Below are 46,123 nucleotides of genomic sequence, written 5' to 3'. Positions count from 1 at the left end.
GGAAAAGCGAAACGACCGGCACGAACCGGAAGTGGTGTTTCAGGGGATTGGCCGCCCCGGGACCGTCCGCGCAGATGCGTGTCCGGTGCTCCCTGCCAGGCAGCTCGAAAGACTCTAGACCTCTGGAGGGCGCGGGTCAAGCGGCGCAAGCGGATTTCCGGCGCCCTCGTCCGGGGGCAGCTGGAAGGCCAGGACCGCGACGTCGTCGTCGTGCTCGGAGGTCACGCCCATCGCCCGCAGCAGCCGGGCGCAGATCACCTCGGGGGCGCCGATCGCACCGGTCAGGGTGCGGGCCAGGAGGTCGAGGCCCTGGTCGATGTCCTCGTCCCGGCGCTCGACCAGCCCGTCGGTGTAGAGGACGCCGGTCGTACCGGGGAGCAGCCGCAGGGTGTGGGAGACGTGCAGGCCGCCGCCGGTCCCGAGCGGCGGGCCGTTCTGCTCCTCGCTGCGCAGGATGGTGCCGTCCGGGCAGCGCAGCAGGACGGGGAGGTGCCCGGCGGAGGCGTAGGAGAGGGTGCGGCGCCGCGGGTCCCAGACGGCGTAGGTGCAGGTGGCGATCTGGTTGGCGTCGATCTCCATGGCGATGCCGTCGAGCAGGCGCATCACCTCGTGCGGCGGCAGGTCGAGGCGGGCGTAGGCGCGGACCGCCGTCCGCAGCTGGCCCATGACGGCGGCGGCGCGCAGGCCCCGGCCCATGACGTCGCCGATGACGAGCGCGGTGCGCCCGCCGTCGATGGCGATGACGTCGTACCAGTCGCCGCCGACCGCGGCCTCGGCGCCGCCGGGCTGGTAGGTGGCCGCGACCCGCAGGCCGGCCGGCTGGTCGAGCTTCTGCGGCAGGAGGCTGCGCTGGAGGGTGACGGCGGCCTCGCGCTGGCGGCGCTCCGCTTCGCGCAGGCGGGCGGCGGCGAGGACCTGGTCGGTGACCTCGGCGGCGAAGACCAGCACTCCGGCGGGCGGGCCCCCGGCGGGGGCGTCGCCGTGCTCCCCGGTGCCGAGCGGGACGCAGGAGACGTTGTAGTAGCGGTTTCCGGTGAGGCCGAGGATGCAGCGGGCCTTGACGCTGCGCGGGCGGCCGCCGCGGATGACCTGGTCCATCAGCGGCAGGACGCCCATGGTGGCGAGCTCGGGGAGGGCCTCCGCGGCCGGCAGGCCGGTGGTGCGCTCGCCGAAGAGCTCGCGGTACGCCCGGTTGGCGTAGCCGAGCTGGTGGAGCGGACCGTAGGTGACGGCGACCGGGGCGGGGATGCGGTTGAGGACCTCGCGCAGGTTCTGCGGCTTGTACGGGTCGGGCAGCTCTGCGGTGCCGCCGGGGCCGGTCGGGTCGCGAGGGCCGGGCACGACGACGCCCTCGGGGCAGGGGGCACCGTCCTCGGTGCCGGTCCCGTGGGGCGGGAGGGCACGCCAGGGGACTCCGGCGAGCCGGGCGCTCCAGCGCATGAGGTTCAAACGACGGCCGCTTCCTCGTTTTCCAGGCATATCATCACTTTTTGTGTGCGCCGCAGCACACGGGGTAATGACCAGGTCGGGCTGATCCTGTCAGGCGGAGGCCCGGTTCCGGAAGTCGCGCGCCCGGCGTGGCCGCCCGATCCGCCCTTTGGTCCGTCCTCCGCTCCGGCGACCGGTCGGCCGGCGGCCCGGGGCGGCGGGGGGCGGTCATCCGGGAGCATCCGGTCCGGTGCCGGACGGCCTTCCGGCGCCCGGGTCGAAGCCGCTCCCGAAGGCCGAACGCGGGTGCTCCATCGCGCCCAGCGAGACCACCTCGCGGGAGAACACCCCGCCCAGAACCCAGTCCATCAGCACCCGCACCCGGCGCTCGGCACTCGGCAGCCGGCGCAGGTGCCGGGCCCGGTGCAGCCACCAGGCCCGCCGGCCGGTGAGCCGGCCGCCGCGCCGGGTGTGCGCGACCGCCCGGCGCAGGCCGAGCGAGGTCGAGCAGGCGGCGGGGCCGGGTCGGTAGGGGGCCAGGCCCGGGGCGTGCGGCCCGCCCTCCAGGGCCACCACCACGTTGCGGGCGAGCAGCTCGGCCTGGGCGAAGGCGTGCTGGGCGTTGGGGGCGCACGGTGCGCCGTCCGCGTTCGGGTCCGGTACGGCGGCGCAGTCGCCGGCCGCCCAGACGCCGGGCAGCGCGCGTCCGTCCGGTCCGACGGCCTGGAGGGTCGCCAGACATCGCACCCGGCCCAGCGTGTCCAGCGGGAGGTCGGTCTCGCGCAGCAGCGGGGACGGCCGGACGCCCGCCGTCCAGACCAGGGTGCGGGCGCCGAAGCGGCTGCCGTCGGAGAGCGCCACGACTTGGTCGGCCGCGGATTCCAGGGTGGTGCGCAGCCGGATGTCGACGCCGCGTTCGCGCAGTTCGCCCAGGGTGTGGTCGGCCAGTTCGGAGGACTCCTCGGCAAGGATCCGGCCGGTCGCCTCGACCAGCACCCAGCGCAGGTCCTCGGCGCGGATGTTGTGGTAGCCCCGCACGGCGGTGCGGGCCATGTCCTCCAGTTCGGCGAGCGCACCGACTCCCGCGTAGCCCGCACCGACGAAGACGAAGGTGAGCGCGGACTGGCGCAGCGCCGGGTCGCGGGTGGCGGAGGCGAGGTCGAGCTGTTCGAGGACGTGGTTGCGCAGGCCGACCGCCTCGCCGACGGTGGAGAAGCCGAGGCCGTGTTCGGCGAGGCCGGGCACGGGCGCCGTGCGGGAGACCGATCCGGGGGCCACCACGAGGACGTCGTAGGGCAGTTCGACCGGGGCCGGGCGTTCACCGGGGGCCGCGGCGTCGGCCAGGGCGCGCCGGGCGGCGTGTTCGATCCGGGTGATCCGGGCGGTCAGCACCCGGCAGTCCGGCAGCAGCCGGCGCAGCGGGACGACCACGTGGCGCGGGTCGATCGAACCGGCCGCCACCTCGGCCAGCAGCGGGTGGTAGGTGAAGTAGGCCTGGGGTTCGACGACGGTGACCTCCACCTCGCCGCGCCGCAGCCGGTCCCGCAGGGCGCGCTGGAGGTGGAGTGCGGCGGCCGTTCCGGCGCAGCCGCCGCCGGCGATCAGGATCCTGATGGTGCGCCTCCTGCCCATGCGACGTTTCGTCCCGGCCGCCCCGCGGCCGGGGGTGTCCCCCCATCACGCCCCCTATGAAGGACCGGCGGGGGTCGTCTTGTCCACAGTCCGTACGGGGCTGGATGCGTCACGAGTGACCGCCGTGGCCAGTTGTGCTTACCGGGCGACTTTCTGACGCACTTTCGGCCTCGGAGAGTGGTGAACTATGGTCGGATTGTGTACCGGGGCGGCCGTCGCCATGACAACTGGCGGCGACGCACCGTGGAGCGGCCACTACGGCCTGTTCCAGCGTTGGCGTGAGAACCCGACTGGGGGACAGTCATCCGGGGAAGGGTAGTTCCCGGACAGGGCCCCGGACGGTGCCGACGCGCCGAGCCGGACGTGGACCCGGCACGGCGGCACGAACCGTGGTCACCGGATCGGGACGGGCGGCACGAGCAATGGGTCATCGGGTCACTTCTGACGGGCTGAGCTGCACCGGGGGGTGCAGGGGCGGGCGACGACAGGGTCCGGTTTCGGACGCCTGCGGGGGAGAGTTGGGATGATGGATCAGGAGCAGGTGTTGGGGCGGGCGGGTGCGCCGCAGGCCGGGCCGGGCACGGTCCCCGAGCAGCGCGGCCCGGTGGACCTGCCGGCCCCGGGCGGGCTGGCGCAGGTCGGCGTGGCCCAGGCCGGGGTGGCGCGGCCCGCCGTTCCGTACCGGGCCGAGCCGGCGCCGGCCGCCGCGCCGGTGCCCGGGGCGCGGCTGCGGGTGGACGCCCGGCGGAACCTGGAGAGCGTGCTGCGGGCGGCCCGCGAGGTGTTCGGCGAGTTCGGCTACGGCGCGCCGATGGAGGAGGTCGCACGCCGGGCCGGGGTCGGGGTCGGCACCGTCTACCGGCGCTTCCCGAGCAAGGAGGTGCTGGTCCAGCGGATCGCCGCCGAGGAGGTGGCGTGGCTGACCGCGCAGGCGCGGGAGTCGCTGTACGGCGGTGACGGCGCCTGGGAGGCGCTGGCCGGCTACCTGGCCCGCGCGGTGAGCAGCGGTGCCGGGCGGCTGCTGCCGCCGGAGGCGTTCCGGTACGCGGAGGAGCTGGGCCGGGTGCCCGAGCAGCGGATGGCGGAGGCGCCGGCGGCGGTCCGCTTCGACCTGCGCGGCGAGGAGGCCCGCTCCGGCGGGGCGGTCGAACCCTCGGCGGCCGATGCCGATCCCCGGCTGCTGCTCCAGCTGCTGGCGGCGCTGGTGGCGCGGGCCGGTGCGGCGGGCGAACTGCGCCCGGGCGTCACGGTGTCGGACGTGGTGCTGGTGCTGACCGCCTCGGTGCCGGTGCACGCGGCCCGTCCGTCGGTCTCCGCGCCGGCGGCCGGCGGTTTCTCGCCGATTTCTCCGCAGACGGACGGCCAGCCGGTCGCCGGGCCCTCGGACCGGCTGCTGCAGATCCTGCTGGACGGACTGCGGGAGCGCTGACACCCGTCGACCGGCGGGCCGCCACGCCCGGCGGGTACGGGAGTTGGAGGGAGGACCGGCGCGCGGCCCGAGCGCGCGCGCCGGGTGCGGGGGTCGCACACCCCACCGCCACACGCTGGGCGAACGCTTCTGCGACGGCCCCTCCGAGGAGTGGAAGGCGGCCACTGCGGCTACCGTCGGCCCCTGCGCTATGCCATCCTTTGCCCGTGGTTGGAGCCAATGTCCGGATGCGCGCCCTTCGCGCGCCGTCGGCGCCGTCTGCCGGGGAACCGTGCGCCTACGCACTCCCGCGCGCCCTGCCACACTACGGGGGCTGTCGTGGAATCTGGGGTCCGTTGTGAGCGCCGAGGAACAGAACGACTACGGGTACGGCCTCGACTTCGGGGGCTTCTCCGGTGATCCCGCCGAGGGGTCCGCCGCCGGGCCCTGCAGTCTCGGCAGTCCCGGTGGGGCCTCCCAAGTGCCCGGTGCCGCAGCGGGTTCGGCCGCCGGGCAGGTGCCCGACCAGGCCGGGATCCCCAGTCGCGAGACGCTCTCCGCCTCCGCCGCCGCGCTCCCCCCGGGCCGCGTGCCCGGGCAGGCCCCGGCCGGCCGGGGCGGCGTCGCCCCCGAGGCGTTCGTCGGCGAGCCGTTCACCGGCGGGGCCCGCACCGCCCGGCCGACCGTACCCGCCCCCGCCGACCCGGTGGACGGCGAGCGCCCGGCCTCCGACGCCGAGTTGACCGCCCGGGTGCGGGCCGGCGACGACACCGCGTACGAGGAGATCTACCGCCGGCACGCCGACTCGGTGCGCCGCTACGCCCGCACCTGCTGCCGGGACAGCTTCACCGCCGAGGACCTGGCCGGCGAGGTGTTCGCCCGCACCCTCCAGGCGCTGCGGGCGGGCAAGGGCCCCGAGTTCGCCGTCCGCGCGTACCTGCTGACGGCCGTGCGCAACGTCGCCGCCGCCTGGCACCGCAGCGAGCGGCGCGAACAACTCGTGGACGACTTCGCCGTGTTCGCGCAGACCTCGGCCGCCGTGGTCGACGTCGACCTGGCCGACCCGGGCGCCGACGCCTGGGCGATGGCGCTGGCCGACCAGCGGATGGTCATGCAGGCCTACGCCGAACTGCCCGAGGACGACCGGGTGGTGCTCTGGCACACCGAGGTCGAGCGGGAGTCCCCGAAGACCGTCGCGGTGATGCTCGGCAAGACCGCCAACGCCACCGCCGTCCAGGCCCACCGGGCCCGCGACCGGCTCGCCGCCGCCTTCCTCCAGGCGCACGTCTCGGGCAGCCAGGACAGCGCGTGCGAGGGGTACGCCAACCGGCTCGGGGCGTACGCGCGCGGCTCGCTGCGCAAGCGGGCCTCGGCGGAGGTCGGCCGGCACCTCAAGGAGTGCGACCGCTGCACGGCCGCCTGCCTGGAGCTGACCGAGATCAACACCGGGCTGCGCGCCCTGCTGCCCGGCGGGGTGCTCGTCTGGATCGGCGTGGGCGGGTCCGGCGTCGCCGCGGCCGCCGTGGGCGGCGTCGCGGCCGTCGGCGGTGCGACGGCGGCCGGGACGGCCGCGGCGGCCTCCGGCTCCTCGGGGGCGGCGGGAGCCGCGGCCGGGGCGGCCGGTGCGGGTTCGGCCGGTGCGGGCTCCGGCGGGGCCGGTGCCGCCGCGGCCGGCGAGGGCCTGGGCACCGCCGCCAAGGCCGGGATCGCCGCCGCCATCGCGGTGGCCGCAGCCGCCGTCGCCGCGTACGCGTTCACCGGCTCGCCCGAACCGAAGCCCCCGGCGGCCGCTCCCCCGGCCCCCAGTGCCCCGGCCGCCGCCGCTCCGGCGCAGCCCGCGAGCGCGGCCCCGGCTCCCGAACCCCCCGCACCGGCTCCCGGCGCCGCCGAGCCCGCCCCGGAGGCTCCCCCGGCGAGCCCGGCGAGCCCGGCGAGCCCGGCCACCAAGCCGGCCACCACCTCCACGCCGGCTCCGCCGCCCGCCACCACCCGGGCACCGGAACCCGCCGCGCCCGCGCCCAGCAGTCCGAAGGTGCCGACGCCGACGATCACCCCCCCGGTCGTGACCGTGCCGACGCTGCCGCCGTTGCCCACGCCCGACGTGCCGGTCGTCCCGACGCCCACCCTGCCGCCGGTCCCGACGCCGACGGTCACCCCGCCGGTGCTCAGCGACTTCTGGGGCAACTCGCTGCCCGTGCTCAAGCCCGGCAACAACCGGGTGCCGCCGCCCGGGCCGAGCATCCGGCAGAAGGGCAGCGACAAGTTCTGGCAGCGCGACGGCGGCTGGATCGCCGGTGACTACCACCCGCACGCGATCACCGTGCACGCCCCGGCGGCCACCGTGATCGACCTCAACCGCAGCTGCACGTCCTTCGACGCGGTGGCCGGGGTGGACGACGCCACGATCTCCTCCGGCAGGGTCGTCTTCTCCGTCGAGGGCAGCGACGGCAGCGTCCTGTGGCGCTCGCGCGCGCTGGCCGTCGGCGACGACGCGGTGCCGGTGCACGTGCCGCTGGACGGGCAGAAGTCGATCAAGCTGACGGTCGCACCCGTGAACGGGATCTGGTCGGCGCTGAACGTCGCGGACTGGGCCCAGGCCCGCTTCCGGTGCTCCTGACCGGGGGCCGCGCCGGGCGGGTGTGACAAGGGCCCGCTCCGGGACTCCCGGAGCGGGCCTCGGGCCCCGGCCCCCGTGCGGCCGGGCGGGTTCACCGCTCGGGCGGGGTGGGGACGGGGGCGTCAGATGGCGCAGGAGCCGTCCGCGCAGGCCTCCCCGGCCGGGGCGACCTGCACCGGGGCGGGGCGGCGCTCGCCGATCTCGGTGGCGACCTGCTCCAGCACCTTGCGGAAGGTCGCCGCGTCCTGGCCGCCCTGGACGGCCCACTTGCCCTCGAAGACGAAGGTCGGCACGGCGGAGATGCCCAGCTCCCGGCCCTCGGCCAGCTGGGCCTCGACCTCGGCGGTGCCCTCGTCGCCCGCCAGGTAGGCGGTCACCCGGTCCCGGTCCAGACCGGCCGACACGGCGACGTCGGCCAGTGCGGCGCGGTCGCCGACGTCCACGCCGTCGGTGAAGTGCGCCTTGAGCAGCGCCTCCTTCAGTCGGCCCTGGACGGCCGGGCCGTACTCGGACTCGGCGAGGTGCAGCAGGCGGTGCCCCAGGAAGGTGTTGGCGTGCAGCGCGGCGTCGAAGTCGTAGGTGATGCCCTCGGCCAGGCCCAGCTCGGCCACCCGGGCGTCCATCGCCACCGACTGCGGGCCGTAGCGCTCGGCCAGCCACGCCCGGTGCGGGCTCGCCGTCGCGGGGGCGTCCGGGACCAGCTGGTACGGACGGTAGTCGACCTCGACCTGCCCCTTGCCCGGGAAGTCCGCCAGGGCCTGCTCGAAACGGCGCTTGCCGATGTAGCACCAGGGACAGGCGATGTCGCTCCAGATCTCGACCTTCATGCGGGGGCTCCAGGGGCGTTTGTCGGATGTGAACAAGATGGGTGAACGATGAACCATCTCGGTACATTCCCGGCACACCGGCGCCGTCCCGGCCCCGGCCGGCGCGGCCGGGGTCAGGGCGCGGGCGGGGTCAGGGCGCGGGCGGGGTCAGGGCGCGGGTGGCGCCGGGACCACCAGCACCGGGCACGCCGCGTGGTGCACCACCGCCGAGCTCACCGAGCCCATCAGCAACCGGGCGAAGCCGCCGTTGCCCCGGGTGCCGATCACCAGCGTGTGCTGGTGGGTCGCCGCCTCCAGCAGCACCTCGATCACGTTGCCCAGCACCACGTGCAGCGACAGCTCCCCCTCGTACGGCACCGGGCGGTGGCGCTGCACGGCGGCCACCGAGCGGCGCAGCCCGTCCGCCATGCTCTCGACCAGCGTCTCCACGCTCTCCTGCACCAGCTCCGCCATCCCGGGCGGGTAGCCGGCCGGCGCCGGGTTCACCACCGCGAGCACGTACAGCGGCAGCCCGAACAGCTCGGCCTCCGTCATCGCCCGGTCCAGCGCCCACAGCGACCCGTCCGACCCGTCGCACGCCGCCAGCACGCCCGGCGGACGCCCCGTCGGCGGACGCCCGAGCACCGACAGCACGACCGGCACCTCCCGCCCCGCGCTCCCACCGGCCACCGCACGTCCTCCTCACCCCGGATCCACACCCCCGCCATCATCACCGCCCCACCGACCCTGGCCCGGCAACCGCGCCGCAGGGGCGGAGGCGGGCGGCTGCTCACCGGCTGATGGCGGGTCACGCAGCAAGGGGAGGAAGAGGGCCCGCAGGGAGGCGGTCGGCCTGCGGCGGCAACCGCGACGCAGGGGCGGGGACCGGGCCACGGACAGCTGCTCACCGGCTGATGGCGGGTCACACAGCGAGGGGAGGGATGGGCCGCAGGGGGCGATTGGCCTGCGGCGGCAACCGCGACGCAAGGGCAGGGACCGAAACCGGACCGCGAACGACTCCTCACCGGCTGGCGGAGGGCCGCGCACACGGGCCCCGCAGAAGCCGGACGACCTGCGGCGACAACCACGACCACAGGCGCGGAGACGCGCGGCCGCGCACCTCATCCGCACAGCGCGTCGAAGGCGGGGCGCAACCGACGCACCACCTCGTCGGCCACCTCGGCCAGGGCACCGACTGATGGCAGGTCACGCAGCAAGGGAAGGAGAGGGCCTGCAGGAGGCGGTCGGCCTGCGGCGGCAACCGCGACGCAAGGGCAGGGACCGAAACCGGACCGCGAACGACTCCTCACCGGCTGATGGCGGGGCACGCGGACAGGACCCGCAGGAGGCGATCGGCCTGCGGCGACAACCACGGCCGCAGGGGCGGGGCGGGGACTGGGCTCATCATCCGCGCAGCGCGTCGAAGGCGGCGCCCAGCCGACGCACCGCCTCGTCGGCGACCTCGGCCAGGGCACCAGCTGATGGCGGGGCACGCGGACAGGACCCGCAGGAGGCGATCGGCCTGCGGCGACAACCACGGCCGCAGGGGCGGGGAAGGCACTCCGGGATCCCGGCACACGGCCGCCAGGGCGGCAGGACACGAGGGCAACCGGACCACGGGACCGGCGAGGGACCGCGGTGGCGCGGAGGCGGGCAAGGCTCGCTCGGGTGGAGCGGGGCCCGGACGTCGGGGCAGGGCCGGGCCGGGGTCAGGACGCGAGGGCGGGCCGGCGGGGGCCGGGGAGGCCCGTCCCGCAAGCGCCGTCGCGGCGGGCGCGGACGCGACGGGGCCAGGGCGGCGCGCAGAGGAGGGGAGCGCGGGGCGGCCGGACGGCCGGGAGGTGGTGGGCCGGACGACCGGTCGGCAAGCAGCAGGCGCCGGACCGGGCCGCGGACGGCTGCTCACGGGCGGGTGGAGGCCGCGCGGACAGGCCCCGCGCGAAACCGGGTGGCCCGCGGCGGCCACCGCACCGCTGAAGCGGCGGGGCACGGCCGGATCACCGACGGCCCTGCCGTTCTGGGCGGCAGCCGTGCCCCGAACGGCAGGGCACGAGGACCGCCGGACAACGGGACCGGCGAGGCGTCCGCCGGAGCTCGCGCTGGCGGCGGACCGGGACAGCGAGGAGAGGAGGGAGGACAGTGGCGCGCGGTCTGGGGTCAGGAGGTGAGGGCGGGCTGGCGGGGACCGGGGAGGCCGGTCCAGCAGGCGCCGTGGCGGCGGGCGCGGACGCGGCGGAGCCAGAGCTCGGTGGAGACCAGGTCGGCGAGGCCGGCGAGGACGGCCGGGGACGGCCGGGCGGCCGGGTCGGTGGAGCGGGCGAGGCCGGCGCGGACGGCGGGGAGGTCGATGAGGCCGGCTTCGGCGAGCAGCGGGGCGTCGAAGAGCTCGGCGAGGCCGTCGGCGGCGAGGCGCAGGCCGGCGCGGGTGGGGGCGGTGCGGTCGGGACGGGGGCCGCGGCCCCAGTCGGGGGGCAGGTCGGTGCGGCCGGCGCCGGTGAGGACGGCGTGCAGGAGGGCGTGCCGGGCGCCGGGCTGGAGGCGGACGTCGTCGGGCAGCAGCCGGGCGGCGCGCACCACCTGGTTGTCCAGGAAGGGTGCGTGCAGCCGCTGGCCGGGCTGTTCGGCGGCGTGCACGAGGGTGCGGAAGGAGCGTGCCTGCCGGTAGAGGGCGTGCCGGGCCCGGTGCGCGCCGGGGTGTTCCCCGGGCGCCGGTCTGCGCGCTGCCAGCCGGAGCCTCAGTGCGACCGCCGAGAGCGCCTCGTCGGAGAGCCAGCGGGCGGCCGGGCCGGGCACGCACCAGGCGAGGTCGACGGCCGAGCGGGCCCCCGCGGTGGCGGCACCGTCCGGGACGTGGCGGGCGGTCAGCCGGGCGGCTGCCTCGTCCAGCGCCTCGGCGTAGCGGACCCGGGAGAGCCGGTGGGCGGCCCGGACCACGGTGAGCGGGGTGCGCAGGGTGCCGGTGAGGACGCCCGCGGCCGCCCGGTCGGCGCCGGCCAGGGCGACGACCGGGGGCAGGAGTCCGCGCGAGCGGCCGGCCCGGATGAGGTCGGCGAGCCGGGCCGGGTGCCCGTCCAGGACCTGCCGGGCGCCGTAGCCGGTGAGGTGGTCGGTGCCGCCGGCGTCGAAGCGGGCCTCGGCCCGGGCGGCGGCGACGAGTTCGGGCCCGGGCTCGTCGGTGAGCCGGCCGGCCTGCGGGTCGGCGCCCGGGCCGGCGTACGGGAGGGTGTCCGGGCCGGGGTCGAGAACGGTGTGCCGCAGCCGCGGGGTGTCGGGGGCGAGCGCGAGGGCGGTCGGCGGGCCGGTCTCGCCGAGGGTGACGGCGGCCAACTGCTCGGGGGCGGCGGGGCCCCGGGCGGCGGTGCGGGCCCACGAGCCCTTGACCGCGCCGCGCCTGGCCCCGCCGGAGGCCGCCCGGTCCGCCGCGGCCGCCGCCCCCGGCGCGGCGGCCGTCGGCACCGGCGGCAGCGGGACGGCGGCGGCGAGCAGCGCGACGGTCGCGGAGGCCGTCCCGTACGACAGGTCGACGCCGAGCCGGGACCGCCCGGCCGGGTCGGGTGCCGGGGCGGTGGTGCGGACCCGGGAGCGGACGGACTCCAGCAGCGCGCGGGTGAGTTCGCGGACGGCGGGCGCCTCGTCGCGCGGCTGCTCGGTGCCGGCCGGGTCGTCGTAGCCGGACAGGTACGGGCGGCCGCCGCGGATGCCGAGCACGTGCCCGGGCGGCACCCGCTGGACGCCCTCGTACGGGGTGCCCGTGCCGAGCGCCTCGGGGGACTCGGGGCAGGCGAGCCGGGCGGCGAGGTGGCCGGTGTCCAGCGGGGCGCCGACCAGGTCGGCGAGCGGCAGGGCGGCGGTGGCGTAGGCGGTGCCGCCGGCCCACGGGGTGTGGAAGACCGGCTGGGCGCCGGCGAGGTCGGTGAGCAGCAGGGTGGAGCGGGTGCCGGAGCGCAGGACGACGGTGTAGCTGCCGGGCCAGGAGGTCAGGTGGCGGACGGCACCGCCGCGGGCGGCGGCGAGGCCGGCGGCGAGTTCGGCGTCGGTGGCTCCGCAGTGGCCGAGGACGGCGAGCCGGGAGGTGGCGGGGGTGTCCTCGACCCGGTCGGGGGCGGTGGGGCCGGCGCTGACGACGGCGGGGGCGCCGGGGCGGAGGGTGACCAGGCGGATCTCCCCGGGCCGCCAGTCGCCCACGGCCCAGAGCGGGTCGGGCCCGGCCCACAGCGGGCGGGCGGCGATCGGCTCGACCCGGCCGAGCGCCTCGTGCGCCGGGGTGCCCGTACCCGGGGTGCCCGTGCACCAGCCCGTCAGCCACCGCATCGCGCCTCCACCGCACGAGGACCTGCATCCGTGTGCGCGTCCGCCGCCCGCCGGGCGGCCGGGTGGGGTGCCGTGGCGGCCCGGGCACGTCCCGGCGTGCCCCCGCAGCTCGACGCGCCGTCAGGAGACATCGTGCCACCGCGGGAGGCCGCCGTGGTCGGTGTTGCGGCTTCCGCCCCCGTCCGGTCCGGGCGTTCGACGGCCGCGGCGGCCGGGCGGGCCGCTCTGCGCGGGCTCCGGGCCCCGCCCTCCGGGCCGGGGCGTCCTGCGGCACCCGGCTGCTGCGGTCCGACAAGTTCCGCTTGCCGGAGGGGAGTTCGGTCCTGCCGCCGCCCCCGGGGGGAGCGGGCGGGCCGGGCCTCCCCCTCCCCGGCCCGGACCGCCGGCGAACGCCTTGGCATGGGCATCGCGAGATGGCCGAAAGGCGTCGCCCGGCCCGGGAGGGCATCCGCACGCCCTCCCGGACTCCACCGCCGCCCGCGGGGATTGAGGCGGCGGCATCCCCCGGCCCGCCCGGTCCTCGACGGCAGGCCGACCCACGACCACCAGCGAATCGCCGACCAGCCGGTCGGGCCAGGGGGCACGGCCGGGCGCACGTGAACACGGGACCGGAGCACGACGCTCCGGCGCGCGGCGCGGTCGGCCGGATCCGAGTGGTCCGGACCAACTCCGGTGCGACACCGCCGAGTGCACGATCCCGCCATCCGGAATGCGACCTCTTAACCGTCGGAACGCGTCCGACTACGCTAGGTACAGCAGCTACGGCCCGGTGCCGCCCGGGCCCCGCGCACAAGGCCGCAGGAGGTGCCGCCGCCACCATGACCGTCAGCCCACGTGGACCGAACGAACGGCTCGGCACGCTCCTGACCCTCGCCCAGATCAGCAACGCCGGACTGGCCCGCCGGGTCAACGACCTCGGCGCCCAGCGCGGCCTGACCCTGCGGTACGACAAGACCTCGGTCGCCCGCTGGGTCAGCAAGGGCATGGTGCCGCAGGGGCCCGTCCCGCACCTGATCGCCACCGCGATCGGCGGCAAGCTCGGCCGGCCCGTCCCGCTGGAGGAGATCGGCCTCGGCGACACCGATCCGGCGCCCGAGCTCGGCCTGGCCTTCCCGCGCGAGGTCGCCGACGCGGTCCGCTCCGCGACCGACCTGTGGCGGGTCGACCTCGACCTGCGCCGGGGCCCCGGCGGCGGCCGCTGGAGCGACAGCCTGGCCGGCACCTTCTCCGTCGCCGCCTACGCGACGCCCGTCTCCCGCTGGCTGATCACCCCGGCGGACGGCTCGGTGGCGCGCGAGGTGCCGCGCTCCCCCACCGACACCTCCTCCTACCGGGTCGGCCACTCGGACGCCGCCAAGCTCCGCGAGGCCGCCCAGGAGGCCCGCCGCTGGGACTCCAAGTACGGCGGCGGGGACTGGCGTTCGTCGATGGTGCCGGAGTGCCTGCGGGTGGAGGCGGCGCCGCTGCTGCTCGCCTCGTACAGCGACGCGGTCGGCCGGGCGCTGTTCGGCGCGACCGCCGAACTGACCAGGCTGGCCGGCTGGATGGCCTTCGACACCGGGCAGCACGAGGCCGCCCAGCGCTACTACATCCAGGCGCTGCGGCTCGCCCGGGCCGCCGCCGACGTGCCGCTCGGCGGCTACGTGCTGGCCTCGATGAGCCTCCAGGCGGGCTACCGGGGCTTCGCCGAGGAGGCGGTCGACCTCGCCCAGGCCGCCCTGGAGCGCAACCGGGGCCTGGCCACCGCCCGGACCATGAGCTTCTTCCACCTGGTGGAGGCCCGGGCCCAGGCCAAGGCCCGCAACGCGGCGGCGTGCGCGACGGCGCTCGGCGCCGCGGAGAGCGCGCTCGAACGGGCGCGCGCCGGGGATCCCGATCCGGCGTGGATCGACTTCTACGCCTACGACCGGCTCGCCGCCGACGCCGCCGAGTGCTTCCGGGACCTCGGGGTGCCCTCCAAGGTCCGGCAGTTCACCCGCGAGGCGCTGGCCACGCCCACCGAGGGCTTCGTCCGCTCGCACGGCCTGCGGCTGGTGGTCTCGGCGATGGCCGAGGCGGAGGCGGGCAACCTGGACGCCGCGGTCGCCGCCGGCGAACGCGCCGTCGAGGTGGCCGGCCGGATCTCCTCGCAGCGCAGCCGGGAGTACGTGGTGGAGATGCTGCGGCGGCTGGAGCCCTTCCAGGGTGAACGCCGGGTACGGGAGTTGACCGAGCGGGCGCGGGCGGTGATCGTCGCCCCGGCGTGAGCGCGCGAGCAGCGTGAGCGGCGCGCCCCGTCCCCGCGCGGGCGCGTCGGCGGGCGCGCGAGCAGGATCGGCCCGCGGCGCCCCGCGCACCCTCGACCCGCCCGCCCCGCCGTGGCAGCATCGGCCGCGTCGGGGCAGGCGGACCGTGAGGAGCGCGCGGTGGCGGACCAGGTCGACGTGGCGGTGGTGGGCGGCGGGATCGTCGGGCTGGCCACGGCGTACGCGCTGACCCGGGCACGGCCGGGGCTGCGGATCGCGGTGCTGGAGAAGGAGCCCGGTTTCGCGGCGCACCAGACCGGGCGCAACAGCGGGGTGATCCACAGCGGCGTCTACTACCGCCCCGGCTCGTACAAGGCCCGGTTCGCCGTCGCGGGCGCCGCCGAGCTGGTCGCGTTCTGCCGCGAGCACGGCATCCCGCACGAGGTGACCGGCAAGCTGATCGTGGCCACCGACGAGGCCGAGCTGGACCGGCTGGCGGCGCTGGCCGGGCGCGGGCGCGCCAACGGCATCCCGGTCACCGAGCTGGACCGGGCCGGGATCGCCCGCCACGAGCCGGAGGTGGCCGGGATCGCCGGACTCCACGTCGCCACCACCGGGATCTGCGACTTCCCGGCGGTGGCCACCGCGTACGCCCGGCTGGCCCGCGAGGCGGGCGCCGAACTGCGGCCCGGGAGCGAGGTGCTGGCCGTGGCCCGGCGCCGCGACGGGGTGACGCTGCGGACCCCGGCCGGCGAGCTGCGCTGCCGGGTGCTGGTGAACTGCGCCGGGCTGCACGGCGACCGGATCGCCCGGCTGGCCGGGGACGACACCGGGGTGCGGGTCCTGCCCTTCCGCGGCGAGTACTACGAGCTGACCGAGCGGCGCCGGGGCCTGGTGCGCGGCCTGGTCTACCCGGTGCCCGACCCGGCCTTCCCCTTCCTCGGCGTGCACCTCACCCGGGGCGTCCACGGGGACGTCCACGTCGGCCCGAACGCGGTGCCGGCGCTCGCCCGCGAGGGCTACCGCCGGGGCACCGTCCACCCGCGCGACCTCGCCGAGGTCCTGGCCTTCCCCGGCACCTGGCGGATCGCCCGCCGGCACTGGCGGTACGGGCTGGGCGAACTGCACCGCTCGCTGTCCAAGCGGGCGTTCACCGCGGCCGTCCGGCGGCTGCTGCCCGCCGTCGCCCCGGAGGACCTGGTGCCGGCCGCCGCCGGGGTCCGGGCCCAGGCGGTGGCCCGGGACGGCTCGCTGCTGGACGACTTCGCCTTCGCCGGGTTCGACCCGGACGACCCGCGCTCCCCGCGCCGCGTGGTGCACGTGCTGAACGCGCCCTCGCCCGCCGCCACCGCCTCGCTGCCGATCGGACGGGAGGTGGCCCGCCGGGCGCTGGCCGCGCTGGACGCCGGGGGCTGAGCCGGGCGCCGCGGGCCGCGGACGGACCGGTGGCGCCGGAGGCGGTGGGAGCGGCGGATGAGCCCGGTCACAGGCCCCGCCGCAGTGCCCCGACAGCCCCGTAGACTCGGGTGATTGTGACTGCCACCGCCCCGATCCCCCAGCCCTCGCCGTCCGCCCGGCTGTCCGCCGCGCCGGCCGCCTACCCCGCGCCGATGTACCCGCACAAGGCCACCGAGGCCCAGCACCGCGAGCGTCGCATCCGCAGCTTCCAGCCGCGCCGGGGCCGGATGACCAACGCCCAGGCGAGCGCCCTGGACCGGAGCTGGGAGACGTACGGCATCCCCATCGACGGCACCCCGCTGGACCTCCGGGAGCTGTTCGACGGCCTGCCGGTGACCCTGGAGATCGGCTTCGGCATGGGCGAGACCACCGCCGCGATGGCCGCCGCCGACCCGGCCATGGGCATCCTCGCCGCCGACGTGCACACCCCCGGCCACGGCAACCTGATCGGCCTGCTGGAGCGCGACGGCTCCCGCAACGTCCGGACGGCCGCCGGCGACGCGGTGATCCTGCTGCGCGACATGCTCCCGGACGCCTCGCTGGCCGGCCTGCGGGTCTACTTCGCCGACCCGTGGCCCAAGCCGAAGCACCACAAGCGCCGGCTGGTCCAGCCCTCCTTCCTCGACCTGGTGCTGCCCCGGCTCGCCCCCGGCGCCCTGGTGCACTGCGCCACCGACTGGGAGCCGTACGCCGAGCAGATGCTGGCCGTGCTGTCCGCCTCGCCGGAGCTGGAGAACCTGCACCCCGAGGGCGACGGGACGGGCTGGCTGGAGCCGGCGGACCACCCGGACGGCAGCGTTCCGGGCTACGCCCCGCGGCCGCAGTGGCGCCCGGTCACCAAGTTCGAACGGGCCGGGATCGCCAAGGGCCACGTCGTCCACGACCTGCTGTTCCGCCGCCGCTGACCTCTCGGCGCCGTTCGAACGGGCGCCCCCGGCACGGCCGTTCGGGCCGGACCGGTCCTCCCGAGTCCGCCCGGCGGGCCGCCGCCGTGGCCTACCCTGTGCCGCATGGGCAGCCCGTCCGGCGGCGGGTCCGGGACGCCCGCTCGGACGACGGTCCGGGCCGCCGCCGACGCACCGGAGACGGCCCCGAGCACCGGTGGCACCCGGACCATCCCGGGGCCCCGGAGGCGCCGGGCCCGCCGCCTGCTGCCCCGGTCGGGCACCGGTGCCGCGTCGGCGCCGACCGGGCCGCCCGCCCTCGCCCCCGGCCCGGCCGGGACGCCCGCCGCCCCCGGGGCCCCGCCGGTCCGCGGCCGCCCGGTGGCGATCTCCTCGGCCACCGCGGTCGCCGTGCTGACCCTGCTCGGCTGCGGGGTGCTGATCCTGCACCTCGTCCAGCGGCAGACCGGCACCGTGGGACTGCTGGTCGGCCTGGGCCTCGCGATGGTGCCGCTGCCGTTCGTGCTCGGCGGCCTGGCCTGGCTGAACCTGACCGCCCGGGTGCCCCTGCGGCACACCGTGTTCTGCCTCGCCTGGGGCGCCTGCGCGGCCACCACCGTCGCCATCCTGGCCAACAACTGGACGGCCAGCTACCTGACCCGGCACCGGGGCCCGTTCGGCGAGCTGCTCGGCGCCGGGATCGCCACCCCGGTGATCGAGGAGAGCGCCAAGGCCACCGCCCTGCTGGTGCTCCTGCTCCCGCTCGGCCGACGGCTGCGCTGCCACGGCCGGCGCGCCGGCCGCCCCTGCGCGCCGCTGCTGCGCCGGCTGCCCGCGCCCCGCCGCCCCCGCCCGTACCCGCGCCACCCCGCCGGGCCGCACGCCCGCGGCCGGCTGCGCCCGTACCTGCGGCCGCTGCCCTACCTGCGCCCGGCCCCGGCCGCCGGGGCGCCGCACCGCCGCTCCCGGCCGCGCACCCTGGCCGCCGGGGTGGTGCTCGGCGGGATGACCGCCTGCGGCTTCGCGTTCACCGAGAACGCCCTCTACCTGGGCCGGGCCTTCACCAGCGACCAGCGGCAGCGGCTGGACAGCATCGGCCTCGGCGACCCGCCCAGCCTGCGCGACTTCGACAGCACCGTGCAGACCTTCGTGCTGCGCGCCCTGCTCTCCCCCTTCGCCCACCCGCTGTTCACCGCGCTCACCGGGATCGGCCTGGCCCTCGCCCTCACCACCGGGCGGCGCTGGCTGGCCCGGCTGGCGGTGCCGGTCGGGCTGCTGCTGGCGATGGCCCTGCACGGCACCTGGAACGCCGCCGCCGACCTCGGCACGGACGGCTTCCTGGTGGTGTACGGGGCGCTGATGGTGCCCTGCTTCGCCGCGCTGGTCTGCTTCGCGGCCTGGGCGAGGTGCCGCGCCGCCCGCCACGCGGCCCGGCACGCGGCGCCCGGCCGACGGGCTGCCGCGCGGCTGCCCTGAGCCGGGCCGCTCCCGGAGCGCGGGGTGCTCCTGAGGCCCGGGGTGCCCCTGGGGACCGGGGTGCCCCGGGGAAGCGATTTCCCTTCTCGGCGACTTCCCCGTATCGTGGTGTTCACCGACGCGGGGTGGAGCAGCTCGGTAGCTCGCTGGGCTCATAACCCAGAGGTCGCAGGTTCAAATCCTGTCCCCGCTACTCAGTAGCCGAGAGGGCCCGGAGGATTTTTCCTCCGGGCCCTCTCGCATGTCCGGGCGCGGAGGCCCGCGAATAAATCCGTTGCCTCCGGCCGGTGCGCTGCCTAGGCTGGCAAGCACACTGAAGGGAGGTGATCCTGAGTTGAGTTCCATCAGGATGCGTGAGGTGGCTGCTCGCTAGAGCCGCCCCTGCCTGCGCAGGGTGGGGCCCGAGAGGCCTCCGGCAGGCGAAATCCACAGCAGTCACCCGGCCCGCGGGCTCACCGGTACATCCCCGGTGCCTCGGCGCCTGGCCAGTGCACGGGCCGGCGCGGAGGAGCAGCCCGCGGGTCGTCTGCGTTTCCGCGGCCCGGACGCGGCGCTAGAGTCGGCGCGGATTCCGGAGCGGAGCGGCGCGGGCACGGGGGTTGGACGATGGCGGGGGCGCGACGGGGCAAGGCGGCGGCACTGCGGACGGCGCGGTGGGGCGCCGCGGGGGCGCTGGCCGGGACGGGGCTGCTCGGGCTGCTGCTGTTCTCGCTCGGCCGGGAGCACGCCTGGCAGGCGCTCGGCGGCGGGCTGGTGGTCGCCGGGGCCTCGGCGGTCCTGGGCGGCGGGCTGGGCTTCCTGTTCGGGGTTCCCCGGGTCCGCGGCGGCGCCGGCGCCGGTGAGCCGCAGGGCTCCTACGCGCCGAACACCAACCTGGAGCAGGTCTCGGACTGGCTGACCAAGGTGCTGCTGGGCGTCGGACTGACCCAGCTCGGATCCCTCGGCGAGCGGCTGCACGACCTCGGCACGGCACTGGCGCCCGCGCTCGGCGGGGGCGCGGAAGCGGCGCCGTTCGCGGCGGCGCTCGTGCTGTACTTCGTGGTCTCCGGCTTCCTGGCCGGCTGGTTGGTGACCCGGCTGGCACTGCCGCAGGTGCTGACCGAGACCGACCGGGCGCTGGACCTCTTCCTCGCCGGGCAGGACCGCGACCGGCACGGCGACAAGGTCGGCGCGGACGACCTCCGGGTGCGCGCGATGCAGCAGCTCGGACTGCTGGGCGGCAGCGAGGGGCGCCCGGCCGCGCCGGCGGGGCAGCTGCCGCCGTCCTCCGGCACACCGGCCGGGCCGGAGGGCGTGGTGGCGGAGGTCCGCTCGACCGCCCGGCGTTCGGCGCTGACCGCCGACCAGGTGCGGGCGCTGTTCGCGGACGGCTCCGAGGGCCGCCGGATCCAGGCGCTCGCGCTGATGCAGGGCGACCCGGCGCTCGCCGACCTGCCGAGCGTGCTGGACGCGATCGAGCACCCGCGCTCGGACTTCGAGCAGTACCACGCGCTGCTGGCCGCCCGGGGGCTGCTGTCCCGGCTGCCCGCCGCCGGGGAGCAGCGGCTGCGGGACGCGGTGGCGACGCAGCTGGTCGACCCGCAGGGCATCCCGTACGGGTCGGACCGCAGCTGGCTGGCGGAGAAGATCCTCTCCCGGCTGCCGGCGGCGGTCCTCCTCCCGGCCCAGCCGGGAGTGCCGGAGCGGTCCGCCCCGGCAGCCGCACCGGCCCGGCCGGGCGTCGGCGGCGACGTCCGGTAGTGCTACGCGGGATGGACCCTCCCACGGGGGGAGGGTCCACGATGGGCACGTGCGAGACCCAGACGACGTCCCGAGGGACGACCTCCTCACCATCGGGCGCTTCGCCCGCCTCTGCCGGCTGAGCGTCAAGCAGCTGCGCCACTACGACGACACCGGCGTGCTGCCGCCGGCCCGGGTCGACCCCGCCACCGGCTACCGCTACTACGCCCCCGGACAGGCCCGTGACGCGCTCACCGTCGCCCTGCTGCGCGACCTCGACGTACCGCTGGCGGTGATCGCCGCGGCCCTGGCGTGCGCCGGTCCCGAGCGGGCCCGCCTGCTGCGCGCCGAACGCGACCGGGTCGCCGAGCGGATCACCCGCGACCGGGCCCGCCTGGAACTGCTGGAGCGCCTCGCGGATGGCGGCGCGCTGCCCGGGTACGGGATCACCCCCGGCCGCGAGCCCGAGCGCCGGCTCGCCGTGGTGCGGGCGGTGGCCGGACCGGGCGAGCTGGCGGAGCGGGTCGGCGGGTGCGTCGGGCGGCTGCTGGCCGCGCTGGACGGCACGCCGTGGCGGCCCCCGCTGTGGGGCCTGTTCCCGCTGGACCCCACGGAGGGCATGCGGATCGCGGTGGGCGCCGAGACGACGGCGCACACCGGCCCCGTGCCGGGCGGCCCGGACCGGCAGGTGCTGCCCGGCGGACCGACGCTGGAGACGGTCCACCACGGCCCGTACACCCGACTGCCGCTCGCCTACCACGCGTTGCTCGCCGCCGCGCACGAACGCGGGCTGCGGCCGCTGGCACCGGTGCGCGAGGCGTACCTGGTCGGCCCCGGGCAGGCCCCTGCGGAGGAGTGGACGACCCGGCTGGTCGTCCGGGTCGGGGAGCAGGCAGGGGAGGCGGCGTGACACGGGCGCGCACAGGCGAGCACTGCGAGACGACGGCCCTGGGCGTGCTGCTGCGCCACGAGGGCGTGGACCTGTCCGAGCCGATGCTGTTCGGGCTCGGCTCCGGGCTGTCGTTCGTCTACTGGGACGGCAGGGGGATGGACTTCCCGTTCCTCGGGGGCCGGGTCGGACCGTTCGAGCTGACCCGTGCGCTGGCCGCCCGCCTCGGCCTGGAACTGGACGTCCGGGAGACCGCCTCGCCCCGCCGGGCCTGGCAGAACGTGGCCGCCGAGCTGGACGCCGGGCGCCCGGTCGGGCTCCAGCTGGACAGCTACCACCTGGAGTACTTCACCTCCCGGGTGCACTTCGGCGGGCACGTGGTGGCGATGGTGGGCTACGACGCGCACGACGCGCACCTGGTGGACACCGCCCGCCAGGGCGGGGCGGTCACCACCGGTCTGGCCTCCCTCGCGGCCGCGCGCGCCGAACGCGGCCCGATGACCGCCCGCCACCGCTCCTTCACGCTCGCCCTGCGCGGCGCACTCCCGGACCTGCGGGGCCTGCTGGCCCCGGCGATGGCGCACTGCGCGGCGGCGTTCCTGCACCCGCCGATCGCCAACCTCGGCCACCGCGGCATCGCGAAGGCCGCCGCCCTGGTGCCGGGCTGGCGGGCCCGGGCCGACCGGCCCGAGGTCCGACTGCCGCAGGCCGCGCGGATGATGGAGTCGGCCGGGACGGGCGGCGCGCTGTTCCGCAACCTCTACCGGGACTTCCTCGGCGAGTGCGCCGAGCTGCTCGGCGACCCCCGGGTGCGGACCGCCCGCGACCTGTACGCGCAGGCCGCGGCGGGCTGGACCGAGGTCGCCGCACTGGTCGCCGCGGCCGGGGAGTCCGCAGACGCCGCGCCACTGGAACAGGCCGGCCGGCTGCTGGGCGAACTGGCACGGATCGAACGCGAGGCGATGGGAGAGCTGGCCCCCCTCGCGGACCCGGCCACCGCGTAGGCCCCTCCGGCCGGTCGCGGACTAGGGCGTGTCTGACAATTCGCGTCGGACCAGGGCGCGGCGTCGGGGTGCGTGCATCGCAAGGCGGAGGAGGGAGCCACTGCGGAGCATTGGCGACCGACGACAACGCGGCGAGGTGCGTGCCCCGACGCCGCGCACCCGGCGAGAATTGTCAGACACGCCCTAGACGGTGAAGCGCAGTTCGGGGCGGTCCCAGGTGATCCTCCCCTGCGCGGGGAAGGTCCCGACGCGCTCGGCGCCCACGCGCAGGTAGAAGCGCTCGGCGCGCGGGTGGGAGACGACCTTGACCGAGACGATCCCGGCCTCCCGGGCGCGGTCGAGCATGTCGTCGATCAACTGCCGCCCGAGGCCCAGGCCCTGGGCCTCGTCGGCGACGAACATCAGGTCCAGTTCGGCCGGTTCGCGGATCAGGCCGTAGAAACCGAGCAGGCGGTCGTCCGCGCTGTCCACCACCATCCGGACCAGGTGGCGGGCGAGGTAGTCGGGCGTCACGCGGTAGCCGTCGACCATCGCCGCGTACTCGCCGTGGTAGGCGGAGGAAGCCTGGATCAGCGCGGTGAGCCGGTCGGCGTCGGTCGCCTCGGCCTGCCGCATCGTCAGTTCGGTCATGCATTCGAGTATAGGGGTCAACTCGGCGAGTGACTATTACATAAACCCTGACCGGCGCCGGCTCGCCGCCGCACCGCCCGCAGCACCGGCGCCCGCCGGGGGCGACCCGCCACCGGCCCGGGGCAGCGGCGGTTCAGCGCCCGAGCAGGCCCTGGGCGGCGAGCCGGTTGACGTTGGTCAGGCCGCGGACCAGCTGGGTGGTGAGGAAGACCAGCACCAGCCCGACCAGCGAGAGCGCGGCGATCTGCCAGGGCGCCTGGATCTCGTACACGTGCCGGACGCCGTCGCTGTCGCGGAAGTCGAACAGCCGGTACCCGTTCCACGGGGTGTAGGCGCGGAAGACCCAGTGGTACGCGGGGTAGAGCGCCAGCGACCAGCCGAGCAGCAGGAAGACCAGCGTGACCGCGAAGCTGAGCACCGCCCACGGGAACATCACCACCTGGTACAGCACGGCCTTCCAGCCCGCCGCGTCCGCCAGCCGCGCGGTGATCGCGCCCCAGGTACCGGGGCGGACCTGGCGCACCGGCTCCGGGCCCGGGACGTCCAGGGCCAGCATGCCGCGCACCCGGGCCCGCTCCAGCCGGCCGAAGCCGCGAGCCAGGCTGGTCAGGGCGCCCAGCACGGGCAGGCCGAGGACGGTGACGAAGGTGCCGAGGCCGAAGCAGAACATGGTGATCGAGACGGCGAACCCGGCGATCGCCACCGGCAGGCCGCTGAGCGCGTAGCCGACCTCGCGGTAGTAGTACGCCGAGAACGGCGTCCGCCACAGGGCCGGCCGCCGCTCGGTCCGGCGGGCCCGGGCGGGGTACGGGCCGCTCCCGTGACCGCCCAGGACGTCCCACTCCCGGTCCTCCGTGCTGCGGCTGCTGCTCATGCTCCCGGCCCCCGGCCCCTCGTTCTGGCGTTCGTTCGTCCCGCTGACGGGGTCCAGTCTGGTGGACGCGCCGGCCGGGCGTGATCCGGAGGCCTGGCGGATCGGGGGTGGGGTTAACCCCCCTCCCCGCGGGCGGCCGGGCCCGGCCACTCGTCGGCGAGCAGCCCGTAGAGGGAGGAGTCCCACCACGCGCCGTCCTTGAACCCGTCGTGCCGCAGCCGCCCCTCCAGCCGGAAGCCCAGGCCGGTGAGCACCCGGACGGAGGCGGTGTTGTCCACCCGGACCCGGGCGGACAGCCGGTGCAGGTCCAGCGCGCCGAAGGCGAAGCCGCAGAGCAGGCCGACGGTCTCGCGCGCGTAGCCCCGGCCCCACGCCCCTCGGGCCAGCACGCACCCGATCCCGGCGGCGCGGTGCCCTTCGAGGGTGAGCGAGGCCTGCCCGACCGGCCTCGCCCCGGCCGGCTCCTCGGCGTCGGCGAGCCTGGTGACGGCGAGCCGGTAGGTGTCCCGCTCCTCGGCCAGCGCCTCCTCCACGTACAGCTCCAGCTGGTCGGCGCACTCCTCCCGGCTGCCGGGGCCGAAGGGCAGGCGGCGGGTGACCTCCCGGTCCCCGAACAGCGCGTGCAGCGCGTCCACCTCCTCCTCGGTGTGGTGGTACTCGCGCAGGGCCAGTCGCGGGCCGGTGAGACGTACGGGGACCATGGTCGGCGACCCTACCCCCCGCCCGGCGACTACCGTTCGGACCATGAACGACGATGACCTGCGGCTCGCCCCGCGCACCAAGGCCGCCGACCTGCTCGCCTGGGCGGCCGAGCAGGGCCGCGCGCCGGTGGCCGAGGGGCCGCTGCGCGCGGTGCTGGCGCTGCTGGAGCTGGGCGAGGGCAGGATGCACGACGGCTGGCCCGAACTGACCTCCGACGCGGTGGAGCACCTGCTGTACGAGCGGCTCCACCTGTACGTCCAACCCGCGCCCGAGGAGGACCCGCTCGCCTACGGCGACGCCGTCCGGCTGCTGATCGACCACCAGCGGGCGGCCCGGCGGCTGAACGCCAAGCGCCAGGAGCGGCTGCACGCGGAGGCCGAGTGGCAGGGCGAGGTCGCCGCCGGGCTGCTGCGCCGCGCCGACCTGGTCACCTGGCCCCGGCTGTACGCGGTGCTGCTGCACGCCCACGGGGTGGACGTGACGGACACGGCGGCGGTGCGGGACTGGCTGGCCGGCTTCGGGGAGCTCCCGGCGGAGGAGCGACCGGCCGCGTACGAGGCGCTGGTGCCGGCCGGCTGGCTGGACGAGCCGGACGAGCAGGGCTGGGGCCCGGGCCGGGTGCTGGCGGTCGGGATGGCCACGGACGGCGCGCGGCGGCTGCTGGAGCAGGGCCTGATGCGGCGCAGCTACCGCAACCTGGCCGAGCTGACCGCGCTGGGCCGGCCGATGCCCGAGGAGCTGGCCGGGGACTTCGAGCGGTTCGAGGAGGCGGCCGCCGACGCGGCGCTGGACCTGTTCGGCGACTGGACGGTGCCGGGGCTGCCGCGGCTGCTGGTGACGGAGTTCCCCGAGCTGGCGCCGGAGCCGGGGCAGGAGGAGATCGAGGCGTACCTGGCGCAGCTGCCCGCCGGGGACTGAGGCGCCGTGCGAAGGCCCCCGGCCGGGAGCCGGTGCTCCGGGCCGGGGGCCTTCGCGGGCGCGTCGGGGCGTCGGTCCTGAGGCCTGAAGGCCCGAGGGCCCGAGGGCCCGGCCTCACGGGTGCCCGTCCCGGGGGCTCCTGCCTCAGGGGTTGAGGCCGCGCTGCTGGAGCCAGGGCTCCGGGTCGACCGGGGCGCCGCCGCCGGGGCGGACCTCCATGTGCAGGTGCGGGCCGGTGACGTTGCCGGTCGCGCCGACCTTGCCGATCTGCTGGCCCGCCGCGACCTTGCCGGAGCCCTTGGTGATGGCGGAGAGGTGGCAGTACCAGATCTCGGTGCCGTCGGGCAGGGTCTCGACGATCCGGTAGCCGTACGAGCCGGCCCAGCCGGCCGAGGTGATGGTGCCCTGGCCGAGCGCGAGGACCGGGGTGCCGGTGTCGGCGGCGAAGTCCAGGCCGGTGTGCAGGTGCGCCCAGTAGCGGGCGCTCTGGCCGTAGTGGGCGGACAGCCGGTAGTCCGTCACCGGGAGGGTGAGTGCGGCGGCCTTGGCCCGCTCGGCCTCCTCGGCGGCACGCTTGGCCTCGGCCTCCTTGGCGGCGGCCTTGGCCTCCGCCTCCTGGGCGGCCTGGAGCCGGGCGGTCTCCTCGGCGGCGGTGCGCTGGCTGTCGGCCTGGTGCTGGATGCGGGCGGCGAGGGCCAGGCCCGGGTCGGCGGAGAGGGCCACGGGGGCCTCGTCCGGGGCCTCGATCGCGGGGGCGGCGGCCGGGGTCGCCGAGGCGAATCCGGTGGCGCCCAGGGTGGCGGCGACGGCGGTGACGCCGAGCAGCGGGGAGGCGCCGCGGGTCTGACGCGGCAACCGGTGGCGGTTGGCCTCGGCTTCCTCGGCGAAGGCCTCCGGGCCGAGGGCCTCGGGGCCGCCCGGGCCGGGGTGGTCGAGGAGCCGGGTACCGGCTGCGGGGCCGGCCGGGTGTGCCGGGGTGTGCGTCGACGCCACGGAGGCGCGCTCCTTTCCTTCCTTCGCGCCTACCGGGTTAGCTGACGGGTTCGGAGCAGGAAGGTCTCCTACGGCCGGGCCGGAGCCCCGCCGATTCACCCCAGGAAACGTGGTTCCCCGGCTCCCTGACCGGCCGGGAGGCCGGTCGTCGGGATTAGGCGACGGCGCACGGTGCCGTCTGGTTACGGCGTTGACGACCGCGCTGCGTTATCAAACGTTAATCCTAGGAGGCGCTGATTCCAAGCCATCCGTTCGGAGCAGCGCGGCGGCAGGTGACCGGACGTCAACGAACGGCCCCTCATGCACGGCCGCACCTGAGTACGGCTACTCATGTGCGGCCCGGCCCCCCGGCCGCATCCTGACGCCATGAGCGCACCGATGCAGTCCCGCACGACGGCCGCGTACTTCGTCCAGGCCGTCCTGTCCTTCACCCTGTCGGGCATCGCCCTCGCCGCCGGGATCGCCTACCTGCCGGTCGGCGGGTGGACCCGGGCCTTCCTCGGGATCGGCCTCCTCTACACCGTCACCTCCGCGTTCACGCTGGCGAAGGTGGTCCGGGACCGGCAGGAGTCCAACGAGATGGTCACCCGGGTGGACCAGGCCCGGCTGGAGAAGCTGCTCAGCGAGCACGACCCGTACAGGGTCGAGGGGGTCTGACCGCCCCCGCGCCCTCCCCGACCGCGCCCTCCCCGACGGACCCGGGCCGCCGGGCCGGGACCGCCGCACCGGACCGCCGAGCACTTGACGGCTAAGGCTATTAGCCTTAGCTTGATGGCTATCAACAGTAGCGCCGATGCCCGCACCGGCGGCCCGAGGAGGACCCCCATGAACGGCACCGTCACCCCGACCACCCGGTACCTGACCGTTCCCGGCGGCCGGATCGCCTTCGACGACACCCGGCAGGGCGACGGCGCCGCCGTCGTCCTGCTCCCGGGCATGCTCGACAGCCGGGCCGCGTACCGGCACCTGCGCCCGCTGCTCGTCGCCGCCGGCCACCGCGTCGTCACCATGGACCTGCGGGGCTTCGGCGAGTCCTCGATCGCCTGGGACGACTACGGCCCGGCCGCCGTCGCCGGGGACGTGCTCGCCCTGCTGGACCACCTCGGCATCGAGCGCGCCGTCCTCGCCGGGAACTCGTACACCGGGGCGAGCGTCGTCCGGGCCGCCGCGGACGCGCCCGAGCGGGTCGCCGGGATCGTCCTGATCGACGCCTTCGTCGAGAACCCGCCGCCGGGCGCCCTGATGCGCGGCGCCCTGGCCCTGCTCGGCACCGCCCTCGTCCACTGGCCGGCCGCCTGGGGCTTCTACCTGCGCCGGATGGCCTTCCCCGGCGCCAAGCCCGCCGACTTCGACGCGTACGTGGACGGACTGGTCGCCGCCCTGCGCACCCCGGGGCGGAAGGCCGCCACCCGCGGGTACGTCCGCGGCGACTCGGCCCCGGTCGGCTGGACCGCCGCGGTGCGCTGCCCGGCGCTGGTGGTCATGGGCGACAGGGACCCCGACTTCCCGAAGCCGGAGCTGGTCGCCGACCGGCAGGCCGCCGCACTCGGCGCCCGGAAGGCGATGATCGAGGGGTCCGGGCACTACCCGATGGCCGACAACCCGGCGGCCACCGCGGACGCCCTGCTGCCGTTCCTCGCCGGGCTCGGCTGAGCCCCGGCCCCCGCACCGCCCCGCCCGCCTTCATCCGTACGGAGAGCCCGAACCCATGCCCCGCGTAGGACTGACCCCCGACCAGGTCGTCGACCACGCCCTCGCCCTCATCGACGAACAGGGCGCCGAGGCCCTCACGCTGGCCTCCGTCGCCGCCCGGGCCGGGGTCGCCACGCCCTCGCTCTACAAGCACGTCAGCGGCGGCCTCGCCGAACTGCGGCGGCTGGTCGCCGTCCGGGTCACCGGGGACCTCGCCGACCGGCTGGCCGAGGCGGCCGTCGGGCGCAGCGGGGACGACGCCGTCGCCGCCCTGCTGCGCGCCTACCACGCGTACGCCACCGAGCACCCGCACCGCTACCACGCGCTCCCCCAGGCCCCGCAGCCCGACGACGACCTGGCCCGCGCGGGCGCCCGGCTGGTCGGCGTGATCATCGCCGTCCTGCGGGAGTACGGCCTCGACGGCTCCGAGGCGATCCACGCCGCCCGCACCGTCCGCTCCGTCGCCCACGGCTTCGCCTCCCTCACCGCGGCCGGCGCCTTCCAGCTCGCCGAGGACCTCGCCACCACCCACGACCGCCTGGTCGCCACCCTCACCGCCGGCCTGCGCGGCTGGCCCGCGTAGCGGCCCGTCCGGTCGGCCGGCCGGTCCGCGGTGCGGGCCGGCGGACGGCGGGGCGGGGCGTGCGGGGCCGGTGCGGCGGGGCGGGGCGCCGTCGCCCGGTGGGGAAATGGGGTATCAAGGGTCAGTGCCCCTGGAGCCCGCCGGCAGTCCGCCCGCCCGCAGTGCGATGCGCTGCGTGCGCCTGCTGCTCGGCTGCACCAGCGCCGCCGAGCTGCTCGGCACCGTCCTGGCGGAGGGCCCGGCCTGGATCACCGGCGAGGGCTCCGCGCTCTACCTGCTGGACTCCGCCGGGATGCTCCGGCTGACCGCCTCGCACGGGCTGCCGGACTGGGCGCACGAGCGCTACGGCGTGGTCGATCCGGCCGGTGAGCTGCCCGCCGCGATGGCCCTGCGGCTGCGCCGCCCGTACCTGCTCAGCCCCGAGCACACCAGCGTCGACTACCCGAACCGGAACGCCGGCATGGGCACCGGGATGGTCGCCGTGGTCACCCTGCCGATGGTCGTGGACGAGCGGCCGATCGGCGTGCTCGCCCTCGCGCTGGCCCACCGGGGCACCGTCCCGCGCCGGGACCTGGACGTCCTGGAGACCGTCGCCGAGGCCTGCGCCCACCGGCTGGCCCACCTGCTGGACCACGCCGACGCCCACCTGCCGCACGGCACCCGGGCGCCGTACGGGGTCCGCTTACCCGACGGCCCGCGGGCGGCGGACGGCAGCCCCGCCGGGCTGGCCCACCCGCTGCTGTCGCTGGCCGTGCGGGCCGCCGGGCACGGCGCCTTCGAGCGGGACCTCGTCACCGGGGAGAGCTACTGGGACGCGGAGGCGTTCCGGCTGGCGGGCCTGCCGGCCGATCCGGACGGCACCGCCCCCGAGCTGGACCGGCTGGTCCACCCCGAGGACCTGCCGGACGTCCAGGCCGCGCTCGCCGAGGCGCTGGCCGCCGGCGGCCGCTACCGGATCGGCTACCGGGTGCTGCGGCCCGGCGGCCGGACCGCCCGGGTCGAGGAGTCCGGCGAGGTGATGCTGGACGTGCACGGCCGGCCGGTGCGGATGGCCGGGCTGCTGGCCGACGCCGGGCACCGGGAGCGCCCGCCGGACGGCGAGCGCGCCTCCCCCTCCGCCGCGCGCACGGCGCTGCTGCTGACCCTCACCCGGGCGCTGTCCCGGGCGGTGACCGTCCGGGACGTCACCACCGCCGTGACCGACGTCGCCCGCCCGGCGCTGGGAGCCGCCGGCATCGTGCTGGACCTGGTGGACGAGGGCCGGCTGCTGCCCGTCTCGCACACCGTGTACGGGGGCCCGCGCCGCACCGAGCTCACCCGTCTGGCGGACCTGTCCGAGAACGTGATGCAGCACTCACTGGCTCGCTCCGCCCCGCTGTTCAGCGAGCCCTCGGCGGCCCGCACCCGGCGCGACCCGCTCGCCCCGGCGGCCTGGGCGGTGCTGCCGCTGGTCGCCTCCGGGCAGCAGGTCGGCTCGTGCCTGATCACCTTCGCCGCCGAACGGGCGTTCAGCCGGGAGGACCGCACCCTGTACTCGGCCTTCGCCGGCATCCTGGCGCAGTCCCTGGAGCGGGCCCGGCTGTACGACACCCACCACCACCGGGCCTCCGAGCTCCAGCGGGCGATGCTCCCGCGCACCCTGCCCCGGCTGGCCGGGATCACCAGCGCCGCCCGCTACCTGCCGAGCACCGAGGGCATGCAGATCGGCGGCGACTGGTACGACCTGCTGCAGCTGCCGGACGGCCGGATCGGGCTGGTGATCGGCGACGTCCAGGGCCACAACGCCGAGGCCACCGCCGTGATGGGCCAGTTGCGCAGCGGGCTGCGGGCGTACGCGACGGACGGACACGACCCGGCGGCGACCCTGGCCCGCACCAGCCGGCTGCTGGCCGAGCTGGACACCGACCTGTTCGCGACCTGCCTCTACCTGACCCTGGACCCGGCCGACGGCGTGCTGACCGGGGCCCGGGCCGGGCACCCGGCGCCGGTGCGGATCACCGCCTCGGCCGCGGCCGTCGAGCTGGAGCTGCCGGGCGGGCCGCCGCTGGGCGTGGACCCGGACTGCCCGTACCCGCTGGCGGTGGAGCGGCTGGAGGTCGGCGAGACGCTGCTGGTGTACACCGACGGGCTGGTGGAGGACCGCGAGGAGGACTACGACGAGTCGGTGCAGCGGATGCTCGGCGGGCTCGAACTGTGGGCACGGCAGACGTCTCCGGGGCGGATCGGCCCCACGCCGGCGCTGGAGCGGCTGGCCGACCTGCTCACCCTGAACGTGACCGAGCGGCGCTCCCGGCCGGACGACGTGGCGCTGCTGCTCCTGCACCGGACGGCACGCCTTCCGTGACACCGTGCGCACAGGCCCCACACATCACCGGACGGGATCCGGCCGACCGGCGCGATCCGGACGGCCACCACCGGTGCCCGTGAGGGCCGCTGCGTCGCCTCGTCAGGTGGGGAGATCGGGGTCGAACGACTGCCGATTGACGCCGAATTGACTCGATATTGACGAGATCCGGTCACTTGGCGAGATCCGTTCACACCTTCGTAGGATCATCACCCTAGAATTCGCGGCGTGACGATGACTCAGTGGTCCGTAACGGCAACCGGCGTACTCGCCGTCCTCGCCCTCGTGGCCGCCGCGCGGTACCGCGCCGTGTCCGTCACCCACCGCCGCCGCGCCGACCGGCTGCACGGCGAACTCCTCGCCCTCCAGGCCCGGCTGGCCGACGAGCAGTCCCGCCGCGGCGCCGAACTCGCCGCCGTCCAGCAGGAGCAGGAGCACACCGCCTCCACCCAGCGGGCGTTCCTCAGCGTGGCCCGCCGGATCCTGGTGATGGCCCACGACCAGCAGGCGCTGCTGGACGAGATGGAACGCACCCACGACGACCCGGCGCTGCTGGAGGGCCTGCTCAAGGCCGACCACGCGGCCGCCCAACAGGCCCGGCTGGCCCAGACCCTGGCCGTGCTGTGCGGCGCCCGGGCCGGCCGGCACTGGCCGGAACCGGTCTCCCTGGAGGACGTCGTCCGCGGCGCCCAGTCGCGCATCCTGCCGTTCCAGCGCGTGGTGGTGCGCAGCCGGACCGAGACCGCGGTGGTCGGCGCCGCGGCCGAGGCGCTGATCCACGCGATCGCCGAGCTGCTGGACAACGCCACCCGCTACTCCCCGCCCAGCACCCAGGTGTTCGTCACCCTGATGCCCGTCCACAACGGGGCCGTCATCGAGATCGACGACGGCGGCGTCGGCATGCCGGAACAGGCCGTCGCCAAGGCCGCCGCCGCGCTGGCCGGCGGCAGCACCCTGGAGGTCTCCCGGCTGGGCGAGGTGCCGCAGCTGGGCCTGGCCGCGGTCGGCCGGCTCGCCGAGCAGTACGGCTTCCGGGTCACGCTCAGCTCGGCGCCCTCGCCGTACGGCGGCGTTCGCGTCGTCCTGCTGCTGCCGAACGCCCTGCTCACCGAACCGCTGCCGCCCACCGTCCCCGGCCTCGGGCCGGACGACCGGGCGTTCAACCCCGGCCCCCGACCGGCCTCCCCCGCCGGTCACCCCCTGGTGGAGACCCCGCCCCCCGGCCGCCACGCCGCCACCGGTGACACCCCGCCCCCGCTGCCCCGCCGGAGCCACCGGCGCGGCCGTCCGGGCCGTACCGCCCAGCACGCCGCTCCCCCACCGCCGGCCGCGCCGCCCTACCGCTCGGCGCGGGACGCACAGGCGTTCATGGCGATGTTCCAGGCCGGGACGGCCAGCGGCCGGTCCGCCGCCCGGGCCCAGTCCGACCCTTCCCTTCCCGCTTCCCCCCGACTTCCCCAGCGCTCCGGAGAGTTCCATGACCACCACCCCTGATCTCGGCTGGCTGCTCGCCGACATCATCGCCGTCCCGCAGGTCCAGCACGCCGTCGTCGTCTCCAACGACGGTCTGGAGATCGGCCGCAGCGCGGACATCCCGCGCGACGACGCCGAACGGCTCGCCGCCGCCTGCTCCGGACTGCAGTCGCTGGCCCGCGGCGTCGCGACGGGCTTCGGCGGACCGGGCAGCGCCACCCGCCAGATCGTCATCGAGTACGGCGGCGGCTACCTCTTCGTCGTCGCCGCCGGGGCCGGCGCGCACCTGGCCGTGGTGGCCGGCGAGGCGGTCGACGCCGGCCTGGTCGCCTACCAGATGCAGGTCCTGGTCGAACGGATCGGCACCCACCTCACCAGCCCGCCGCGCGTCGACCACGCGGCGGGGGGCCACCGGTGAGCGGGCCGGTCCGGCCGTACGTCATCACCGGTGGGCGCAGCCGCCCCACCCGCGCCGAGCTGGCCGTGGAGAGCCTGGTCAGCGCGTTACCCGAGGCACCGGACCTGCCCGAGCACGAACTGCTCAACCGTGAGCACCGGCGCATCCTCGCGCTCTGCCACAGCCTGCTGTCCATCGCCGAGGTGGCGGCCCACCTGGGGCTGCCGCTCGGTGTCGTCAAGGTGCTGGTCGGGGACCTGTGGGACCTCGGCGCCGTCCAGGTGCTGCCACCCGTCCCGCAGGCCGAACGCCTGCCCGCAACCCTCCTGGAGGAGGTGCTCGTTGGCCTCCGCCAACTCCGCTGAAGCCGTCCCCGGCGCCCCCGGCGTCCACGACGCGACCGCCGTCACCGACCCGGCCGCCGTCACCGACGCCGTCGGCCCGGCCAGCGCCACCGACCCGGCCGGCTCCGCCGCCGGGCCGCAGTACCTGCCCGCCTCGGTGCAGGGCGCGGTCAAGATCCTGGTCACCGGACCGTTCGGGGTCGGCAAGACCACCCTGGTCGGCTCGCTGAGCGAGATCACCCCGCTGCGCACCGAGGAGACCATGACCGCCGCCAGCGCCGGCATCGACGACCTCACCGGCCGCCCCGGCAAGACCACCACCACGGTGGCGCTGGACTTCGGCCGGATCACGCTCAACCCCCGGCTCGCGCTGTACCTGTTCGGCACGCCCGGCCAGCAGCGGTTCTGGCCGCTCTGGGAGGACCTGTCGCGCGGCGCGCTCGGCGCCATCGCCATGGTCGACCTGCGCCGCCCGGACGAGAGCTTCGACGTGCTCGGCCGGCTGGAGGAGCAGCGCATCCCGTTCGCGGTCGCGGTCAACACCTTCCCGGACACCCCGAGCTACCCGGAGGAGGAGCTGCGCTCGGCGCTGGACCTGCTGCCCGAGGTGCCGATCCTGCACTGCGACGCGCGCGACCGCCGGCAGTCGTACGACCTGCTGATCGACTTCGTGGACCACCTGCACCGCAGCTCGGTCCTGGAGCTCCAGGGATGACCTCACCCGAACCGCCCGGCCCTCCCGGGTGCCCGGTCGCCCACGGCCGCGGCCTGCCCGGCGGGCTGCCCGTGGGCGTGCCGCTGACGCCGCTGTACGGCCAGGCCGTCGCCGAGGACCCGCACGGCCTGTACGCCCGGCTGCGCGAGCGCTACGGGCCGGTCGCCCCGATCGAGCTGGAGCCCGGGGTCGAGGCCTGGCTCGTCCTCGGCTACCCCGAGCTGCTCGAACTCACCCGCAACGAGGCCCTGTTCTCCAAGGACTCGCGCCGCTGGCGGGTGCCCGCCGAGGGCCGGCTGGCGGCCGACTCCCGGCTGCTGCCGATGACCTCCTGGCGGCCCACCCTGCTCAACCTGGACGGTGCGGAGCACCAGCGGCTGCGCGCCGCCGTCTCCGACACCCTCGCCCAGATCGACCACCACCAGCTGCGCGGCACCACCGAGGCCGCCGCCAACGGGCTGATCGACGGCTGGGGCCCGGACGGCACCGCCGACCTCGTCGCCCAGTACGCGCGCCGGCTGCCGCTGCTGGTCTTCACCCAACTGCTCGGCCTGCCCGCCGACGCCGGCCCGCACCTCATCCGGCTGATCAGCCACATCGCCGACAGCGGCGCCGAGTCGGTGCGCGCCAACCGGGAGTTCCAGGCCGTCCTGGTCGACCTGGTGCGGAGCCGGCGGTCCGCGCCCAGCGCCGACCTCACCTCCTGGCTGCTGGCCCACCCGGCCGCGCTGACCAACGAGGAGGCGGTGCACCACCTGGTGGTGCTGATGGTCGCCGGGAACGAGACCACCATCTGCTGGACCGGCAACACGCTGCGGCTGCTGCTCACCGACCGCCGCTTCCGGGCCACCCTCACCGGCGGGCGGCTGACCGTCTCCGACGCGCTGGAGGAGGTGCTCTGGCGCGACCCGCCGACCCAGAACTTCCCCGGCCGCTGGGCCACCGGCGACACCGTGCTCGGCGGCCAGTACATCAGCGCCGGCGACATGCTCGTCCTCGGCCTGGCCGCGGCCAACGCCGACCCGGCCGCCCAGGGCGTCTCGGCCGCCGCCCAGGGCTCGTTGGGCGGCAACCGGGCGCACCTCGCCTGGGGTGCGGGCCGGCACGTCTGCCCGGCCCAGCACCCGGCCAGGATCATCGTCGAGACCGCCGTCGAGACCCTGCTGCACCGCCTGCCCGACCTCCAACTGGCCGTCCCGGCGAGCGAGTTGACCTGGCGGCCGTCCCCGTGGTCGCGGGCCCTGACCGCCCTCCCGGTGCTCTACAGCGCCTTCACCCCGCCCCGACCGCCCGCCCCCGAGAGGCCCGCATGGACGCCACCGCCGACGCCGGAACCCGCGCCGAGCCCGTCAGACTCGACCCCTTCGGCCGCGACCAGCACACCGAGAACGCCCGACTCCGCGCGGCCGGCCCCGCGGTCCTGGTGGAACTCCCTGGCGGGGTGGTGGTCTGGGCGGTAACCCACCACGAGGCCCTCCAGTCCCTGCTCGCCGACCCGCGGGTCGGCAAGGACGCCCGGCTCTGGACCACCTTCCGGGAGGGGCGGCTGCCGGAGGGCTGGCCGCTGCTCAACTTCGTCACCGTCCCCGGCATGGTCACCGCCGACGACGAGGACCACCGGCGGCTGCGGCAGCTGGTCTCGCAGGCCTTCACCCCGCGCCGGACCGCCGACCTGGCCCCCGCCGTCGAGGCCCGGGCACTCGCGCTGCTGGACGGGATCGCCGAGCTGGAGGGCGAGTTCGACCTGCGGCGGCACTTCGCCTACCCGCTGCCCATGCAGGTGATCGGCGAACTGCTCGGCCTCGCGCCGGAACAGCAGGACGAGCTGCACGGGCTGTCCGACACCCTGGTCTCCAGCTCGGCCACCCCGGCGGCGGCGCTGGCCGCGCAGCGGGAGCTGAACGCGCTGCTGGCCTCGGTGGTGGCGGCCAAGCGGGCCGAGCCGGGCGACGACCTGACCAGCGACCTGATCGCCGCCCACGAGGAGGGCGACCGGCTCAGCGAGGCCGAGCTGGTCGGCACCCTGCTGCTGATGCTGGTCGCCGGGCACGAGACCACGCTCAACCTGATCACCAACGCCGTCCGCGCCCTGCTCGCCCACCCGGACCAGCTGCGGCTCGTCCTGGACGGGGAGCAGCCGTGGTCGGCGGTGGTCGAGGAGACGCTGCGGTACGACTCCCCGGTCGGGCAGTTCCCGCTGCGCTACGCACGCGAGGACATCGCCGTCGGCGACGTGGTGATCCGGCGCGGCGAGGCGCTGCTGGCCTCGTACGCGGCCGCCGGTCGGGACTCCGGGCACCACCCGGACGCGGACCGCTTCGACCTCACCCGGCCGCCCGCCAGGCACCTGTCCTTCGGCCACGGCCCGCACTTCTGCCTGGGCTCCGGGCTCGCCCGGCTGGAGGCCGAGACGGCGCTGCGGCACCTGTTCGCCCGCTTCCCGGGGCTGGCCCCGGCGCCGGGCCGGGCGGACGAGCCGATCCCGTCGTTCGTCAGCAACAGCGTGCGCACCCTGTGGGTGACGGTCTGAGCCGGGCGGTTACCTGAGGGCGGTCCGGGTCGTTCGGCAGGGCATGAAGAAACTCGCCACCCTGGCCGCCCTCACCATGGCGGGCCTCGCCCTCGCCGCCCCGGCGGCCTCCGCCACCACCCAGACCGCCGCCTCGCCGGACGCCACCGGGGGGCTCACCGACGGGCTCTCCGTCGCCCCCGCCGACCTCGCTCTGAAGACCCTGGGCAAGCTCCCGGTGGTCGGCAAGCCCGCCGAGGAGATCGAGGCGATCGGGACCGGCCAGATGTCCCACCCCGGGCTCAGCGGCCAGATCCTGAACTGAGCCGCCGACCGGACGAGGTGCCCGTGGCGGCCGGCCGACCCCCGAACGGCCGGCCGCCACGGGCCCGTCCGCGCGCGCTCAGCCCGCGGCCAGCCGGTTGAGCTCCGGGTAGGCCAGCCCCTCGGCGAGCGCGGTGAACGTCCCCGGCCCGTACACCTCCTCGGCGGCCCGGCGGACCGCCGCGTACGCCACCTCGGCCAGGCCCGGGCCCAGGCTGATCCGGGCCACCCCGAGCCGCGCCAGCTCGGCGACCGCCGGGGCACCCGGGCCGACCAGCACGTTCAGCGGCGCCGGGACGGCCGCGACCAGGGCGGCGATGGTCGCCGGATCGGACACCCCGGGGGTGAACACGCCGTCCGCGCCCGCCGCGACGTACGCCCGCAGCCGGGCCACCGCGTCGTCCAGCCGGCCCTCCGGGGCGCCGATCCCGCGCAGGAACACGTCGGTGCGGGCGTTGACGAAGAGCGGCACGCCGGCGGCGTCCGCCGCGGCCCGGGCGGCCGCGATCCGCTCGGCGGCCTCCGCCGCCGGGCGCCCCTCGTCCTCCAGGTTCACCCCGACGGCGCCGGTGTCGAGCAGCGCGGCGACCGTCGCGCCGACGCCGGCCGCGGTGTCCGCGTAGCCGCCCTCCAGGTCCGCGGTGACCGGCAGGTCGACCGCGCGGACCACCTGGGCGGTGCGGGCCAGCACCTGCTCAGGATCGGCGCCGCCGCCGTCCGCGCTGCCGAGCGACCAGGACACGCTCGCGCTGGCCGTCGCCACCGCCCGCGCCCCGGCTCCGGCCACCAGCCGGGCGCTCGCCACGTCCCAGGCGTTCGCCAGCACCAGCGGCTCGCCCGGCCGGTGCAGCTCCCGCAGCAGCCGGGCCCGTTCGCGCCGGACGGCCGGGTCAGCGGCGCTCACCGGGCGGCCGGGCTCATCCGGCTGGTCACGCCGATGCGGTTCCAGGCGTTGATGGTGACGATCAGCCCGATCAGCTGGGCCAGCTCGGCCTCGTCGAACCGCGCGGCGGCCTCCGCGTACACGGCGTCCGGCACGTGGCCCTCGGTCAGCAGGGTGACGGCCTCGGTGAGGGCCAGGGCGGCGCGCTCGCGGGCGGTGAACCACGGGGTCTCGCGCCAGGCCGGGAGGGAGAGCAGCCGGTGGTCCTGCTCGCCGTGCTCGCGGGCGTCGGCGGCGTGCATGTCGATGCAGAAGGCACAGCCGTTGATCATCGAGGCGTGCACCTTGACCAGCTCGGCGAGCACCGGGTCGACGCCCTCCCGGGCGGCCCGGTCCATGGCGACCACCGTGCGGTAGAAGGCGGGGGCCACCTTGCGCATGTCCAGCCGCTGCTCGGGGGCGGGCACCGGGGCCCCGGTGCTCTCGTGCGTCGTCTCGTGCGTCGTCATGGCCGCCAGCCTAGGAGCGCGGTGGCCTGCCGTCCTGGTGCGTTCGGCCGTCGGTTCCTTGGGCCACTTCCGGCGGGCGAACGCCCGTGCGAGGATCGCCGTCAGGAGACCACCGGTGGGAGGTCACCGACAGGAGACCACCGGCAGGGCGAGGTCAGGGGGCAGGGTCGTGTGTACGGCGTTCGTCAGCATCGAGCCCGCAGCGGCCGTCCCGGTCCTGCTGCTGTCCGTCCGGGACGAGTACCTGGGCCGTGCCTGGCTGCCGCCGGACCACCACTGGCCGGACCGGCCCGACCTGCTCGGCGGACTGGACCTCGCGGCCGGCGGCACCTGGCTGGCCGTCGACCCCGCCCGGCGCACCGCCGCCTGCCTGCTGAACGGCTTCGGCCCGCCCGCCCCCGCCGACGCCCGGCGCACCCGCGGCCGGCTGCCGCTCACCGCCGTCCGGGAGGGCGGGATCGGCCACCTCGACCTCACCCCGTACGACCCGTTCCACCTCGTCCTGGCCCGGCCCGACGGGGCCCGGGTGTCCAGCTGGGCCGACGGGCGGCTGGAGGAGCGCGAACTGCCGCCCGGCCTGAGCGTGGTGCTCAACGACGGACTGGAGGGCCTGTCCGCCGACCGGACGGCCTCCGCGCGGGTCCGCGCCCTGATGGCCGCGCGGGCCGCCCACTTCCGGTCCCGGTTCGGCGCGGTGCCCCGGCCCGAGCCGACCGCCGGGGGGCCGACGGCCGGGGCCTGGGGCGGCTGGCTGCCGATCGTCGCCGGGGACGGGCTGGCGCCGGACGCGGACGCCGCCCTGGTGCAGCGGCGGGACTTCGGCGACGGCCGGATCTGGGGCTCCTCGTCGATCTCGCTGCTCGCGCTGGGGCCGGACCTGCTGCGCTACGACTTCACGGCCGCGCCGGTGCCGGCAAACGGGCCGGGCTGGCGGCGGGTGGCCGCCGGCTGAAGCGGTGCCGGGCCGGCGGGCGCCGGGAGAGCAAGGACTTGAACCTGACGCTGCGGGAGGCGGCATCGTGGCGCGGGTCGATCCCGAAGGAGACCCGCCGTGCCCTGCCCGGAGACCCCGCACCGCCCCCGCCGCCTGCTCCCCGTGCTGACCGTCGCCCTGCCGCTGGCGGTCCTGCCGGCCGCGGTGGCCGCCCTCGCGCTGCTCGGCGACGCCGTGCACCGGGCCGTGCCGTCCGCCACCGTCCTGGCCGCCGTGGCCTCCGCGTTGCTGGCGCACCTCGGCCCCGGTGTCCCCCAGCCGTACGGTCGGTGAACTTCCCCCGACGGGGCTGCCGAACGTCTACATGCCCGTAGTAGCTTCGCGACGGCCCCCGACCCGGCCGGCCACCGACCCCCAGCGAAGGTGCGCGATGTCGACCCTGACCTACCCGGAAGCGATAGGCGTCGGCCTGCTCCAGGGCGTGACGGAACTCTTCCCGGTCTCCAGCCTCGGCCACAGCATCCTGCTGCCGGCCCTGGTCGGCGGACGGATCCAGCACGACCTCGACATGACCGCCGAGGGCTCCTCGTACCTCGCCGCGCTCGTCGCCCTCCACCTGGCCACCGCGCTCGCGCTGGTGGTCTACTTCCGCAAGGACTGGGCGCGGGTGGCCCGGGGCCTGCTCGGCTCGATCCGGCACCGCCGGGTGGAGACCCGCAACGAGAAGCTCGCCTGGCTGCTGGTCCTCTCCACCGTCCCGGTCGGCGTGGCCGGCCTCGCGCTGGAGAAGGCCCTGCGCAACGCGCTCGGCAAGCCCGTCCCGGCCGCCGTCTTCCTCGCCCTCAACGGGCTCGTGCTGCTGGGCGCCGAGCGGCTCAGGCGCGGCGGGTCCGGCCGCCGCCGGGCCGGGCACGCCGCCCCCGCCGACGAGCCGGGCACCGACCCGGCGATCGCCTCCGACCAGCGGCTGACCAGGCTGGGCTACGGGCAGGGCGTCCGGATCGGCGCCGCGCAGATCCTCGCGCTGCTCCCCGGCATCAGCCGCTCCGGCGTCACCATGAGCGCCGGCGTCCTGCGCGGACTGCACCACGAGGACGCCGCCCGGTTCTCCTTCCTGCTCGCCACCCCGGTCATCCTCGCCGCCTCGGTGCTGAAGGTGCCCGAGCTGTTCCGGCCGGAGAACTCCGGCGTGCTCGGCCCCGTGCTCGCGGGCAGCGTCGCCGCCTTCCTGGCCGGCTACGTCTCGGTGCGGTTCCTCACCCGGTACTTCGAGACCCGCAGCCTGACGCCGTTCGCGCTCTACTGCTTCGTCGCCGGCGTCGGCAGCGCGGTCTACCTGTCGCTCTGAACCGCCCGGGCCCCGTCCGCCACCGGGACCGCTCCCCCGGCCCGTCAGGGCACCAGGCCCAGGGCGGCCAGCCGGGCCGGGTCGGTGAGGACGTCCAGCGCGGTGATCCGGCCCCGGTGGACGGTGAACGACATGACCGACAGCGGGCGGCCCCCGGCGAAGGACACCACCCCGGGCGAGCCGTTGACCAGGACCACCCGGCCGTCGGCGGCGAAGCGGGCGAAGGCGACCGCCTGCGCGGCGACGTCCGCCGCACCGCGGCGCAGCACGCCCGGCACCAGCGTGCCGCCGTCCGAACGGGCCACCACACCCGGGTCGAGCACCGCCAGCAGGGCGTCGAAGTCGCCGCCCCGGGCGGCGCCCAGGAAGGCCTCCACCACCTCGCGCTTGCGGGCGACGTCGGTGTCCGCGGCCGGGGTGGCGTCCCGGACCCGGCGGCGGGCGCGGCTGGCCAGCTGCCGGGTGGAGGCGGCGGTCCGGCCGAGCACCTCGGCGATCCCGTCGAAGGGCACCTCGAACATGTCGTGCAGCACGAAGGCCACCCGCTCCGCCGGGGAGAGCGCGTCCAGCACCACCATCAGCGCCAGCCCGACCGAGTCCGCGACCAGCACCCCGTGCACCGGGTCCGCCGCCGACAGCCCGTCGACCACCGGATCCGGCAGCCGCACCCGGCCGTCCTCCTCGGGCAGCGGGTCCTCCCGGCGGGCGGTGCGGGAGCGCAGCTGGTCCAGGCAGATCCGGCCGACGACGGTGGTCAGCCAGGCCCCGAGCCGGCGCACCTCGCGCACGTCGCTGCGGCTCAGCCTCAACCAGGCCTCCTGGACGGCGTCCTCGGCCTCCGCGACCGACCCGAGCAGCCGGTAGGCCGCCGCCCGCAGCTGCGGGCGCTCCGCCTCGAACCGCCGTGCCAGCTCGGCCTGTTCACTCCCCGCCACGTCCTCGCCCACCCCGTCACACACCCTCGGCCCGTGATCCGTCGCTCCGATGACGGAGGTTAGCCGACGAGCGCGAGAATGGGGCGGTGAGCACCTCCCGGACCACCTCCTGGACCGCCTTCGGCGGCGACCTGCACCTGGACCTCACCGAGCGGCGGGCCGCCGGGGCCGGGCTGCGGGCCGCGCTGGAGGACGCGCTGCGCGAGGCCGTGCAGGACGGCCGGCTCGCCCCCGGCACCCGGCTGCCGTCCTCCCGGGCGCTCGGCGAGGACCTCGGGATCGCCCGGAACACCGTGGTGGAGGCGTACGGCCAGCTCACCGCGGAGGGCTGGCTCAGCTCCCGGCAGGGCTCCGGCACCACGGTCGCCCGGCGGGCGGTGCCGGAGCCGGCCCGGGGCCGGCGGCCGGGCGCCCCGGCGGTGCCGCCGCGGCCGGCCGCCCGGCACGACCTGATGTCCGGACGGCCGGACCTCTCGCTCTTCCCCCGCACCGCGTGGCTGGCCGCCGCCCGCCGCGCCCTCGCCACCGCGCCGCACGAGGCCCTCGGCTACGGCAGCCCGCTCGGCCGGATCGAGCTGCGGCAGGAGCTCACCCACTACCTGGCCCGGGTCCGCGGCGTCCGCACCGACCCCGACCACCTGCTCGTCTGCACCGGCGTCACCCAGGGCCTCGGCCTGCTGTGCGCCGCCCTGCGGGAGCGCGGCGCCCGCACGCTGGCCGTCGAGGAGTACGGGCTGCCGCCGCAGCACGCGACCGTCCGGGCCGCCGGGCTCACCACCGCCCCGGTGCCGCTGGACGAGGACGGCGCCCTGGTGGACCGGCTCGATCCCCGGGCCGGCGCCGTCCTGCTCACCCCGGCGCACCAGTACCCCACCGGCGCGGCGCTGCCAGCCGCCCGGCGGGCGGCGGCGGTGCGGTGGGCGCGGGAGCAGGACCGGTACGTCGTCGAGGACGACTACGACGGCGAGTTCCGCTACGACCGGCAGCCGCTGGGCGCCATGCAGGCGCTGGACCCGGAGCGGGTGGTGTACGCCGGGACGACCGCCAAGAGCCTCGCGCCGGGCCTGCGGCTGGCCTGGCTGGCCCTGCCGGACGCGCTGGTGGAGCCGGTCGCCCGGCTGAAGGTGCTGGCCGACACGATGTCCCCGGTGCTGGACCAGCTGACGCTGGCCGAGCTGATCGCCTCCGGCACCTACGACCGCCACGTACGGCGCTGCCGGCTGCACTACCGGCGCCGGCGCGACCACCTGGTCGCGGCGCTCGCCGAGCACGCCCCGCACGTCCGGGTCACCGGCATCGCGGCCGGCCTGCACGCCGTGCTCCGGCTGCCGCCCGGCTCCACCCCCGAGCCCGAACTCGTCGACCGCGCCCGGCAGTCCGGGATCGGCCTGCACGGCCTCGACTGGCACCGCGTCACCCCGGGCGCCGGCCCCGGCGCCCCTGCGGCCCCGCCGTCCCTGGTCATCGGCTACGCCACCCCGCCGGACCACGCCTTCCCGGCCGCGGTCCGCGCCCTGTGCGAGCTCCTGCGCGGGGCCTGAGCCGGGGACGCCGGGGGCAGGAGTCCGCCCGCCCCCCCGGGGGTGGGGGCGGGCGGACGGTACGGGGGTGGACGGTACGGGGGCGGGGCTACTTGTTCCGGCTGCCCAGTTCGAAGAGGAGGATGATGAACCCGGCGAAGAGGTGGCCGCCGGCGGTGTAGATCAGCAGGCGGAGGTAGATCCGCTTGTTGGCCCACTTGCCGGCGTCCATGGTCTTCGGGCCGGCGGCGGTGTCGGGGGCGGCGGCCGGGGTGACGGCGGTGGTGGGATCGGCCATGGTGATCTCCTCCGGGGTGGGCTGACGGCGGGTCAGTGGGCGGCGGGGCCGCCGCCGAGGCAGAGTTCGCCGCCGGGGCTCTGCAGCAGGGTGTGGACGAAGAGCAGTTCGACGCCGCCGTCCGACTCCGCGGCGATGCAGTGCGGGGTGAGCGAGTCGTAGTGGGCGGAGTCGCCCACGCCGAGGCGGTGGACGCGGTCCCCGAGGGTGACCCGCAGCGCGCCCTTCAGGACGTACAGCCACTCCTCGCCCGGGTGGACCCGGACCACCGCGTCCTGCACCCCCGGCGGGACGTGCACCCGCAGGGCCTGCATGGCGCGCCCGGGGGCGCCGGCCCGCCGGTAGCCCCAGCCGCCGGCCCGTCCCGGCTCGATGTCGCCGCCCCGGACGATCGGGTCCGGCTCGGCCAGGGTCTCGCCGAGCAGGCCGGAGACCGAGGTGCCGTACGCGCGGGCGAGGCCGAGCAGGACGGGCAGCGAGGGCTGCCGCCGCCCGGTCTCCAGCCGGGACAGATAGGCTGGGGAGAGCCCGACCCGCCCGGCGGCCACCTCCAGCGTGAGGCGGCTGCTGAGCCGGTGCTCACGGAGACGGGCGGCGAGGCCGGCGACCTCCTGGTCGTCGAGCTGTTCGCCTGCGGCGGCGCCGGTGGAGCTGCTGGTCATGTGTCCAGTGGACACCCGCCGTGCCGCACGGGCAAGAAATTTGCCTCAGAGGCAAGCCCTGGAGCGGTACCGCGCGCTCAGGGCCGCGGGATGTTCCGCAGGTTGCTCCGGGCCAGGTCGATCATCCGCCCGACGCCGCCCGCCAGCACCGTCCTGCCCGCCGCCAGCGCGAAGCCCTTCAGCTGGGCGGCGGTGATGTGCGGCGGGATGGACAGCGCGTTGGGGTCGGTGACCACGTCCACCAGGGCCGGGCCCGGCCGCTCCAGCGCCTCCGCCAGCACCTCCCGCACCCGGGCCGGCTCGGTCACCCGCTTGGCCTGGATGCCCATCGCCCGGGCGATCCCGGCGTAGTCCACGTCCCCGTTGTCGATCTCGTACTCGGGGAAGCCGGAGACCAGCATCTCCAGCTTGATCATGCCGAGCGCCCCGTTGTTGAACACCACCGTCTTCACCGGCAGCCGGTGCTTGGCCACCGTGAGCAGCTCGCCGAGCAGCATGCCGAGGCCGCCGTCGCCCGCCATCGCGACCACCTGCCGCCCGGGGCAGGCCAGCTGGGCGCCGATCGCGTGCGGGAGGGCGTTGGCCATCGAGCCGTGGAGGAAGGAGCCGATCACCCGGCGGCGGCCGTTGGGCCGCAGGTAGCGGGCGGCCCAGACGTTGTTCATGCCGGTGTCCACGGTGAACACCGCGTCCTCGGCGGCCACCTCGTCCAGCACCGAGGCGACGTACTCCGGGTGGATCGGCAGGTGCTTCTCGATGTCCCGGGTGTACGCGCCGATCACGTCCTCCAGCGACCGGCAGTGCTTGCGCAGCATGCCGTCCAGGAAGGCCCGGTCGCGCTTGGCGTCCAGCAGCGGCAGCACGGCCCGCAGGGTGGCGGCCACGTCGCCGTGGACGGCGAGTTCGAGGGCGGTGCGGCGGCCGAGCCGGGTGGCGTCGTGGTCGACCTGGACGGTGTTCACCTGCGGCAGGAAGGAGTCGTACGGGAAGTCGGTGCCGAGCAGCAGCACCAGGTCGGCGGAGTGCAGCGCCTCGTGGCAGGCCCCGTAGCCGAGCAGGCCGCTCATGCCGACGTCGTACGGGTTGTCGAACTGGATCCACTCCTTGCCGCGCAGCGAGTGGCCGACCGGTGCGTTCAGGGCCTGGGCGGCCGCCATCACCTCGGCGTGCGCCCCGCGCACCCCGGCCCCGCAGAACAGCACCACCTTGCGGGCCGCGTTGAGCAGCCGGGCCAGCTCCTGCACCTGGGACCACGGCGGCGCGGCGACGGCCTGCTCGGTGAGGAAGTGGCTGGTGCCGGTGGGCGAGGCGGCGGGCAGCGCGGCGACGTCCCCGGGGAAGGCGAGCACCGAGACGCCGTGCGAGCCGAGCGCGTGCTGGACGGCGATCCGCAGCAGGCGGGGCAGCTGGGCGGGGGCGGAGAGCATCTCGCACCAGCTGCTGCAGTCGGTGAACACCCGCTCGGGGTGGGTCTCCTGGAAGAAGCCGGTGCCGATCTGCCCGGAGGGGATGTGCGAGGCGAGCGCGAGCACGGGCAGGCCGCTGCGCTGGGCGTCGTACAGGCCCTGGACGAGGTGGGTGTTGCCGGGGCCGCAGGAGCCGGCGCAGACCGCGAGCCGGCCGGAGAGCTCGGCCTCGGCGGCGGCCGCGAAGGCGCCGGCCTCCTCGTTGCGCACGTGCACCCAGCTGATGCCGTCGGCCCGCCGGATCGCGTCCACGACGGGGTTGAGGCTGTCCCCGACGACGCCGTAGACCCGCTCCACCCCGGCCTGCCGGAGCACCTCCACCATCTGTTCGGCCACGCTCGGCACGGCTGCCCTCCTTCGGTCGCCACGGGACACCTGAACCCTCCGACGGGGAGGCGGCGGGCGCAGCCGGGGCGGGCCGAAGGGGTGACGGGCGCACGGCGGCGGGCCGGGCGGCAGCGGGACGGACGGGCGGACGCAGGAGGCGGGCGGACGCGGTCTACTCGGCCGGCAGGTGGTCCTGCTGGCCGAGCTTGCCCGCCGCGAGCCCGGCCTGCGGCTGGCGGCGGGCCGGCTCGCGGCCCGGGGGCTGGGAGACCCGTTCCTGGGCGGGCGGGACGGTGGTCGGCAGCGAGACCGGGGCCCCGGCCTTGACCTGCACCGCCTCCCCGTCGTGCCACAGGTGGAGGACCTCGCCGCGGCGCAGCGAGTACGTCGTCTGCTCGTGGCTGATCTCGACGCCCAGCAGGTGCCCGCGCACCAGCAGCGAGAAGCGCAGCCGCATCAGCCCGGACGGCAGCCGGGGCCGGAACGAGAGCGTCTCGCTGTGGTCGCGCAGCCCGCCGAAGCCGGCCACCAGGGCGATGCAGGCCCCGGCGAGCGAGGCCATGTGCAGGCCGTCGCGGGTGTTGCCGCCGAGGTCGTGGAGGTCCATCAGGGCGGCTTCGGCGGTGTAGTCGTAGGCGAGGTCGAGCTGGCCGACCTCGGCGGCGATGACGGCCTGGGTGCAGGCGGAGAGCGAGGAGTCCCGGACGGTCAGCCGCTCGTAGTAGGCGAAGTTGCGGGCCTTCTGCTCGTCGGTGAAGGCGTCGCCGCGGACCTGCATGGCGAGCACCAGGTCGGCCTGCTTGACCACCTGCTTGCGGTACAGGTCGAAGTACGGGTAGTGCAGCAGCAGCGGGTAGTTCTCCGGCGGGGTGTGCTCGAAGTCCCA

At 76.5% G+C, this 46,123-nt stretch carries 40 protein-coding genes, 1 tRNA gene, 1 pseudogene and 1 riboswitch (1 of these 43 cut by a window edge); of the genes and pseudogenes, 26 read left to right on the top strand and 16 right to left on the bottom strand.

Annotation, left to right across the window (positions count from 1 at the left end):
• Positions 1-162 precede the first annotated feature (162 nt).
• Together ACH5AR_RS09260 and ACH5AR_RS09255 are read right to left on the bottom strand one after the other, a co-directional pair.
• Positions 163-1,449, bottom strand: a pseudogene (locus ACH5AR_RS09260) (SpoIIE family protein phosphatase); the annotation flags it as partial.
• Between the two features lie 207 nt (positions 1,450-1,656).
• Positions 1,657-3,060: an NAD(P)/FAD-dependent oxidoreductase gene (locus tag ACH5AR_RS09255; protein WP_396300723.1), complete on the bottom strand. Its 1,404-nt coding sequence runs from the start codon at positions 3,058-3,060 to the stop codon at positions 1,657-1,659.
• A gap of 526 nt (positions 3,061-3,586) precedes the next feature.
• On the opposite strand from ACH5AR_RS09255, the gene ACH5AR_RS09250 reads away from it, so the two are divergent.
• Positions 3,587-4,489 carry a TetR/AcrR family transcriptional regulator gene (locus ACH5AR_RS09250; RefSeq protein ID WP_396300722.1) on the top strand — a complete coding sequence of 301 codons (903 nt, stop codon included), beginning with the start codon at positions 3,587-3,589 and terminating at the stop codon, positions 4,487-4,489.
• A gap of 460 nt (positions 4,490-4,949) precedes the next feature.
• Positions 4,950-7,085 (top strand): sigma-70 family RNA polymerase sigma factor, encoded by a 2,136-nt coding sequence (locus tag ACH5AR_RS09245; RefSeq protein ID WP_396300721.1) that lies wholly within the window; start codon positions 4,950-4,952, stop codon positions 7,083-7,085.
• A 122-nt stretch (positions 7,086-7,207) separates the two neighbouring features.
• Here the strand turns inward: ACH5AR_RS09245 and ACH5AR_RS09240 are convergent, their stop codons facing one another.
• The 3 genes from ACH5AR_RS09240 to ACH5AR_RS09230 form a co-directional block, all read right to left on the bottom strand.
• Entirely contained in the window at positions 7,208-7,912 is a 705-nt protein-coding gene (locus tag ACH5AR_RS09240) for a DsbA family protein (RefSeq protein ID WP_396300720.1), read from the bottom strand.
• 147 nt (positions 7,913-8,059) lie between these two features.
• Positions 8,060-8,581, bottom strand: a complete 522-nt coding sequence (locus tag ACH5AR_RS09235; RefSeq protein WP_396300719.1) for a universal stress protein — start codon at positions 8,579-8,581, stop codon at positions 8,060-8,062.
• Positions 8,582-10,048: 1,467 nt separating this feature from the next.
• On the bottom strand, positions 10,049-12,202 hold the full coding sequence (locus ACH5AR_RS09230) for an asparagine synthase-related protein (protein ID WP_396300718.1): 2,154 nt from the start codon (positions 12,200-12,202) through the stop codon (positions 10,049-10,051).
• A gap of 818 nt (positions 12,203-13,020) precedes the next feature.
• On the opposite strand from ACH5AR_RS09230, the gene ACH5AR_RS09225 reads away from it, so the two are divergent.
• The 8 genes from ACH5AR_RS09225 (at position 13,021) to ACH5AR_RS09190 (ending at position 21,857) form a co-directional block, all read left to right on the top strand.
• Positions 13,021-14,448, top strand: coding sequence for a hypothetical protein (locus ACH5AR_RS09225; RefSeq protein ID WP_049658584.1), 1,428 nt, complete (start codon positions 13,021-13,023; stop codon positions 14,446-14,448).
• 159 nt (positions 14,449-14,607) lie between these two features.
• On the top strand, positions 14,608-15,843 hold the full coding sequence (gene lhgO / locus ACH5AR_RS09220) for an L-2-hydroxyglutarate oxidase (protein ID WP_396300717.1): 1,236 nt from the start codon (positions 14,608-14,610) through the stop codon (positions 15,841-15,843).
• A gap of 116 nt (positions 15,844-15,959) precedes the next feature.
• On the top strand, positions 15,960-16,790 hold the full coding sequence (gene trmB, locus ACH5AR_RS09215) for a tRNA (guanosine(46)-N7)-methyltransferase TrmB (RefSeq protein ID WP_396300716.1): 831 nt from the start codon (positions 15,960-15,962) through the stop codon (positions 16,788-16,790).
• Positions 16,791-16,895: 105 nt separating this feature from the next.
• Positions 16,896-18,245 (top strand): PrsW family glutamic-type intramembrane protease, encoded by a 1,350-nt coding sequence (locus ACH5AR_RS09210; RefSeq protein WP_396300715.1) that lies wholly within the window; start codon positions 16,896-16,898, stop codon positions 18,243-18,245.
• 119 nt (positions 18,246-18,364) lie between these two features.
• Positions 18,365-18,438, top strand: a tRNA-Met gene (locus ACH5AR_RS09205).
• A gap of 413 nt (positions 18,439-18,851) precedes the next feature.
• Entirely contained in the window at positions 18,852-19,985 is a 1,134-nt protein-coding gene (locus ACH5AR_RS09200) for a hypothetical protein (protein ID WP_396300714.1), read from the top strand.
• A gap of 49 nt (positions 19,986-20,034) precedes the next feature.
• Positions 20,035-20,874, top strand: coding sequence for a MerR family DNA-binding transcriptional regulator (locus ACH5AR_RS09195; protein WP_396300713.1), 840 nt, complete (start codon positions 20,035-20,037; stop codon positions 20,872-20,874).
• Positions 20,871-21,857, top strand: a complete 987-nt coding sequence (locus tag ACH5AR_RS09190) for a BtrH N-terminal domain-containing protein (protein ID WP_396300712.1) — start codon at positions 20,871-20,873, stop codon at positions 21,855-21,857. Before ACH5AR_RS09195 ends, ACH5AR_RS09190 begins: the two co-directional genes overlap by 4 nt.
• A gap of 183 nt (positions 21,858-22,040) precedes the next feature.
• Here ACH5AR_RS09190 and ACH5AR_RS09185 read toward each other — a convergent pair whose 3' ends face one another.
• The 3 genes from ACH5AR_RS09185 to ACH5AR_RS09175 form a co-directional block, all read right to left on the bottom strand.
• Positions 22,041-22,487 carry a GNAT family N-acetyltransferase gene (locus ACH5AR_RS09185; protein ID WP_396300711.1) on the bottom strand — a complete coding sequence of 149 codons (447 nt, stop codon included), beginning with the start codon at positions 22,485-22,487 and terminating at the stop codon, positions 22,041-22,043.
• A gap of 133 nt (positions 22,488-22,620) precedes the next feature.
• Positions 22,621-23,361: a sensor domain-containing protein gene (locus ACH5AR_RS09180; protein WP_396300710.1), complete on the bottom strand. Its 741-nt coding sequence runs from the start codon at positions 23,359-23,361 to the stop codon at positions 22,621-22,623.
• A 113-nt stretch (positions 23,362-23,474) separates the two neighbouring features.
• Positions 23,475-24,062 (bottom strand): GNAT family N-acetyltransferase, encoded by a 588-nt coding sequence (locus ACH5AR_RS09175; RefSeq protein WP_396300709.1) that lies wholly within the window; start codon positions 24,060-24,062, stop codon positions 23,475-23,477.
• A gap of 43 nt (positions 24,063-24,105) precedes the next feature.
• On the opposite strand from ACH5AR_RS09175, the gene ACH5AR_RS09170 reads away from it, so the two are divergent.
• On the top strand, positions 24,106-24,981 hold the full coding sequence (locus ACH5AR_RS09170; protein ID WP_396300708.1) for a hypothetical protein: 876 nt from the start codon (positions 24,106-24,108) through the stop codon (positions 24,979-24,981).
• Between the two features lie 144 nt (positions 24,982-25,125).
• Here ACH5AR_RS09170 and ACH5AR_RS09165 read toward each other — a convergent pair whose 3' ends face one another.
• Positions 25,126-25,974, bottom strand: coding sequence for a M23 family metallopeptidase (locus tag ACH5AR_RS09165; protein ID WP_396300707.1), 849 nt, complete (start codon positions 25,972-25,974; stop codon positions 25,126-25,128).
• A gap of 12 nt (positions 25,975-25,986) precedes the next feature.
• Positions 25,987-26,145, bottom strand: a riboswitch (cyclic di-AMP (ydaO/yuaA leader).
• 195 nt (positions 26,146-26,340) lie between these two features.
• On the opposite strand from ACH5AR_RS09165, the gene ACH5AR_RS09160 reads away from it, so the two are divergent.
• The 11 genes from ACH5AR_RS09160 (at position 26,341) to ACH5AR_RS09110 (ending at position 36,356) form a co-directional block, all read left to right on the top strand.
• Positions 26,341-26,631 (top strand): YiaA/YiaB family inner membrane protein, encoded by a 291-nt coding sequence (locus tag ACH5AR_RS09160; protein WP_396300706.1) that lies wholly within the window; start codon positions 26,341-26,343, stop codon positions 26,629-26,631.
• A 168-nt stretch (positions 26,632-26,799) separates the two neighbouring features.
• A complete protein-coding gene (locus ACH5AR_RS09155) occupies positions 26,800-27,627 on the top strand; it encodes an alpha/beta fold hydrolase (protein ID WP_396300705.1) in 828 nt (275 codons plus the stop codon).
• A gap of 55 nt (positions 27,628-27,682) precedes the next feature.
• Positions 27,683-28,249 carry a TetR/AcrR family transcriptional regulator gene (locus ACH5AR_RS09150; protein ID WP_396300704.1) on the top strand — a complete coding sequence of 189 codons (567 nt, stop codon included), beginning with the start codon at positions 27,683-27,685 and terminating at the stop codon, positions 28,247-28,249.
• Between the two features lie 124 nt (positions 28,250-28,373).
• Entirely contained in the window at positions 28,374-30,593 is a 2,220-nt protein-coding gene (locus ACH5AR_RS09145) for a SpoIIE family protein phosphatase (protein WP_396300703.1), read from the top strand.
• Between the two features lie 234 nt (positions 30,594-30,827).
• Positions 30,828-32,087, top strand: a complete 1,260-nt coding sequence (locus tag ACH5AR_RS09140; RefSeq protein WP_396300738.1) for a sensor histidine kinase — start codon at positions 30,828-30,830, stop codon at positions 32,085-32,087.
• Complete coding sequence (locus ACH5AR_RS09135) at positions 32,071-32,484, top strand: roadblock/LC7 domain-containing protein (RefSeq protein WP_396300702.1); 414 nt, start codon at positions 32,071-32,073, stop codon at positions 32,482-32,484. The genes ACH5AR_RS09140 and ACH5AR_RS09135 overlap by 17 nt, the downstream gene beginning before the upstream one ends.
• A complete protein-coding gene (locus tag ACH5AR_RS09130; protein ID WP_387759103.1) occupies positions 32,481-32,828 on the top strand; it encodes a DUF742 domain-containing protein in 348 nt (115 codons plus the stop codon). The genes ACH5AR_RS09135 and ACH5AR_RS09130 overlap by 4 nt, the downstream gene beginning before the upstream one ends.
• A gap of 124 nt (positions 32,829-32,952) precedes the next feature.
• Complete coding sequence (locus ACH5AR_RS09125) at positions 32,953-33,522, top strand: GTP-binding protein (protein WP_396300737.1); 570 nt, start codon at positions 32,953-32,955, stop codon at positions 33,520-33,522.
• Positions 33,519-34,982: a cytochrome P450 gene (locus ACH5AR_RS09120; protein ID WP_396300701.1), complete on the top strand. Its 1,464-nt coding sequence runs from the start codon at positions 33,519-33,521 to the stop codon at positions 34,980-34,982. The genes ACH5AR_RS09125 and ACH5AR_RS09120 overlap by 4 nt, the downstream gene beginning before the upstream one ends.
• The gene (locus ACH5AR_RS09115; RefSeq protein ID WP_396300700.1) at positions 34,967-36,052 is read left to right on the top strand and encodes a cytochrome P450; all 1,086 of its coding nucleotides are present in this window, start codon (positions 34,967-34,969) and stop codon (positions 36,050-36,052) included. Before ACH5AR_RS09120 ends, ACH5AR_RS09115 begins: the two co-directional genes overlap by 16 nt.
• Positions 36,053-36,095: 43 nt before the next feature.
• Complete coding sequence (locus ACH5AR_RS09110; protein ID WP_396300699.1) at positions 36,096-36,356, top strand: hypothetical protein; 261 nt, start codon at positions 36,096-36,098, stop codon at positions 36,354-36,356.
• Between the two features lie 78 nt (positions 36,357-36,434).
• Here ACH5AR_RS09110 and ACH5AR_RS09105 read toward each other — a convergent pair whose 3' ends face one another.
• Together ACH5AR_RS09105 and ACH5AR_RS09100 are read right to left on the bottom strand one after the other, a co-directional pair.
• Complete coding sequence (locus tag ACH5AR_RS09105; protein WP_396300698.1) at positions 36,435-37,259, bottom strand: isocitrate lyase/phosphoenolpyruvate mutase family protein; 825 nt, start codon at positions 37,257-37,259, stop codon at positions 36,435-36,437.
• On the bottom strand, positions 37,256-37,747 hold the full coding sequence (locus tag ACH5AR_RS09100; protein WP_396300697.1) for a carboxymuconolactone decarboxylase family protein: 492 nt from the start codon (positions 37,745-37,747) through the stop codon (positions 37,256-37,258). Before ACH5AR_RS09100 ends, ACH5AR_RS09105 begins: the two co-directional genes overlap by 4 nt.
• 169 nt (positions 37,748-37,916) lie before the next feature.
• On the opposite strand from ACH5AR_RS09100, the gene ACH5AR_RS09095 reads away from it, so the two are divergent.
• From ACH5AR_RS09095 to ACH5AR_RS09085, 3 genes are all read left to right on the top strand, one after another.
• Positions 37,917-38,699 carry an NRDE family protein gene (locus ACH5AR_RS09095; RefSeq protein ID WP_396300696.1) on the top strand — a complete coding sequence of 261 codons (783 nt, stop codon included), beginning with the start codon at positions 37,917-37,919 and terminating at the stop codon, positions 38,697-38,699.
• 99 nt (positions 38,700-38,798) lie between these two features.
• Positions 38,799-39,014, top strand: a complete 216-nt coding sequence (locus ACH5AR_RS09090; RefSeq protein WP_396300695.1) for a hypothetical protein — start codon at positions 38,799-38,801, stop codon at positions 39,012-39,014.
• A 97-nt stretch (positions 39,015-39,111) separates the two neighbouring features.
• Positions 39,112-40,029: an undecaprenyl-diphosphate phosphatase gene (locus ACH5AR_RS09085; protein WP_396300694.1), complete on the top strand. Its 918-nt coding sequence runs from the start codon at positions 39,112-39,114 to the stop codon at positions 40,027-40,029.
• A 44-nt stretch (positions 40,030-40,073) separates the two neighbouring features.
• Here the strand turns inward: ACH5AR_RS09085 and ACH5AR_RS09080 are convergent, their stop codons facing one another.
• Positions 40,074-40,976: a sigma-70 family RNA polymerase sigma factor gene (locus ACH5AR_RS09080; protein WP_396300693.1), complete on the bottom strand. Its 903-nt coding sequence runs from the start codon at positions 40,974-40,976 to the stop codon at positions 40,074-40,076.
• Positions 40,977-41,050: 74 nt separating this feature from the next.
• Between ACH5AR_RS09080 and ACH5AR_RS09075 the strand changes: the two genes are divergently transcribed.
• Positions 41,051-42,505, top strand: a complete 1,455-nt coding sequence (locus ACH5AR_RS09075) for a PLP-dependent aminotransferase family protein (RefSeq protein ID WP_396300692.1) — start codon at positions 41,051-41,053, stop codon at positions 42,503-42,505.
• 88 nt (positions 42,506-42,593) lie between these two features.
• On the opposite strand, the gene ACH5AR_RS09070 is transcribed toward ACH5AR_RS09075, so the two are convergent.
• From ACH5AR_RS09070 to ACH5AR_RS09055, 4 genes are all read right to left on the bottom strand, one after another.
• Positions 42,594-42,782, bottom strand: coding sequence for a DUF6126 family protein (locus ACH5AR_RS09070; protein ID WP_396300691.1), 189 nt, complete (start codon positions 42,780-42,782; stop codon positions 42,594-42,596).
• A gap of 32 nt (positions 42,783-42,814) precedes the next feature.
• Positions 42,815-43,444 (bottom strand): helix-turn-helix domain-containing protein, encoded by a 630-nt coding sequence (locus ACH5AR_RS09065; protein WP_396300690.1) that lies wholly within the window; start codon positions 43,442-43,444, stop codon positions 42,815-42,817.
• A 77-nt stretch (positions 43,445-43,521) separates the two neighbouring features.
• On the bottom strand, positions 43,522-45,255 hold the full coding sequence (locus tag ACH5AR_RS09060) for a pyruvate dehydrogenase (RefSeq protein WP_396300689.1): 1,734 nt from the start codon (positions 45,253-45,255) through the stop codon (positions 43,522-43,524).
• Between the two features lie 154 nt (positions 45,256-45,409).
• A protein-coding gene (locus tag ACH5AR_RS09055; RefSeq protein WP_396300688.1) for a glycoside hydrolase family 65 protein crosses the window boundary here: on the bottom strand, positions 45,410-46,123 show its end. 1,692 nt of this gene lie beyond the right edge of the window; the window shows 714 of its 2,406 coding nt (coding positions 1,693-2,406); the start codon falls outside the window, past its right edge; it ends in the stop codon at positions 45,410-45,412.

Source organism: Kitasatospora sp. NPDC018619, assembly GCF_044391605.1.
Taxonomy (GTDB): Bacteria; Actinomycetota; Actinomycetes; order Streptomycetales; family Streptomycetaceae; genus Kitasatospora.
This window is presented reverse-complemented; position numbering and strand designations above follow the sequence as displayed.

Excerpts from the sequence above, each read along its gene's own strand:
- ACH5AR_RS09255 (WP_396300723.1), bottom strand. The coding sequence starts at position 3,060 with ATGGGCAGGAGGCGCACCATCAGGATCCTGATCGCCGGCGGCGGCTGC.
- ACH5AR_RS09250 (WP_396300722.1), top strand. The coding sequence starts at position 3,587 with ATGGATCAGGAGCAGGTGTTGGGGCGGGCGGGTGCGCCGCAGGCCGGG.
- ACH5AR_RS09240 (WP_396300720.1), bottom strand. The coding sequence starts at position 7,912 with ATGAAGGTCGAGATCTGGAGCGACATCGCCTGTCCCTGGTGCTACATC.
- ACH5AR_RS09230 (WP_396300718.1), bottom strand. The coding sequence starts at position 12,202 with ATGCGGTGGCTGACGGGCTGGTGCACGGGCACCCCGGGTACGGGCACC.
- ACH5AR_RS09225 (WP_049658584.1), top strand. The coding sequence starts at position 13,021 with ATGACCGTCAGCCCACGTGGACCGAACGAACGGCTCGGCACGCTCCTG.
- ACH5AR_RS09210 (WP_396300715.1), top strand. The coding sequence starts at position 16,896 with ATGGGCAGCCCGTCCGGCGGCGGGTCCGGGACGCCCGCTCGGACGACG.
- ACH5AR_RS09200 (WP_396300714.1), top strand. The coding sequence starts at position 18,852 with ATGGCGGGGGCGCGACGGGGCAAGGCGGCGGCACTGCGGACGGCGCGG.
- ACH5AR_RS09185 (WP_396300711.1), bottom strand. The coding sequence starts at position 22,487 with ATGACCGAACTGACGATGCGGCAGGCCGAGGCGACCGACGCCGACCGG.
- ACH5AR_RS09180 (WP_396300710.1), bottom strand. The coding sequence starts at position 23,361 with ATGAGCAGCAGCCGCAGCACGGAGGACCGGGAGTGGGACGTCCTGGGC.
- ACH5AR_RS09175 (WP_396300709.1), bottom strand. The coding sequence starts at position 24,062 with ATGGTCCCCGTACGTCTCACCGGCCCGCGACTGGCCCTGCGCGAGTAC.
- ACH5AR_RS09170 (WP_396300708.1), top strand. The coding sequence starts at position 24,106 with ATGAACGACGATGACCTGCGGCTCGCCCCGCGCACCAAGGCCGCCGAC.
- ACH5AR_RS09160 (WP_396300706.1), top strand. The coding sequence starts at position 26,341 with ATGAGCGCACCGATGCAGTCCCGCACGACGGCCGCGTACTTCGTCCAG.
- ACH5AR_RS09155 (WP_396300705.1), top strand. The coding sequence starts at position 26,800 with ATGAACGGCACCGTCACCCCGACCACCCGGTACCTGACCGTTCCCGGC.
- ACH5AR_RS09150 (WP_396300704.1), top strand. The coding sequence starts at position 27,683 with ATGCCCCGCGTAGGACTGACCCCCGACCAGGTCGTCGACCACGCCCTC.
- ACH5AR_RS09140 (WP_396300738.1), top strand. The coding sequence starts at position 30,828 with ATGACTCAGTGGTCCGTAACGGCAACCGGCGTACTCGCCGTCCTCGCC.
- ACH5AR_RS09135 (WP_396300702.1), top strand. The coding sequence starts at position 32,071 with ATGACCACCACCCCTGATCTCGGCTGGCTGCTCGCCGACATCATCGCC.
- ACH5AR_RS09120 (WP_396300701.1), top strand. The coding sequence starts at position 33,519 with ATGACCTCACCCGAACCGCCCGGCCCTCCCGGGTGCCCGGTCGCCCAC.
- ACH5AR_RS09110 (WP_396300699.1), top strand. The coding sequence starts at position 36,096 with ATGAAGAAACTCGCCACCCTGGCCGCCCTCACCATGGCGGGCCTCGCC.
- ACH5AR_RS09100 (WP_396300697.1), bottom strand. The coding sequence starts at position 37,747 with ATGACGACGCACGAGACGACGCACGAGAGCACCGGGGCCCCGGTGCCC.
- ACH5AR_RS09085 (WP_396300694.1), top strand. The coding sequence starts at position 39,112 with ATGTCGACCCTGACCTACCCGGAAGCGATAGGCGTCGGCCTGCTCCAG.
- ACH5AR_RS09070 (WP_396300691.1), bottom strand. The coding sequence starts at position 42,782 with ATGGCCGATCCCACCACCGCCGTCACCCCGGCCGCCGCCCCCGACACC.
- ACH5AR_RS09065 (WP_396300690.1), bottom strand. The coding sequence starts at position 43,444 with ATGACCAGCAGCTCCACCGGCGCCGCCGCAGGCGAACAGCTCGACGAC.